Source organism: Microbacterium sp. ARD31, assembly GCF_031844425.1.
Genome location: NZ_JAUZVE010000042.1, coordinates 1 through 57,671 on the forward strand (window position 1 = coordinate 1; position 57,671 = coordinate 57,671).

Consider the following 57,671-nt stretch of genomic DNA (forward strand, 5'->3'; position numbering starts at 1 on the left):
CACGGGCGTGCATGCCGCGGCCCGGGCCGATGCTGGCGAGGACCACGGACCGCTCCGGCACGAAGCCGAGCGCGACCGGGACGAACGCGGCGATGTCGCCCGGCGAGCGCGCGGTCATCGTGGTGGTGCTGGAGCCGGAGGGACGGAGGGCGCCGTTGCTGCGGTCGGAGGAGGTCATGGCCCCGACGGTTCCCCCCGGCACCCACGTCCGGGCACCCGACGGGCGCGCGCGTGTGGACAACGCGTTGCCGGGGCACGCTGTGGACGACTGGTGGCCCGCTCCGCGTCGCACGCCCGGGCTGGGAGACTGTCCGGGTGAGGCCCGTCCCGATGCTGCCCGCCCCAGGCGGGCGGACCTGATGCGCAGCACCGCGTCGGTGCTGCACGTCGACCTGGACGCCTTCTTCGCCGCCGTCGAGCAGCGCGACAAGCCGTCGTTGCGGGGCAAGCCGGTGATCGTGGGCGGGACCGGGGGCAGGGGCGTGGTGGCGACGGCGTCGTACGAGGCGCGCAGGTACGGCGTCGGGTCGGCGATGTCGACCCGCGAGGCGCGCGCCCGGTGCCCGCACGCCGCGTTCCTGGGTGGGCGCTTCCACGCCTACCGGGAGACCAGCGCGCGGGTCATGGCCGTGCTGCGCGAGCTGTCCCCGCTCGTCGAGCCGCTCTCGCTCGACGAGGCCTTCGTCGACCTCGCCGCCGCGGACCTGCCCGACCTCGACGTGGCCACGGTCACGCGGGTCGGCGAGGAGCTCCGGCGTCGCATCACCGAGGTCAGCGGCGGACTCACCGCCACGGTCGGCGTCGCGTCCTCCAAGTTCCTGGCCAAGGTCGCCAGCGAGCTCGACAAGCCCGACGGCATGACCGTCGTCCCGCCCGGCACCGAGCTCGAGCTGCTACGACCGATGAACGTCGCGGTCATCCCCGGCGTCGGCCCCGCCACGGCCGAGCGCCTGCGCCGCGCCGGCATCCACACCATCGCCGACCTCGAGCAGGTGAGCGAGGACGAGCTGGTCCGGCTGCTCGGCAACGCGCAGGGCCACGGGCTCTTCCAGCTCGCCCGGGCGCGCGACGACCGCCCCGTGGTCGCGGAGCGCGAGACCAAGTCGGTCAGCGTCGAGGGCACCTGCGACTCCGACCTCACCGACCGCAGGCTGATGGAAGGGCTGCTGACGCGCCAGGCCCGCGACGTCGGCGCCCGCCTCCGCAAGAGCGGCTACTCCGGGCGGACGGTCACCATCAAGGTCAGGATGTACGACTTCACCACCCTGAGCCGCTCCACGACCCTCTCGAGCCCCACCGACGACGGCGGCACCATCGGGCGGGTGGCGCGCTCGCTCCTGTCCGACCTCGACACGACCGGAGGCGTCCGACTGCTCGGGGTCGGCGTCTCGGGCCTCGCCGACTGGGTGCAGGAGGACCTCTTCGGGGAGGCGCCCAGCGAGGACGAGGTCGAGGTGGTCCTGCCGGAGCCGCCGCGCCGCACGTGGCCGCCGGGGGCCGACGTGGAGCACGACGAGCTCGGGCCCGGCTGGGTGTGGGGCTCCGGCGCCGGAGTGGTGACCGTGCGCTTCGAGACCGCGGACACCCCGCCCGGGCCGGTCCGCAGCTTCCGGGTCGACGACCCGGCGCTGCGCCGTCGCGAGCCGCCCACCGAGGACTGATCCCCCGGGCCGTGGCGCCGTCGCGTCACCCGCCGTTCACCGCGGCGCCGTTGCACGTCCCGCCCCCGCCGGGGCAGCATGGTCGGGCCCTTGCGGGGGAAATAGGGTGAGGGGCTCCCGATGGTATGAGCATCAGGAGCCCCTCGGCTCGACCGGGAAGGTGACGTCCGGTCCACCGGACCGGTCTCCCAGCCCCCACCGACCCCGTCACCAGGCCTGCGCGGCGAGCAAGTCGCCGTGTGGAGCTGCTTGTCCGATCCGATCCCCGACCCCGCCCGAAGGCGGTCTCGGTAGGGAGAGTTCTATGCCTGCGCGGCCGGGTGCCGCAAGGGGTTGGCGGAACAAACTTCCGGTCCCACAGGGTTCCCCACAGAACTTCCGCGGCGCTCCACAGCCGCACCGCACCCCCTCCACAGGTTGCGAGCCGGGCTGTGGAGGAGCACGACGAGGCGGACGGCCGGCCCGCATGAGCACGCCGACGCCGGGGAACCCCCTGAGAAGTCCCTGAGAGTTCGTGTTTCGTGCAACTCCCGTGGGCACTGGCTCGTCAGTGCAGATGAAGGCACCGACATCCGATCGGGAATCTCGCATCGAACACAGGTGTTGGAACAGGTGTGCGACACGGGGTGATCGCACGAGAAGCAGGAGGACGAAGATGAGCACTGCACAGGCCAAGCGCACCACCACCACCACTCGTGAGATCGAGGGCCGCGACAGCGTCGGTCTCTACCTGGACGAGATCGCCCGCACCCCGCTGCTCGACGCCGAGACCGAGGTCGAGCTCTCCAAGACCATCGAGGCGGGCCTGCTCGCCCAGCACCTGCTCGACACCGGCCGCGTCGGCCGCCGCAAGGGCGGTGCCCCGATGAGCGCCAGCGAGGCCGAGCTCGAGTGGCTCGCCGAGCAGGGCCGGCTCGCGGTGGACCGCTTCATCGAGGCCAACCTGCGCCTCGTCGTGTCGATCGCCCGCAAGTACGGCCGGTCGCAGATGCCGATGCTGGACCTGATCCAGGAGGGCAACACCGGCCTGATCCGCGCGGTCGAGAAGTTCGACTACACCAAGGGCTACAAGTTCTCGACGTACGCCACCTGGTGGGTGCGTCAGGCGATCACCCGCGGCATCGCGCAGCAGGCCCGCGTCGTACGCCTCCCGGTGCACGTCGTCGAGGAGCTCAACCAGGTCGGTTCGGCCCGCCGCACGCTGGAGCGCCAGCTCGGCCGCGACCCCGAGCCGCACGAGATCGCCACCGAGCTCGGCATGGACCTCGACCGGGTCCTCGACCTGATGAGCTGGGGTCGCGAGCACGTCTCGCTGGACACCCCGGTCGACGAGGACGGCGACACCTCCCTCGGTGACCTGATGGCGCAGGAGACCGCGCCCGGCCCGGACCTCAACGTCCTCGACGCCGAGGCCCGCCAGCGCCTCGACGACCTGGTCGGGATCCTCGACGAGCGCTCTGCCGACATCGTCCGGGCCCGCTACGGCCTGGCCGACGGGCGCCAGCACAAGCTCGCCGACATCGGTGCCCGCCACGGCATCTCCGCGGAGCGGGTCCGCCAGCTCGAGCGGGAGGCTCTCCAGAAGCTCCGCCGCGCCGGCGACCCCGACCTCGCGGCCTGACTCAGGTTCAGTACGCCGCGGACAACAGGTCCGCGCTCGCGGCCCGTGCCTGCTCGACCACGTCGGGCGGCACGGGCCGCTTCGCTGCCACCCGGGCCTGCCACATCTGCAGGGCGACCACCCGGGCCGCGGCCTCCTCGATGCGCGCACGCGAGAGCTCGCCGGACTCCAGCGCGTCGACGACGATCTGGTGCGTGGTGGCGGTGTCCACCGGCATCAGCAGCAGGTCGGCACCCGCCTGCAGCGCCTGGAGGGCGGGCGTGGGCCGGCCGCCGACGGCGCCCATCCCGAGCGAGTCGGTGATCGCCACGCCCTCGAAGCCGAGGTCGTCGCGCAGCAGGTCGTAGACCTCCGGCGCCATGCTCGCCGGCACGCCGGGGGCGATCTCGGTGAGGTCGAGGTGGCTCATCATCACTGCGGGGGCGTGCTTGGCGATGGCGAGCTCGAACGGCGGCAGGTCGTGCGCGCGGATCTCCGCGAGGGACGACCCGACGACCGGCAGGGCGTCGTGGCTGTCGGTCGTCGCGGTGCCGTGGCCGGGGAAGTGCTTGACCGTGGACACGATGCCGGCGGAGTCGTAGCCCTTGACGGCGTACGCCGTCGCGAGCGCGGCGACCTTCGGGTCCTGCGACGGGGACCTGGCCCCGATGGTGGGGTCGGCGGCGCCGATGGTCACGTCGGCGACCGGGGCGAACACCCAGGTGAACCCGAGGTCGCGCAGCTCGTAGCCGGTGGCGCGGGCCGCCAGTCGCGTCACCTTGCGACCGGTGCGCAGGTCGGCCTCGATGGCGGTCCCCGCGGACTGGAAGTGCGGGAAGTCCGTGGCGATGCCGCGCAGGTGGGAGACGTAGCCACCCTCCTGGTCCACCCCGATGACCGGCGGGAAGTCCCGGCCGTCCTCGGCCGCCGCCTGCGCGACGGCCGCGGTCATCGCCAGCACCTGCTCGCGGTCGGCGATGTTGTCGGTGGTGATCGAGACCCCGGCCAGGTGCAGGTCGCGCACCATCGCGGCGGGCTCGAGCGGGTCGGTGCCGTGGAAGCGGCCGACGATCACCTGACCGGCCAGCTGAGCGGGCGACCACGTGCTGACCAGCTGCTGTGCCTCCTCGACCTCGCCGATCGTCGGACCCCACGAGGTCGGCGTGTCCGGGTCGGCCGGGCTCTCCGTGGCCGTGGGCTCGCCGGACGACGCCGGGGCGCTCGAGGAGGGCGCTGGCCCGCTGCCGTCGTCGGTCCCGGTGGCAGCGCACCCGGTGGCCAGGAGGACACCAGCTGCGAGGACGGCCAGACGGGGTCGGAGCGAACGCACGCCCGGAGGCTACCTGCCGTCCGGTCTGGACCGGGAAACGTCAGGCTCGTGCGCGGAGGTCGGCGTAGACCTCCTCGACGCGCTCGCGGAGCTCCTCCAGGGAGCCGGTGTTGTCGATGACGTGGGTCGCGATCGCCAGGCGGTCCTCGCGGGTGGCCTGGGCCGCGATCCGCGACTCCGCCTCCTCCCGGGACCAGCCGCGGTCGCGGACCATGCGCTCGACCTGCACCTGCGCGGGCACGTCGACCACGACCACCGCGTCGAACGAGCCCGCACGCCCGCCCTCGGCCAGCAGGGGGATGTCGTGCACGACGACCGCGTCGGCCGGTGCCTGCGCCTCGAGCTCGGCGCCGCGCCGGTGCACGAGCGGGTGGATGATCGCCTCCAGCCGCTGGCGGGCAGCAGGGTCGGCGAAGACGATCGCGCCCATCGCCGGTCGGTCGAGCTCGCCGTCGGGCGTGAGCACCTCCTCCCCGAACTCCGCCACCACGGCGTCGAGCCCGGGCGTGCCCGGTGCCACGACCTCGCGCGCCAGCAGGTCGGCGTCCACGACCACGGCCCCCAGGCCGGCCAGGATCGCCGACACGGTGCTCTTGCCCGAGGCGATGCCCCCGGTCAGTCCGACCCGAACGGTCACTGGTCCTCCCCCACGACGACACTCAGGATCCCGTGGAGCGTACGACGCTGCTCCTCCGTCAGCACGCCCAGGACCTGCTCGGAGGCGTCGCGGCGCACGTCCTCGATCCTGGCGACGAGGTCCTGGCCGCGCGGGGTCAGGGTGAGCATGGTCGCGCGCCGGTCCGTGGGGTCGGCGGCCCGTCGCAGCCAGCCCCGGTCCTCGAGCGCGTCGACGACCTCGGTCGCCGAACGCGGGGCGATGCGCAGCTCGTCGGCGAGCACCGACGGGCGCACGCCGTCCGGGTGGGTCGACAGGACCCTCAGCGCCCGCGACTGCGACGGGGTGACCTGCCACGCGGCCAGCGAGTCGGCGTACGCCCGGCGGACACGGCGCGCCAGCGCCATCACCAGGTCTCCGGTCGCGGGCTCATGCCCGCCCTCGTGTGGGACCACGGAATATCTCCGCTCCTGCGTCGGTTGCACCCTCATAGTGAGGCTACCTCACCTTCTCCCGACCTCCAGAGAGGAGCTGGTCGCATGGATGACCACATCACCTCGACCCCCGGCTCCCGCCGCTCGCGCAGCGGCCGTCCCGACCCCGCCGACCTACGGCAGCTCGCGGACTCCCCCGTCTCCCTCCGGCGCATCGCACGCCTCTTCGCACCCCACCGTGGCACGCTCGCCGTCGTCGTCGCGCTCATCGTGCTGAGCTCGACCGTCTCGCTCGCGCAGCCGTTCCTGGTCCGCCACGTCATCGACGAGGCGCTCCCCCAGCAGGACGTGCGCCTGCTCCTGCTCTGCGTCGCCGCCATGATCGGTGTCGCGGTGGCGAGCGCCGTGATCGGCGTCGTCCAGACCTGGCTCTCGACCGCGGTCGGCCAGAAGGTCATGCACCGTCTGCGCAGCGACTTGTTCGCCCACCTCCAGCGCCAGTCCCTCGGCTTCTTCACCCGCACCCGCGGCGGCGAGGTGCAGTCGCGGCTGGTCAACGACATCGGCAGCATGCAGGGCGTCGTCACCCAGACCGCGACCTCGATCGCCGCCAACCTGACCGTGGTCGTCGGCACCGCCGTGGCGATGGTCGCGCTGAGCTGGCGCCTCGCGCTGCTCTCGCTCGTCGTGCTGCCGCCGGCCGTGCTGCTCACCCGGCAGGTCGCGCGCATGCGTCACCGGATCACCGCCGAGCGCCAGCGCCGGCTGGCCGACCTCCACGTCCAGATCGAGGAGGGGCTCTCCGTCAGCGGGGTGCTGCTCACCAAGACGCTCGGTGCCTCACCCCGCCTGACCGCACGCTTCGAGGAGACGTCCGCGGACCTCGTCGGCCTCGAGATCCGCTCGCGGCTGGCCGGCCGGTGGCGGATGGCGACGATGAACGTCGTCTTCGCCGCCGTGCCCGCCGCGATCTACCTCGCCGCCGGCTTCCCCGCGACCTCCGGCGGGATGACCATCGGCACCCTCGTCGCCTTCATCGCACTCCAGGGCACGCTCTTCAGGCCGCTGATGGGGCTGCTCAACGTGGGTGTCGACTTCACCTCCTCGCTGGCCCTGTTCAGCCGCATCTTCGAGTACGCCGACCTGCCGGTCGAGGTCGCCGAGCCCGCCAGGCCCGTCCGGCTCCCCCGTCGCAGCGCGGCAGGAGAGGTGCGCTTCGAGGACGTCGGGTTCGCCTACGACGACGAGCGCCCCGTGCTGAGCGACATCGACCTCGTGGTCCCGAGCGGTGCCACGCTCGCCCTCGTCGGGGAGACCGGCAGCGGCAAGTCGACGCTCGCCTCCCTCGTCCCGCGCCTGCACGACGCGACGTCGGGCCGGGTCAGCATCGACGGCGTCGACGTGCGCGACCTCGCCCTCGCTGACCTCGCCGACCTCGTCGGCGTCGTGAGCCAGGAGACGTACCTCATGCACGCGACGGTGCGGGACAACCTGCGCCACGCCCGCCCGGACGCGACCGATGCCGAGATCGAGGAGGCGTGCCGCGCGGCGCGCATCCACGACGTGGTCGCGGCCCTCCCCGACGGCTACGACACCGTCGTCGGCTCGCGCGGGCACCGGTTCTCCGGCGGCGAGAAGCAGCGCCTGGCGATCGCCCGCACGCTGCTGCGCGACCCCGCGGTGCTGGTGCTCGACGAGGCCACCAGCGCCCTCGACAACGAGACCGAGCGCGCCCTGCTCGGCACCCTCGCGGACGTCGCGCGGACCCGGACCACGATCACCATCGCGCACCGGCTCTCCACCGTCCGTGACGCCGACCAGATCGCCGTGATGGACCGCGGCCGGGTCGTCGAGCTCGGCACCCACGAGGAGCTCCTGCTCCTCGGCGGCAGGTACGCCGACCTGGTCCGGGGCGGCCTGCGCGCGGAGCCGGCCGCCGCCTGACCGGCGTCAGGCGGCTGCGGCCTTCTCGGCCGCCGCCAGCAGCACGCAGGTCGCGACGGCCTCCATCGCCTCCGTGACTTCCTCGAGCGGGGGCATCGTCGGCGCGAGCCGGATGTTGGTGTCGTCCGGGTCCTGCTTGTAGGGGAAGGACGAGCCCGCCGGCGTCAGCGCCACCCCGGCCTCCTTGGCCAGCTGGACCACGCGGCTCGCCGTGCCGGGCACCACGTCGAGGTTGACGAAGTAGCCGCCCGCCGGTGTGTTCCACGTCGCCACGCCGCGACCGCCGAGGCGCTCGGTGAGGACCCGGTCGACCTCGGCGAACTTCGGCGCGATGATCTCGCGGTGGCGGACCATGTGGTCGCGCACGCCCTGCGCGTCGCCGAAGAACTCGACGTGGCGCAGGTGGTTGACCTTGTCCGGCCCGATCGAGCCGTTGCCGAGGTGCCCGAGGTACCACTGCACGTTGGCCGTGGACGCCGCGAGGAAGGCGACCCCGGCACCGGCGTAGGTGATCTTCGAGGTCGAGGCGAACATGATCGGCCGGTGCGGGTGCCCGGCGGCCGACGCGAGGGTCAGGATGTCGGCGCTCTTGGCCTCGTCCTCGGTCAGGTGGTGCAGCGCGTAGGCGTTGTCCCAGAAGATCTTGAAGTCCGCGGCAGCCGTGGGCATCGCCGCGAGCCGCGCCGCCACCTCCTGGCTGACGATGGCCCCCGTGGGGTTCGCGTAGGTCGGCACGACCCACATGCCCTTGACGCTCGCGTCGTCACGGACCAGCGCCTCCACGGCGTCCACGTCGGGGCCGTCGTCGTGCATGGGGACCGTCACCATCTCGATCCCGAGGCTCTCCAGGAGCGTGAAGTGGCGGTCGTACCCGGGGACCGGGCACACGAAGCGCACCTTCTCCTCGCGGCTCCACGGGCGCTCGGAGTCGACGGCGCCGAAGAGCATCAGGTCGACGAGGCAGTCGCGCATCATCGTCAGGCTGGAGTTGCCGCCGGCCACGACCTGGTCGGGCTCGACCCAGAGCAGCTCGGCGAAGATCTCACGGAGGTCGGCGAGGCCCTCGAGCCCGCCGTAGTTGCGTACGTCGACCCCGTGGGAGTCCTTCGTCGACGTCGGCAGCCGCAGCAGGTCGTCGGCGAGGTCGAGCTGCTGCGCCGACGGCTTGCCGCGCGTCAGGTCGAGCTTCAGGCCCCGCTTCGTGAGCTCCTCGTAGGCCGCGCGCTGCTCCTCGAGCAGCGCGGCGAGGTCGTCGGCGGACAGGTCGGCCAGCGCAGTCGCGTTCACGCGGTCAAGGCTACCGAGGTCCGGACGTCGCTCAGGCGGGCGTCCGGAACGTCCGCCGGTACTCCTGCGGGCTGACGCCCCGGGCGCGGCCGAAGTGGTGGCGCAGCGTCGCGGCGTTGCCGAACCCGACCTCGCCGGCGACCCAGTCGATCGAGTGGTCGGTCTGCTCCAGCAGCTCCTGCGCGGCGCGGACCCGCTCGCCGAGGATCCAGCTGTAGGGGGTGGTGCCGGTCTCCTCCTTGAACCGCCGCGCGAAGGTGCGACCCGACATGTGCATCTGCCTCGCGAGGGTCTCCACGTCGAGGTCCTCGGACAGGTTCGCGCTGATCCAGGCGAGCAGCGGCGCCAGCGCCTCCGACTCGCAGACCGGGACGGCGCGCGCGATGAACTGGGCCTGGCCACCGTCGCGGTGCGGTGGCACGACCATCCGGCGGGCGGCCGTGGCGGCGACCTTGGCTCCGAACTGCTGGCGCATGACGTGGAGCGCGGCGTCGAGGGCGGCTGCCGACCCCGCGCCGGTGATGATCGTGCCGTCCTGGACGTAGAGCACGTCCGGGTCGACCACCGCCTCGGGGTAGCGCTCGGCCAGCTCGGCGGCGTACCGCCAGTGGGTGGTGCAGCGTCGACCGTCGAGCAGGCCCGCCTCGCCCAGCATGAACGTCGCCGAGCAGTGCGCGAAGATCATCGCGCCCCGCTCGTGGGTGGCCCGCAGCAGCTCCGACACCTCCGGGGAGGTGCCGCGGTGGTTGCTCTTGGGTGCCAGGCAGACCAGGTCCGCGTCGGCGGCCTCCTCCAGCCCGTGCTCGACCACCAGGTCGAAGCCGGCCCGCGTGCGCAACCGGCCCGGCGTGGGGGTGACGACCGTGAAGTCGAAGACCGGGTTGTCGTCCTCGGGGTGGTAGGGCTCGGCCCAGACCTCGCACAACGCCCCGAGCCCGAACGGCTCCGGCTTCTCCTGGACGACGACCGCCACCTTCTGCATGGGGACAGCCTGCACGAGCGGTGGCAGGAAATCAACTAACTCTGGCATTCCTGCCACTAGTGGCAGCAAGTCGACGGGAGAATGATTACTGCCATGAACACCATCGTCGCTCTCCTGGTCCTGACCGCCCTGTTCGCCGTGCTGGTCAGCTACGCCCGCCACGACCGATTCGCCGGTCCCTCCTCCACCCACCACCCCCTCGACGACCTCGGCGACATCGACCTCCGCCAGCACCTGGTCCCGCGCGGCTGAGGTGACCGAGAGCTCAGGGAGGCGGCAGGATCCGGGGTGTGCCGCACCCCTCCGTCCCGCTCGCCGCAGGCTCCCGCGTCGCCCTCCTCGTCCCGGGCTCGACGACGTACGTCGACCTCGTGCTGGCGCTGCTCGCCGACGGGGTCTTCCCGGTCCCGCTCGACCCGGCGCTGACCGCGGCCGAGCGCGACCGGGTCCTCGCACCCATCGCGCCCGACCTGGTCGTGACCGGGACCGGCCAGGTCGAGGCGCTCCTCGACGGGCGCCGCGACCGCGTCAGGTCGCTGCCGCGGGGGCGGCCGATCCACTGCACGAGCGGGACCACCGGCACGCCGAAGGGCGTCTGGTCGGGCCTCCTTCCAGACGAGGACGCCGCCGCGCTCGTCGCCGAGGAGCGCGACCTGTGGGGCTTCACGGCGAGCGACGTCAACCTCGTGCTGAGCCCGCTGCACCACTCCGCTCCCCTGCGCTTCGCCACGGGGACGCTCCTCGCGGGCGGCCGGATCGTGGTGCCCGGGAAGTTCGACCCGGCGCGCGTCACGGCAGCGATCGCCGCTGAGCGCCCGACCACGATGTTCTGCGTACCGACGCACCTCCAGCGGCTGTTCGCGCACTGGGACGAGGTCGGCGTCCCTGACCTGTCGTCCTTCCGGCTGGTCGCCCACGCCGGGGCGCCCTGCCCGCCGGCCACCAAGCGGCGCCTCGTCGAGCTGTTCCCGGCGGGATCGACCTGGGAGTTCTACGGCTCCACCGAGGGCCAGTTCACCGCGTGCCGGTCCGAGGAGTGGCTCACCCGTCCCGGCACGGTCGGCAGGGCGCGTCCCGGCCGGACGCTGAGCATCGCGTCGGACGGCCGGATCTGGTGCGCGGTGCCGCCCCACGCGCGGTTCACCTACCTCGGCGCCCCCGAGCAGACGGCACGAGCCTGGCGGGAGACCCCGGCCGGGCCCGCGTTCACCGTCGGTGACGTCGGCCGGCTCGACGACGACGGCTACCTCCACCTCGACGGCCGGCGCACCGACCTCATCATCTCCGGCGGCGTGAACGTCTACCCGCTCGAGGTGGAGAACGCCCTGCGCGAGGTGCCGGGCGTCACCGACGTCGCGGTCTTCGGAGCCCCCGACCCGGACTGGGGGCAGCGGGTGTGTGCCGCCGTGGTCGGCACCGCCACCGCGGCGGAGCTGGCCGCCCACGCCCGGGTGGTGCTGGCGCCGGCCAAGCGCCCCAAGGACTACCTCAGCGTCGGTGAGCTGCCGATGACCGCGACCGGGAAGGTACGGCGCGAGGCCCTGCCGGCCCTGGTCACGGGTCAGGCCCCCTGACCCGCGATCTCAGGCCTCCCACACCTCGCGCAGCCGGGCGGCGAGGTCACGGGACTGCCGCAGCCCGGCCTCGGCCGCGACCTTGCGCTTCGCCGGGTCGAGGAGGTTGCGGCCGAAGGCCTCGAGCGCTGCGGCGTCCGGGGTCACCACCGACCACGCTCGCGGCCCCACGCGCTCGAGCTGGGCGCGGATGGACGTCTTCCTGCTCAGCGAGCGCGGCAGCGGGGCGAGGACGACGACCCGCTCCGCACCCCGCGCGACGTCGACGTTGGCCGTTGACCTCATCCCGCCGTCCATGTACGTGCGGCCGCCGATCTCCACGGGGGGCCAGACGGTCGGGACGGCGCAGCTGGCCGCCACCGCGGACACCAGGTCGACGCCGGAGTCCGGGGTGAAGACGGTGAACTCCCCGCTCGCCGCGTCGACGGCGGTGATGCGCAGGTCGCGGTCCGGCCAGTCCTGGACGGGCAGCCGGGACCGGATCACGCCCTCCCGGTCGACGCTGCCCGGCGCGTGGGAGGCGAGTGCGACCCGACCGACGCGGGCGAGCTTGTCGCGGCCGCTGCCGGGCAGGACATAGGGCGGGACGAGCTTGAGCGCGGCGATGCGCGACAACCGGCCGCCCAGCTCGGCGTCGGGCGGCTCGAGCTGTCCGGCGTACAGGTCGGCGAGCGGCTGCCCGTTGGTCACCTGGGCGCCGACGACCGAGCCGGCCGAGGTGCCCACCACGATGTCGGCGTCGGTCAGGTCGACGCCGGCCTCCGCGAGGCCGGCCAGGATGCCGAGCTCCCACGCGATGCCGGTGATGCCGCCGCCGCCGAGGACCAGTGCCGAGGTGCCGTGACCTGTCATGGGGCAGTTCTAGCGGACCCGCCCTGACGGGTCACCGCGGAGTGCCCGGACACGACGACGGCCCGCCGGGAGTCCCGGCGGGCCGTCGTGCGTGGATCAGTCGATCAGCGGATCAGTTGGACCCGCCGGTCAGCTTCTCGCGGAGCGCCTGCAGCGCCTCGTCGGAGGCCAGCGAGCCGCCGGTGTCGCCACCGGTCTCGGCCGCCGCGTCGCCGCCGGAGGAGTAGGACGTGGCCTCGCCGGCCTCGACCTCGGCCTGCTTGGCCTCCTCCTGCTGCTTGACGTGCGCCTCCCAGCGGGCGTGCGCCTTGGCGTACTGGTCCTCCCAGATCGCACGCTGCTCGTCGAAGCCCTCGAGCCACTCGCCCGTCTCGGGGTCGAAGCCCTCGGGGTAGACGTAGTTGCCCTGCTCGTCGTAGGTGGCGGTCATGCCGTAGAGCGTGGGGTCGAACTCCTCCACGTCGGCGGCGGCGGCGGTCTCGTTGGCCTGCTTGAGCGACAGCGAGATCCGGCGACGCTCGAGGTCGATGTCGATGATCTTGACCATGACGTCGTCGTTGACCTGGACGACCTGCTCGGGGATCTCGACGTGACGCTCGGCGAGCTCGGAGATGTGCACCAGGCCCTCGATGCCCTCCTCGACGCGGACGAACGAACCGAACGGCACCAGCTTGGTGACCTTGCCCGGGACGATCTGGCCGATCTGGTGGGTGCGGGCGAAGTGCTGCCACGGGTCCTCCTGCGTCGCCTTCAGCGACAGGGAGACACGCTCGCGGTCCATGTCGACGTCGAGGACCTCGACGGTGACCTCGTCGCCCACGGCGACGACCTCGGACGGGTGGTCGATGTGCTTCCAGGAGAGCTCGGAGACGTGGACGAGGCCGTCGACGCCGCCGAGGTCCACGAACGCACCGAAGTTGACGATCGAGGAGACGACGCCCTTGCGGATCTGGCCCTTCTGGAGCTGGGTCAGGAAGCCGTGGCGGACCTCGGACTGGGTCTGCTCGAGCCAGGCGCGACGCGACAGGACCACGTTGTTGCGGTTCTTGTCGAGCTCGATGATCTTCGCCTCGAGCGTCTGGCCGACGTAGGGCTGCAGGTCGCGGACGCGACGCATCTCCACCAGCGACGCGGGCAGGAAGCCACGCAGGCCGATGTCGAGGATGAGGCCGCCCTTGACGACCTCGATGACGGTGCCCTCGACGACGCCGTCCTCCTCCTTGACCTGCTCGATGGTGCCCCAGGCCCGCTCGTACTGAGCACGCTTCTTGGACAGGATCAGACGGCCTTCCTTGTCCTCCTTCTGGAGGACCAGGGCCTCGACCTTGTCGCCCACGGAAACGACCTCGTTGGGGTCGACGTCGTGCTTGATCGACAGCTCGCGCGAGGGGATGACGCCCTCGGTCTTGTAGCCGATGTCGAGGAGGACCTCGTCACGGTCCACCTTGACGATGGTGCCGTCGACGATGTCGCCGTCGTTGAAGTACTTGATGGTCGCGTCGATGGCCGCGAGGAAGTCCTCTTCGGACCCGATGTCGTTGACCGCCACCTGGGGGGCGTCGTAGTCCGGAAGAGTGGAGAGCGTGCTCGTCATATGGGAAGTGATTCCTTGGATGGATGGAGTCGTGCGGACGCACACAGCCGTCTGTTTCACTGGTCGCTGACGGTGACGGATCACTGGCGGCGACGCGGCGAGCCCCGGTTCGCTCGGTACGGAACCCGGGCGGACGACTGGCGCAACGCTTAAGACTACGCGCGCTCGACGGCCGGAGTCCAACCGGGGCGCACGCTCAGCGGCACGCTCGGCCCACGCTCAGCGACCGAAGGGCCAGGCGTGCACGTCGCCCGTCGTGGCGATGGCGCGCAGCAGCTCCTCCGCACGGTCGGCGACGGGGTTGTCACCGGCCCGCGAGGCCAGGTCGACCAGTGCCCAGAGGTCGGCCGCACGGGCACCCGCCAGCAGCTCGTCCGGGTCGCCGCCTCGCAGGGCCGTCCACGCCGACAGGACCGCGGCGACGTACGCCGGGTGGCGGTCGAGGCGCAGCAGGTTGCCGACGTCGGTCCAGGGGTGCCCGGCGTGGGCGAACTCCCAGTCCAGCACTGCCGCGACGGCGTCCGAGCCCGGGCCGACCAGCACGTTCTTCGGGTTGAGGTCGCTGTGGACCACGCTCGTGCGGCCCACCGTGTCGAGGAGGTCCTGGGCGGGCCCGGCAACGCGCCGCAGCCGCTCGCGGTCGGGCGCCGACCAGTCGACCATCCGCTCGACCCACTCGGCCAGCCCGCCGTCGGAGAACTCTCCCACGGCCAGCTCGGCGTCGAGGAAGGGGCCCGCACGCAGCGTCGGCATCCCGGCCAGGGTGCCGGCGACCGAGCCCATCGACCCACCGAGCCGCCCCAAGGCCTCGACGTCGTCGCGGGCGACGAGGTCGGCGAGGGCCAGGTCGCCGCGCTCCCCCGGCAGCCACTGCGTGACCAGCAGCCCGGGAAGCCCGTCCTCGGGCTGCGGACGACGTACCTCCACGACCTCGGGCACCGGGACGAGGCCACGGACCAGGCGCAGCACGGCGGCGTCGACCTCGGGTGCCCCCGGACCGCGCTCGTCGCCGGGCGGGTAGACGCGCACGACGGCGCGCTCACCGCCGACCTCGCCCAGGAACGTCCGTCCGGAGTGGCCGCCGGCGAGCGGGGTCAGGGAGGGGCCGAGGTCGCTCACCGGAGGATGGTGGCACGCACCCGTCGCGTCCGGGCCCCGCACCCGTACCCTTCCGGTGTGGAGGACCACCTGCCCCAGTCCGTCCGGGTCGAGCGTCGTCCCGTCACCGAGCACGAGTCCCGCCGTGCCAACGGGCCCGACTGGGACCGGTACGCCGACGAGTACCAGGCCACGCACGGCGCCTTCCTCGGCGACGCCGGCTTCGTCTGGGGACCCGAGGGCCACACCGAGGACGAGCTCGCGATCCTCGGCGACGTGCGCGACCTCGACGTCCTCGAGGTCGGCAGCGGCGCGGGCCAGTGCTCGCGCTGGGTCCGCACCCACGGTGGCCGCGGGTTCGGCCTCGACCTCTCGCACCGCCAGCTCCAGCACTCGCTGCGCCTCGACGCGGAGACCGGCGTGGCCGTCCCCTCGGTGCGCGGCACCGCCACCGACCTGCCATTCGCGGACGACAGCTTCGACATCGTGTTCTGCTCGTTCGGGGCACTGCAGTTCGTCAGCGACATCGAGGTCGCCGTCGCGGAGGCGGCCCGGGTGCTGCGTCCCGGCGGCCGGTTCGCCTTCTCGATCACCCACCCGACGCGCTGGATGTTCCCCGACGACCCGGGCGAGGCCGGGCTGACGGCGACGCAGTCGTACTGGGACCGCACCCCCTACGTCGAGGTCGACGACGCCACGGGTGTCGTGTCGTACGTCGAGCACCACCGCACGCTCGGCGACTGGGTGCGGCTGCTGCACGCGGGCGGCTTCACGCTGGCCGACCTGGTCGAGCCGGAGTGGCCCGAGACCCACGACCGGGTGTGGGGCGGCTGGTCACGCACCCGCGGGCTGCTGACGCCGGGCACCGCGATCTTCGTCGCGCACCTGGCGCGCGCCTGACGCCTCCCGCGACCGGTTGCGCGCCCAGCCGGCGAGCAGCGAGGCAGGGTTGAGCAGCGCCCAGGCCCGGTGCGGCAGGTCGGCATCGCGCAGCAGCTGTCGGCGCAGCTTCTGGCAGGCGGTCCAGAACTCACGCGCGTCGTCGGCGTCGGCCGGTCGCGCCGCGAAGACGGCGGCGTCGGCGCGGCGGGCGAGGTCGAGCCCGACGCCGAGGCGGGTGGCCTGGGTGACACGGCTCCACGTGTCGGGCACCGGCGTGCCGCGGTCGCGGGCGGCGTCGAGCACCTCCTGCCAGCCGTTGACGTAGGGCGCCGACCACGACGGCGTGCGCCGACGGCGCGCGCGACGCAGCCATTTGGCGATCGGGACGAGGAGGAGCGCGAGCAGCACGGCGGCCAGGACCGCACCGACCGCCCGCAGGATGATCTCCCACGGTGAGAGGGGCTCGTGGATGGCGGTCCCCTCGGGCAGCGTGACCCGCGTGCCCTTGGGCAGGCGGATCTCCTTGTCCTTGCCCTTCGCGGCCGCCTCGAGCTGCTCCTTGACGAAGCCCGCGGCGTCCGCGGCCGCGGCGGCGTCCTCGCCCTCGGTGACCAGGTGCACGCCGACGTACCGCTGCGGGTCGAGCGGCCGCCAGGTGCCATCGGCGAACTGCAGCTCCACCCACGACGTGATGTCGTCGTGGGTGACGAGGCCGCGGGCGTCGGGCTCGGCACCGGTCACCACGCGTGCCGGCACACCCAGCCGGGAGGCACCCAGCGCCATCACGGCCGAGTACTGGAACGGGGTGCCGGACATCTGCTTGGAGCCGAGCAGCCGCAGCCCGAGGTCGACCGGAGCCTGCGAGGACGTGCCGGTGAATCGGGTGGAGCCGTTGAGGCGGAGGTAGCGCGCCAGCAGCAGCACGCGCTCGATCGGCCGGATCTCGGCGCGGTCGAAGGGGGCGAGGTACTGATCGAGGAACGCCCCCGCCGGCTGGCGCTGGTCCTCGGTCGCCTCCTGCGTGGGGTCGCGGCGGGTGAACTCGTCCTCGGTGAGCACCGAGGCGAAGGTGTAGTCGTCGCGGGTGTTGACGCCCCCGATGACGAGCGCGCTGGAGGTGGCCTGGTTGTAGCGGACGTCGGCGAGCTGGGTGCGGCCGTCGGTGTAGTCCAGGGTGAGGCTGGTGAGCTCGCCGAGCATCGGCAGCCAGTCGCTGGAGTATCCCGGGCGGACCTGGATGCGAACGCCGACCGTGCGTCCGTCGTGCAGGGCGTCCACGTTCTCGCCGATGCGCTTGAAGGTGCCGAAGCCGTCGGTGCCGGGCGACTCCTCCGCGGGTACCCACGCCTGGCCGTCGTACAGGTCGAGGGCCGCGAACCGCAGCAGCCGGCCCTCGGGCACGCCGGTCGCCTTCAGCAGCTCGTTGCGACGGCCCACCCGCCGGGGCACCACCGACTCCGCGGCGCCCGCGACGACGGCGCTGTTGCCGTCGCCCTTGAGCAGGACGCGGTCGACCTCGTTGCGGTCGGGGACCAGCAGGCTCACCACGCCCGAGACGAGGGTGACCGTCAGCACCGCGGTCATCGCGGCGGCGACCGACCCGCGGGCCTCCCCGACGATCGCCTCGCGCCGCCGCGCCCGGGCCGCAGCCCACGCGACGAGCACGATCGCGAAGAAGATGCCCCGCGGGACGAGGAGCGACGGCACCAGGACGCCGAGCGGGATCGCCGCGGCGAGGGCCGCCACCAGCGGTACGGCCGGGGCGAGGGTGCTCCGGGTGGCCAGGGCCAGCCAGGCAGCCGGCGCCGCGGCGAGGAAGCCGATCAGGAACGGCACCAGCATCACCTGGCCGCTGGGGTCCACGGGCGGGACGGTGCTGACGAGTGTCGTGGGGGCGCTGATGCTCTCGCCCAGCACCCGGTTCATCGTCTCGAAGGTCGGCAGCACGTAGGGGCCGGGGCGGCGCAGCGCGACCCACGCGCCCAGCGGGGCGAACAGCACCACCGCGGCGAGGGCGTACCACCACACGCCCTCGTGCACCCGCCGGAAGAGCACGGCCAGCCCGAGGAGGAGCACCACCGGCACGAGACCCGTGACGAGGTAGCTCCGGTCGGCGAACGTGTCGTCGAGGACGCTCAGCGCCACCGCGACCAGGAGCAGGACGACCGAGGCGTCCAGGACGCTGCCACGCTGGCGGTTCACCGCATCCCCCTCGCGAGGAGCTCCTGCAGGCGGGCGAGGTCGGGGATGGAGATCTCCCGCAGGGCGTGGCTGTCACGCAGCCGCGCCTCGCCCTCGCTGTCGGCCCGTACGACGATCCAGTCGGCGCCGCGGTCGAAGCGGCTGGCGGCCTGGTCGAGCTGCACGAGGTCGCGCGCGGCCCCCGTCACCTGCACGACGAGGCCGGTGCCGCTGACGGCGGTCGCCGCGTCCGCGGCCTGCGCAAGGTAGTCGTCGTCCCCCGCGACGAACCGGCACGCGGCGTCCGTCATCGCGACGGCGTGCCGGCCCCGGGCCAGGTGCGGTCCGCAGCGCAGGTAGGTGTCGAAGTCGTCGCGCACCGCCCGCAGGGCGATCGACGTGGCCACCGACACGGCGAGCTCGAAGTCGCGCAGCCGGGGGTACGACGACCGCGCATCGTCGACGAGCACGGTCACGTGGCCGCGACGGGTCTCGTGGTACTGCCGCACGAGCAGCTGGCCGGCCTTGGCGGAGGAGCGCCAGTGGACGTGGCGCAGGTCGTCGCCGGGGACGTACTCGCGCAGGGCGTGGAAGGCCAGGTCGCTCATCGAGAGCTGCTGGCTGGTCGCACCGTCGAGGTCGTTGGTCAGGCCTCCGGCGAAGACCGAGAGGTCGGTCACCCGGGGCGCGACCAGCAGCTCCAGCGGCTCACCCGTGCTGAACCGGCGGGTGACCAGCCCGACCGGGTCGGTCTTCTCGTAGGTGACCGGGCCGACGAGGTAGACCCCTCGTGGCACGGCGGGCAGGGGCACCGCCTCGGTGTGGCGGGCGAAGGGTGCGAGGAAGGGCAGCCGCAGCGACACCGTGCGACGGCCGACGGGGACGGTCACCTTGGGGAAGAGCATCGGCGCGGCCCCGGCCTGGACGTGCAGCGTCGCGGTCGGCGGTGTCCCGCCCTCCACGATCCGGTTGGGCCGCAGCACGAGCTCCGCGACCGGCGTGCCGGGCAGCACCTGCCAGACGAGTCCGAGCACGAGCAGCCCGAAGGCCACGACGGCGAGCTGGGTGAACTCCTGCCAGTTCAGCCACACGGCCAGCACGAGGGTGAGGATCCCGAGCACGAGGACGCTGCGCCCGAGTCCGGTCAGCATCCGGACGGGCGAGAGCACCCGCGAGAGCAGCCGCCCCGCGCGGGCCGTCGACGGGACCTGCCGAGCGCTCACGCGCGGTCGCGAGGCACCGGGACCTGGACCAGCAGGTTGTCGATGACCTCCTCGGGGGTGACCCCGCCGAACGCCGCGCCTGACGCCATCAGCAGGCGGTGGCCCAGCACCGGTCGCGCGAGGGTGGCGATGTCCTCGGGGACGACGTGGCCGCGACCCTCCGCGAGGGCCCAGGCCTTGGCGGCGCGGATCCAGGCCAGCGACCCGCGGGTCGACAGCCCGATGCGCACGTCGGGGACGTCGCGCGAGGCCTCGGCCAGGCGCCGGACGTAGCTGATGATCGCCCGGTCGACGTGGACCATGTCGGCGAGCTGGCCCATCTGGGTGATCTCCGTGGCGCCGACCACCGGCGTGAGACCCGCGGCCCGGTCACGGACCCGGGACTCGGCGAGCAGCGCCTCGGTCGACTCCGCGTCGGGGTGACCGACGCTCGTGCGCATCAGGAACCGGTCGAGCTGCGCCTCCGGGAGCTGGTAGGTGCCTGCCTGCTCGATGGGGTTCTGGGTCGCGATCACCATGAACGGGCGGCCCACCTCGTGGGTGCGTCCGTCGACGGTGACGTGCCCCTCCTCCATCACCTCGAGCAGCGCCGACTGCGTCTTGGGCGAGGCCCGGTTGATCTCGTCGGCGAGCACCACGCTGTGGAAGATCGGCCCGGGGTGGAAGGAGAACTGGCCGTGCCCCTGGTCGTAGACCGTGACCCCGGTGACGTCGGAGGGCAGCAGGTCGGGCGTGAACTGGATGCGCGCGAACGAGCAGTCCAGCGACTTCGCCAGCGCCCGCGCCAGCATCGTCTTGCCGGTCCCCGGCAGGTCCTCCAGCAGGAGGTGGCCGCCGGAGACCAGGCAGGTCAGGGCTAGACGCACGACGTGCTTCTTGCCGAGCACCGCCGACTCCACGTTGTGCACGACCCGCTCGAACGTGTCGGCGTACCACCGGACGTCGTCGGTGTGGACGGTCGCGATCTCCGTCATGCGGTCGCGGACCTACCTCTCGGGTGTCGCTGGTCAGGCAGCAGCGGAGCGGCGCCGCATGAGCTGCAGCGCGATGCCGATCAGCAGGGCCGGGATGCCGACGATGTAGCCGACCAGCGGCACCGTGTCCTTGATGAGCTTGAGGCTGCTGGCGTTGGACTTCGAGTCCTCGGCGTTGCCGGCGACCTGATCCTCGGTGAAGCCGTAGTCGAGGATGAGGAACGGGTTGCCCTCGTCGTCGATGCGCTCCTGGTGCTCGAACTGGTTCACGATCGCGCCCGTGGTCGGGTCGATCCAGATCTCACGGTCCGTGGAGTAGGTGCCCTGCACGCCGTCGGTCACTTCGATCGGCGCGTCGGTGACCTCGATCTTGTAGACGTAGGTCTCCAGGCCGTCGACGTCCTCGGTGCGGTCGTACGTCGCGTCGACCGCCTCGCCGGCGAAGCTGTCCCAGTACTTGTAGTCCTTCTTCTCCGCCTCGAAGGGCCACTTGTTGATCAGGCCCTCCTTGTCCTCGGCGCTGGGCGGGAGGTACTTCGGGTCGTCGACGGCCTCGGCGGTGCGGCGGTCGGTGGCGAAGTTGTCGGTGCTGGCCGAGAGCAGGCGCTCCTGCGGGTCGCTGGCGCTGACGCACTCGTCGATGCCGCCCTCGTCCTTGACCAGGCAGCTCGAGTTCTGGAACACGATGACCTCGGAGTCGGAGCGGTCCGAGTCGGCACGAGTGACGCTGAAGGCCTTGACCGGGAACTCGTTGGTCCCGCCGGTGCCGTCGGAGAGCTGTGCCGTGCCGTCCAGCAGGGTGAGGCTGTCGGTGTCCAGCGGGGTCTTCATCAGACGCCCGGGGGCCCAGAACTGGGCCAGGACAGCCAAGGTGACCAAGAATCCACCCAGCACCGTCAATCCGATGCCGAAGCCCTTGCGCATAGCGATTTTCCTCCCGGTCGCCTCAAAGTCGGGGCGACTCTAGCAGCGAAGTGACTGTTCGGTAGCCAATCGGCGCGGTGAAGTTTTGCGTCGTCTGATACCTCCGAGCGACGCCGGGTTAGGGTTCGCGCCATGTCTGCAACCTCCCTCGGAGCCGCGAGCGCAGCGCCCGCAGGTGACCCCGCGGCGGACGGGATGAACACCTCCCGGCGCGTCGCGCTGATCGACGGCATCCGGGGGGTGGCGATCGTCCTCGTCGTGCTGTCGCACGGCTGGGTCGTGTGGCCGATCGAGCGGATCGACGAGACGGCCTGGATCCGCCCGCTGTTCCGCAGCGGCAACTTCGCGGTCACGGTGTTCCTGGTCGCCGCCGGCTACCTCGCCTACGTCTCGCTCGCCTCCCGCGGACTCGAGCACGCCCGCCCCGGCGTCACCCTCGTACGTCGCGTCCTGCGGGTCGGCCCGTCCCTCTGGCTCCTCCTCGCCGCAGTCCTCGTCGTGTCGACGCTCGACAGCACCGACGAGACGACCTCGGGCGACAACGTCGACTCGGTGTGGCACGTGCTGACCTACACGTGGAACTGGTACGTCCAGGGCAACCTGGTCACCTCGCGGCCCGACTTCGGGCACCTCTGGTACCTCTCGGTCGACATGCAGGCGTTCGTGGTCATGGCGGCCGTCCTCTACATGATGCGGCGCCGCCCGGTCGGCGTGCTGTTCGTCCTTGGCGGCCTGCTCCTCCTCCTGACCTGGTGGCGCTTCCACGTCACCGACACCGAGTTCGTCTTCCAGGTCCTGGTGCGCACGACGGCCCGCATGGACCCCTTCGTGGTGGGCGTGATGCTGGGTGCCGCGCTCCCCCTCGTACGACGCCTGGACGTCCCGCAGTGGGCGGTGCGCTGGACCGCGACGGCCACGCTCGTGGCACTGGTCCCGCTCGCCTACTACTGCTCGCGCGACGAGCGCTTCCTGGCGTGGGGCGTCACCCTCCTCGAGCTCGACCTCGCGCTGCTGTTCGGCGCCACCGCGATGCTCGTGCGCGCGCCACGGCCGATCACCGTCATGAGCGCGCGCCCGCTGGCGTTCCTCGGACGGCACTCGCTCCTCCTCTACATCTGGCACTACCCCGTCTTCACCTTCCTCGCGCGGCACACCGAGGACTGGGGCTGGGTCCCCCGCACCCTCGTCGCGCTCCTGCTCACCGTCGTGGTCTCGCTGCTGGCCCACCGGATCGTCGAGCGCCGGGCGACCGAGCTGCTGCGCCACCCGGCCTGGGCCGAGGTGCAGCGCAAGGGGCTCGTCGGCTACCTGCCCGGCCTGGTCGACGCCAACGTGAGACGCGCCTTCGCCGCCCAGCACCGGGAGCGCCCCTCCGCATGAACCCACCCACGGCAGACGTCGTCACCGAAGATCCCACGTCTCGCGCCGGCACCCGCCGCGCCCCGTCCGGGCGCCGCCGCCGGCCGGCGGTGCCCACGCTCATCCTGGCCGTGTGCCTGGTGGCCTACGGGGCGTGGCTGGTCCACTCCGCCAGCGGGATGTGGTTCTGGATCGACGACTACGAGTTCCTCATCCACCGCGGCACGATCCCCGGGCTGGACCACGGACTGTTCGAGCCGCACAACGGCCACTGGTCGACCATGGTCGTCCTCGTCTACCGCGTGCTCTTCGCGGCGTTCGGGATGACGACCTACGTGCCCTACGTCCTCGTCACCATCGTCATCCACCTCGCGATCGCTGCGCTGCTCTACACGTTGCTGTGCCGCGAGGGCGCCAACCGGTGGGCCGCGCTGCTGGCGAGCTGGTTCGTCGTGTTCATCCCGATCGGCTTCGACAACATCCTGTGGGACGCCGCGATGAACAACACCGGCGCGCTCCTCTTCGGCTTCCTCGCCGTGCTGGCGCTATCCCGCGCGGGGTTCTCGAACCGCTCCGTCGCGATGGCCTGGGCGCTGCTCGTCGTCGCGCTGATGTTCTCGGGGACCGGCGTGTCGGCCGTGGTCCTCGCCGCCGCCTTCGCCGGCGTGTCCCGCGGCCCGCTGGTCGGGCTCAAGGTCGCCTCCGTGCCGGCGGCCGTCTTCGTGGTGTGGTTCCTCGCGGAAGGACGCCACGCCAACAGCCTCGAGTGGTCGCTCACGCAGGTCCCGCAGTTCGTGTGGACCGGCCTGACCGGCACGCTCGGGAAGGTCATCGGTGTCGAGACAGCGGGCCCGGTGCTGTTCGTGTGCCTGCTGGCCGCGCTGCTGACCGACCGCCACGGGCCCGAGGACGTACGCCACCTGGCGTGGGCCGGCCTGCTCGCCGCGACCACGCAGCTCTTCCTCGAGGCGCTGACGCGCGGCTTCCTCGGCGCGGACCTCGCCAACTCGGGTCGTTACGCCTACTTCACCGTCGTGCTGCTCACCCCGGCGTTCGGGCTGCTGATCAACCGGATCTGGCACGTCGCCGTCGAGCCACGCTGGGTGGTGGCGGTGATCGCCGTGGTCCTCGCGGCCGGCCACCTGACCCACTCCCTGGGTGCCCTCAGCACCTTCGCCGAGGGCTGGCGCGGGGTGACGAGCGAGACGCGCGGGTTCGTCCTCGCGACCAGCGAGAACGTCGCCGACGGGCAGCTCGTGGTCGCGCCGGAGCTCACCGGCCCCTACGAGTTCATCGACGTCGAGGCCCTCGGGCGCGAGGACGTACGCCGACGGCTGCCCGACATCGAGGTCAGCGCGGAGGACCGGCTCCGGTCGGAGACCGAGCTCAACATCGGGGTCTCGCCCGACACCTACGAGCTGTTCCGTCCCGTCCTGCTCGACCTCACCAGCGGGTGGAAGGAACGCGAGGCCGCCCTCGGCCCCGGGTGCCAGGCCTACACCGCGACCCGGGACGACCCGCTGATCCAGATCGCCACCCAGGACGGCACCGAGATCGGCATCACCAGCGAGGCCACCCAGGTCGTCACGGTGCTCCAGCGCGACGACGTCCAGGGTCCGGTGCGCATCTGGGGCGTGCGTCCCGGCGCCATCCACATCGCCGTGACGGCCCGCGACGCGGTCCTCAAGATCAGCTTCAACGCCGGGGGCGAGTACACGATCTGCAAGCAGTGACCCCCGCACGCGAACGGCCCCCGAGCAGCTGCTCGGGGGCCGTCGTCGTGCCGGGGACCGGTTGCGGCTACTTCTTGCGACGCAGCCGGTCGACCGAGTGCAGGACCTTGTGCGCGAGCTCGTCGGAGATGCCAAGCCGACGCTTCACCCGGTCGTAGACGTCGAGCACGGTGCGGTCGGCGGCGATGGCCGCCTTCTTCGCGCGGGTCTCCTCGGGGCGGGCCTGGTAGTTGGTCGACTTGCGGACCGGGGCCGCCTCCTCCGTGAAGTAGTACATCGCGAGCGAGCGGCGCGCCATGTCGGGCGGACAGGTGAGGCCGTCGGGGTGGCCGTGGAAGGAGTCCTCCGACGTGGTGAACACCAGCATGCGGTTGCCGGCGGGGGTCACCCTGCCCTGGCAGGCGGTCATCTCGGGGTCCCAGAGCTCGAGCTTGCCGCCCCAGTCGTCGTGCCACTCCTCGTTGAGGTAGAGCAGGATGTTGACCCGACGGGCCCAGTTCTCGTGGGTGTGGTGGGTGGTGAAGTCGGCGTGGATGTTGAGGTGACCGCCGCGCAGCGTCTGGTGCAGGCCACCGCCGTCCATGGTGTAGTCCGGGATGAGGTTCGAGATGCCGGTGAGCTGCTCGAGGTAGGAGACGAACTCCGGCGAGCAGAACTCCTGCGCGATCGCCTGGAGGCTCGGCGCCCACGTGTCGGGGTAGACGTTGCAGTACTTGGTCTCGTTGACGTGGAGGTAGCCCTTCCAGAACTCGTCCTTGATCCCGGGGAAGTCGCGCACGGCTGCGGCGAACGCCTCGGGGTGGAGCACGTCGTCGAGGACGATGTGCGGGAAGGGCTGGGCAGAGCGGTAGGCCTCGGACGACGCGGCGAGGTCGGCGTTCAGCCGCGTCTGGTCGACGAGCTTCAGGGCGGTCTCCATGGCGCGCATCATGCCACCAGAGGTGGCACGACGGACCGGGTTGGACCACATTTGTGGTCCACCTTCGTGACGTTCCGGCGCAAAACCTACTGGCGGGTTAGACTCGCCCGGTTCTCCGCTGGTGACGTCCGTCACCGCACCATGAGGACGTGTCTGGAGGGAGAGCCGTGCAGTCGACCGACGTGTCCACGGGGCTGCCCGCCGGCCGGCGCGAGCCGCGGGTGGGCGTGCTCGTCGTGGCCTACAACGCCGCGTCCACGCTGGAGAAGACGCTCAACCGGCTCCCGCAGTCGTTCGTCGACACCGTCGACCACGTCATGGTGTGCGACGACGCCAGCGCCGACGACACCTACGAGATCGGGCTGCGCTTCCGCGACACCGCCCGCTTCCCGATCACCGTGGTCAAGCACGAGCGCAACCTCGGCTACGGCGGCAACCAGAAGGCCGGCTACCGGTGGGCACTCGAGCACGGGCTCGACGTGGTGGTGCTGCTGCACGGCGACGGCCAGTACGCCCCGGAGTGCATCGAGGACCTCGTCGCCCCGCTGGTCAGCGGTGAGGCAGACGCGGTGTTCGGCTCGCGGATGCTCGACAAGGGTGGCGCGCGCGCCGGCGGCATGCCGGCCTACAAGTACGTCGGCAACAAGATCCTCACCCGGTTCCAGAACACCCTGACCGGCCAGCGGCTCTCGGAGTGGCACTCCGGCTACCGCGCCTACCGCACAGATGCGCTCGCCGACCTCGACCTGGCGGCATACAGCGACGACTTCGACTTCGACACCGAGATCATCCTCGGCCTGATCCGCGCGAGGAAGCGGATCGTCGAGGTCCCCATCCCCACCTACTACGGCGACGAGATCTGCTACGTCAACGGCGTGAAGTACGCCCGCGACGTCGCCGGCGACGTGGTCCGGCACTGGGCCACCGAGCACGGCTTCGGCGGCGGCGTGCAGTCCCTGGAGTCCGACGAGTACGCCCTCAAGGACGAGTACGGCTCCCACGCGGTCCTGCTGGAGTGGCTCGCCCGCCACGAGCCCGGGCGAGTGCTCGACGCCGGCTGCTACGACGGCCGGTTCGCCCAGCGGGCCCGGGTGCTGGGGCACCACGTCACCGGCCTGGACCGGCAGAAGCACGAGGGGGTGGCCGAGCGGGTCGACGAGTTCATCGAGGCCGACCTCAACCTGCCGCTCCCCCACAACCTCGACGCCCAGTACGACGTCGTGGTCGCCGGCGACATCCTGGAGCACGTCGTCGAGCCGCACCTGCTGCTCACGGACCTGGCGGCCAAGGTGCGCCCCGGCGGCGAGCTGCTCGTCTCCGTCCCCAACTTCGGCCACTGGTACCCCCGCGGACGGATCGCGGTCGGCAAGTTCGACTACGACCAGCGCGGGCCGCTCGACCGCGGCCACATCCGCTTCTTCACCCGCGACATGATCGAGCGGCTGCTGGCCGACTGCGGCCTGTCCGTGCTCGAGACCCGCATCGTGGGCACCCCGTTCAACACCTTCGCCGACTCGTCCCAGGACAACCTGGGCGGGCGCGTGGTGCGTCGCATCGAGCGCACGGACCGCGGCCTGGTCCGCGCCTGGCCGCGGCTGTTCGGCTATCAGTTCCTTTACCGACTGGAAGTGGCGTGACCTCGACCGTCCTGACCCGTTCCACCTCCGCACCGACCCCGCCCCAGCCGGACCGCCAGGCCCGCATCCGTCTCGTCGCCACCACCACCGGCCTCCTCGTCGGCGGCCTGGGCTACTTCCTGACGCTGCTGAACTACTCGACCGACATCGGTCGTACGGCGCTCGGCGGTGGCTACTTCTCCAACTTCTTCGACGACCAGATGCGGGCCATCCTCGACGGCCACCTCGACATGGACCCGGAGTCGCTGGCGATCGAGGGCTTCGTGCACGACGGGAAGACCTACACCTACTTCCCACCGTTCCCGGCGCTCCTGCGGCTCCCGATCCTGCTGACGACCCGCGAGTTCGACTACCAGCTCACGCTGCTGTCGATGGCGGTCGCCTGGATCGTCCTCGCGGTGATGTCCACCAAGCTGATCTGGCTGCTGCTGGACCACCTGGTCGAGGGCGAGCTCACCTGGCGCTCCGGCACGCTGGCGGGGATCTTCGTCGCGGGGGCCACCGGCGGCACGTTCCTCACCTACGACGCCAGCCTGCCGTGGGTCTACCACGAGGTTTACACGTGGGCCGTGGCCGCTGCGGTCGGCGGCCTCTACTGGATGGTGCGCACCTGTCTCGCGCCCTCCACGCACACCGTCTTCTGGCTCGGCGTCTTCGCCCTCGTCACCGTCGGCTGCCGGACCACCGAGGGGTGGGCCATCTGCCTGGGCACGATCGGGCTGGCCCTGCTCATGCGGTTCCGCCCGTTCTCGCCCGAGCACCGCACGCTGTGGTGGCGCACCCTCGCGGCGGGCGTGGGCCCGCTGGCCGCCTCGATCGCGCTCAACCTCTACAAGTTTGACGCGATCTACATGTTCCCGCTCAAGGACCAGGTGTGGACCCAGGTCAACGCCCAGCGCCAGGCGGCGCTCGAGGCCAACGGCGGCACCCTGAGCGGACCGCAGTTCTTCACGACGTCCTTCATGGCCTACCTGCGTCCCGACGGGATCCGCTTCACCGAGTACTTCCCCTGGATCACGCTGCCCGCGTCGCCGGCGAAGGCCTACCACGGTGCGTTCGTCGACCAGGCCTACCGCACCGGCAGCGTCACCAGCTTCATGTGGCTGTTCCTCCTGCTGATGGCCCTGGCGGTCGTCGTCGCCTTCTGGCCGCGGCGTGACGCCACGGTCGCCCGGCTGCGGATCCCGCTCGTGGCCAGCGTGCTGTGCACCGGCGGCGTGATGACCTACGGCTACTACTCGACCCGCTACGCCAGCGACTTCGTGCCGGCGATGGTCCTCGGCGGCGCGATCGGCACCGCGCTGCTCGCCCGGTTCGTCGCGCGGCGCCGCCGCTGGACGGTCCCGGTCACCGGCTTCCTCGCCGTCGGCGTCGTCTTCGCGATCGTGGCCCAGATGGCGATCGGCCTGTTCATGGCCGCCTCGCTCCACCGCGGCGAGCCGCTGCAGCGCTACGTCGCCTGGCAGGCCGACCTCTCCCCCGACGCCCAGCGCGGGCTGATCAGCCGCATCGACGGGCTGCCCGAAGGGGGCGAGACCGACGACCTGGCGATCCGCGGGGACTGCGAGGCGCTCTACCTCCACACCGGTGACCAGTACGAGCCGTGGGTTCCCGTCGAGGAGCGCGACCGGGTCTGGAGGTTCGAGGTCACGGGTGAGCTGGTCCCGGGCAAGGTCAAGATCCTCGACATCTCCGGCGCTCAGCGGCAGTCGGTGTGGCTCGACGTGCGCGAGGACCGCCTGGTCCGGGCGATCCTCTACAAGGGTGGCGAGTCCAGGAGGGGCGACCTGTTCGAGATCCCCACGGACGGCGGCTTCGCCCTCGGCATCCGCAACCTCCTCGACGTGGGCTACTTCCAGATCGAGACGACGCCGGGCGGCCCGTTCGGGTACACCGAGTCGGTCTACTTCGACGACGACTGGAACTCGGTCCCGGCGCAGGCCGAGGACGCCTACGCCGACTCCGAGCTCGCGTCCCACGGCTTGTCCGTGACCCGGGAGTTCGGCCTGCCGATCCCGCTGTGCGAGCGCCTGGCCGAGGACGCCGGGTCGGCCGCCAGCGGGAGCTGACGTGCGGATCGCCTTCCTCTCCTGGCGGGACACCACCCACCCGGACGGGGGCGGCTCTGAAGTCTTCGTCGAGTCGGTCGGGCGCGAGCTGGTCCGTCGCGGCCACGACGTCACGCTCCTCTGCGCACGCCACCCCGGGGCGGCGCGGCGCGAGGTGCGCGACGGCGTACGCCTGCGGCGGCTCGGTGGCCGCCTGACCGTCTACCTGTGGGGCCTCGCGTGGCTCGTGCGGCACCGGCGCGACGTCGACGTGGTCGTCGACGTGGTCAACGGGCTGCCCTTCGCCTCCCCGCTCGTACGCCGCCACGGCGTGGTCGCGCTCGTCCACCACGTCCACGCCGAGCAGTGGCGCATCATCTACCCCGGCCTTGCGGGACGACTCGGCTGGTTCGTCGAGAGCCGGGTCGTGCCGCTCCTCTACCGCGGGCGTCCGTTCCTCACGGTGTCCGACGCCTCGGCGCGCGACCTGGCCCGGATCGGCGTCGACCCGCACAGGATCACGGTCGTGCGCAACGGGCTCGCCACGGCGCCCCCGGACGTCGTACCGGCAAAGTCACCGGCCCCGAGGCTCGCGGTGCTCTCCCGGCTGGTGCCCCACAAGCAGATCGAGCACGCCTTCACCGTCGTGCGACGCCTCGAGCACGACCTGCCGGACCTGCACCTCGACGTCGTCGGCGACGGGTGGTGGCACGACGAGCTCGTCGCCGCGGCGGCCGCCGAGGGCGTGAGCGACCGGGTGAGCTTCCACGGCCACGTCAGCGACGCCCGGCGCGACGAGCTGGTCGGCCGCGCCTGGCTCATGCTGATGCCGTCGGTCAAGGAGGGGTGGTGCCTGGCGATCACCGAGTCGGGCGCGCAGGCCACCCCGAGCGTCGCCTACGCCAGCGCGGGCGGTGTCACCGAGTCGATCCGCGACGGGGAGACCGGCCGGCTGGTCGCCGACCTCGACGAGATGGTCGAGGTCGTGCGCGAGCTCGTGCACGACCAGGCGCGCCGACGGGCCATGGGCGCCGCGGCGCGCGACTTCGCCGCCTCCCTCACGTGGGAGGCCTGCGCCCAGAAGGCGGAGACGGTGCTCCGGTCAGCCGGAGCACGAGGGGATCAGTCGCCGTAGACGAGGATCTGCTGGCTGGCAGGGTTCTTGTCGGGCGTCGTGGTCTGGCTGTAGACCAGGCCGCCGAGGAGGCTGCCGGCGAGGAGCGCACCCACGGCCGTCGGGACCACGATGCTGGTGACGATGCCACCCAGCGCCGACCCGCCACCTGCTGCGTTGCTGCCCGTGCTGCTCACTGACATCTCCCTCTGACGAAGTTACCGAGCGTTAGGTTACATCAACTGGCGGTTCGCGTCGCGTTCTCGACGAGGCGGGGGTCCGTGTCGGCCCGATGTCCCCTTCCCGGTCGACCTGCGGCGCGGGCGAGGACCGCAGCCCCGGCGACGGCGAGGGCGAGCAGGTGCGCCGCCCACACCGCCACGCGCCGTCCGTCCGAGTCCGGGGCAGGTCGCGATGCGGCACCCGGCACCCGGTAGACCTCGACGTCGTCACCCCGGAGGACCGGCTCGAGGCCGGCCAGGTCGAGCTGCGCGGCTTCCCGGTCGTCGGGGTAGACCACGACCCAGGCCACGCCCAGGGCCGGCAGGGACTCCGCCGGTGGCCCGGTCTCCAGTGCCGCGCCGATCCGCGCCGCGAGGGTGCTCTCCCCCGGCACCAGCACGGCTCCGACCTGCAGGGAGTCGCTGGTGACCACGTCTGCGTCGAACATGCGGATCGCCGGGTCGGACGACGTCATCCCGCGGTGGCCCCAGGAGAACGCGCGGTAGGACCGCCACGGCAGCGTCACCACCACGCCGTCCTCGCCCGCGAGGACGTCCGCTGCGCGGTCGAGGTCGCCGGGGAGGGCCACCGGCTCGACGGTGCGCCACGTCTCGGTGGTGGCGTCCGGCAGGAGGAGCACCGGGACCACGGCCAGCACGAGCACGGCGAGACCGTGGGCGTCGGTGCCGGCGAGCGCGCGGCTCATGCGGGACGCGCAGGCACCGAACCCCGCGGCGGCGAGCACGACGACGGGCGCGAGCAGCTTCTGGGTGTCGCGCAGCAGTCCGGCACCCGGCACGGTGCCGACCAGCCACACCATCACCTCCTCGCCCCAGGAGGTCGCGGCGAGGACCGCGGTGCCGCCCAGCACGGCGGCGAGCAGCACCCAGCGGAGGGTGTCGCCGGTCCCCCAGGCGCGGCGCAGCAGCACCACCCCGGCGACGAGCACGACCACCACCACGACGGCGGCGACCAGGGCGGGCCACGTGGTCCGCGTGGCCGGCTCCGAGCCGGCGTCCCAGATCCCCCCGAGGCCCAGCAGCGCTACGACCGGGCCGAGGGGCGAGCCGGTGTCCGGCGCGAAGACCGAGACCCCGGAGGTGTCCGACACGCGGGCCCCGGGTCCGGTGAGGGCGGCGACGACCCACGGTGCCTGCAACGCCAGCCCAGCCGCCACGACCACTCCCGTGCGCCGCAGGTGCGGCGCGCACGCCGCGACGAGCCCGGCGAGGGCGAGGAGGCCGCCGGTCGGTGTCAGCGAGGCCAGCGCGGCCCAGGCGATCGCCGCCGCGAGGTCGACGCGCCGGCCGGACCGCCGGTAGCGCATGCCCGCCGCGACCAGCCACGGCAGCGCCGCCAGTCCGAGCAGGAGGGCCCACTGGCCGAGCGCGAGCCGCTCGACGACGTACGCGTTCCAGACCGCGAAGCCCGACCCCGCCAGCTGGGCCGTGCGGCCGGCCGGCGCGAGCAGGGCGGCGACCCCCCAGCCGAGCACGGCGAGGGTCAGCGGGAGCACGACGCGGGCCAGCACTCCCCCGTCGACGACGTGCGTCAGCGCCGCGACCACCGAGTCGAGCGGGACCGCGCGCGGCGCGACGTCCCCGAGCCCCCACGTCGCATCCGTGAAAGGCTGGCGTGGCACGAAGACCAGGTCGCGCGCGAGCGGGTGCCCCGGGCGCACCATCAGGGGCGCCACCAGGACGAGGGCCAGGACCGGCGGCCAGAGCAGCACGACGCCGTCGCGCCAGGTGCGGGCGATCGGCGACGGGGCGGCCGGTCTGCGCAACTTCCCTGCCGGCACCACCGGGCCAGCCTATGCTGTGGCCGATCCAGACACCGCCGTTCCACGACGCTCCACGAGGACTTCCGTGCCAGACCCGACCGAGCCGGTCCTCGCCTTCGAGGACGCGTGGCGGCTCGCCGACCGGGTCGACGGGTGGCTCACCGAGGACCAGGCGCGCACGCTGTACGACGCGGCCCGTGCCGCCGCGCCCGGACGCGTGGTCGAGGTCGGGAGCCACCTGGGACGCTCGACGATCGTGCTGGCGGCCAGCGGCGCCGCCGTGACGGCCGTGGACCCGTTCCCCGACGACTGGAGGTACGGGCGGCCCGACACCGAGCGTCGCCTCCGCGCCCACCTCGCGGACGCCGGTCTCGCCGATCGCGTCGACGTGCACGTCGCCACCAGCCACGACGCGCGGACGTCGTGGTCCGGGGAGGTGCGCATGGTCTACGTCGACGGCAAGCACGACATGTGGTCGTGCCTCGACGACCTGCGCTGGAGCGCGTTCCTCCGACCGGGAGACGTGGTGCTCGTCCACGACGCCTTCTCCTCGCTCGGCGTCACCCTCGCCGTCCTGCGCGACGCCCTGACCACCGACCACCACGTCTACACCGGCCGCACCGGCTCCCTCGCCCGCTTCGAGGTCGGCCGGCCCATGGTCGCCGACCGTCTCCGCGTGGCACGGGAGCTGCCGTGGTTCGCCCGCAACCTGCTGGTCAAGGTGCTGCTGCGCCTGCGCGCCCGACCGCTCGCGCGGCTGCTCGGCCACACCGACACCGCCGACCCCTACTGACCGGGGCCCGCTCAGCATGGACCTTCGTGAACCTAGGATCTCCGACGTGACGGCAGCGAGCAGCGCGCGCACCCGGCGCGGCTTCGACGGCAGCGCGGTCGCCGTGGCCACCAGCGTGATGAACATCGCGACCTACGGCTTCACCATGCTCGCCGCACGCATCATCGGTCCGTCGCAGTACGGCGCCTTCGTCGCGTGCCTGAGCCTGCTGATCGTGGTCCAGGTCGTGGCGCTCGGCCTCCAGGCCACCGCGGCGCGCCGGATCGCGGTCGACCAGGGCAACGTCGCCTCGATCGAGCGCGCCATCCTCGCGCTCACCACGAAGGTCTCCCTCGCCGTCGGGCTCGTGCTGTGCCTCCTCGTGCCGGTGATCGACGCGCTGCTCAACCTCGACAGCCTCCTCACCGCCGCCGTGGTCGCCATCGCGGCGGTGCCGCTGACCCTGGCCGGCGGGCAGGCCGGCATCCTCCAGGGTGAGCGTCGCTGGGGTGCCCTCGCCGTGTTCTACCTCGCCGGCGGCATCCCCCGGCTGGTCGTCGGGACCGCGATGATCCTGTGGCGCCCCGACGCCACCAACGCCATCCTCGGCGTCGGCCTCGGCTACTTGTTCCCGCTGCTGGTCGGGTGGTGGGCGCTGCGGCACCGTCGTACGCCTGAGGCGGACGCGCCCGAGCACTCCGCCCGCTCGATGCTCGTCGAGAGCGCGCACAACGCGCAGGTCCTGTTCGCCTACTTCGCGCTGTCCAGCGTGGACATCGTGCTCGCCCGGCAGGTGCTCGACGAGCACGACGCGGGCCTCTACGCCGCGGGGCTGATCATGGCGAAGGTGATGCTGTTCCTGCCGCAGTTCGTCGTCGTCATCGCGTTCCCCGACATGGCCACGCCGGAGAGCCGACGCCGCGCCCTGGTGCGCAGCCTGACGGTCGTCGCCGTGCTGGGCGCCGTGGTGGTCATCGCCGCGCAGGTCCTCTCCGACGTCGCGATGGTCTTCGTCGGCGGGTCGGACTTCGACGAGGTCGAGCGGCTGCTGTGGGTGTTCGCGGTGCTCGGCACGGTGCTGGCCATGCTGCAGCTCCAGGTGTACGCCGTCCTGGCCCGGCAGGGCCGTCGTACGGTCGTGCTGGTCTGGGGTGCGCTCGCAGCGGTGGTCGTGCTCGGCTCGCGCATGCACACCCTCGACGGGCTCGTCACGGTCGTCGTGGCGGTCGACGCCGCCCTGCTCGCGGTGCTGACGATCGTCAGCCTGCACATCGCCAAGCGCGCCGAGCCCGCCCCGGTCGCTCCCGAACCCGTCGCCTGAGCCCGCCGGCCCCGGATCAGTGGGCCGCGTCGTGCCAGCTGCGCCCCGAGCCGACGGAGACGTCGAGCGGGACCAGCAGGTCGGCCGCGCCGCCCATCTCCGCGCGCACCAGCGCGGCCAGCGCGTCGGCCTCGCCCGGCGCGACCTCGAAGACGAGCTCGTCGTGGACCTGCAGCAGCATCCGCGAGCGCAGCCCCTGCTCGGCCAGCGCCCGCTCGACGCCGAGCATGGCGACCTTGACCAGGTCGGCGGCCGAGCCCTGGATCGGCGCGTTGAGCGCCATCCGCTCCGCGGTCTCCCGGCGCTGGCGGTTGTCGCTGGTGAGGTCGGGGAGGTAGCGCCGGCGACCCAGGATCGTCTCGGTGAACCCCGAGCGCCGGGCCTCGTCGACGATGCCGCCGAGGTAGTCGCGCACGCCGCCGAAGGTCTGGAAGTACTCGTCCATCAGGCCGCGGGCCTCGGAGGTGTCGATGCGCAGCTGCTGGGAGAGACCGAACGCCGAGAGGCCGTAGGCGAGGCCGTAGTTCATCGCCTTGATCTTGGCGCGCTGCTCGGTGCTCACCTCCGCGGCGTCGACGCCGAACACCCGCGCGGCGGTGATCGAGTGGAAGTCCTGGCCGGACTTGAAGGCCTCGATCAGCAGGGCGTCCTCGGAGAGGTGCGCCATGATCCGCATCTCCACCTGGCTGTAGTCGGCCGTCATCAGCGACTCGAACCCCTCGCCCACCACGAAGCCCGCCCGGATCCGTCGTCCGGCCTCGGTGCGGATCGGGATGTTCTGGAGGTTGGGGTCGGTGCTGGAAAGGCGTCCGGTCGCAGCGATGATCTGGTTGTAGGTGGTGTGGATCCGCCCGTCGGAGGCGACGGTCTTCAGCAGCCCCTCCACGGTCTGGCGCAGGCGGATCACGTCGCGGTGGCGCAGGAGGTGCTGGAGGAACGGGTGCTCGGTCTTCTCGAAGAGCTGCTGCAGCGAGTCGGCGTCGGTGGTGTAGCCGGTCTTGGTGCGCTTGGTCTTCGGCATGTCGAGCTCCTCGAAGAGCACGACCTGCAGCTGCTTGGGCGAGCCGAGGTTGATCTCCTTGCCGATCACGTCGTAGGCGTCGTTGGCGGCCGTGCGGACCTGGTCGCCGAACTCGGACTCGAGACCCTCGAGGTAGTCGATGTCGACCGCGATGCCCGTCTGCTCCATCCGCACGAGGGTGCCGATCAGCGGCAGCTCCACCTCGCGCAGCAGCTGGGTGCCGCCGTGCTCCTCGACGGCGCCGTCGAGGGCGTCGGCGAGGTCGAGGACCGCGCGCGCGGCGAGCATGGCGCTGTCGCTGCCCGAGGTGTCGTCGATCGCGTCGAAGCTGAGCTGGTCGGCGTCGGTGGTGTCCTGGCGCAGCTCGCGCTTGAGGTACCGGAGGGTGAGGTCGGCCAGGTCGTAGGAGCGCTGGTCGGGCTGGACGAGGTACGCCGCGAGGGCGGTGTCGACCTCGAGGCCGCCGAGCGACCAGCCACGGGCTGCCAGGGCGAGGCTCGGGCCGTTGGCGTCGTGGACCGCCTTGGGCCGGTCGGGGTCGACGAGCCACGCCGCGAGGGCCGCGTCGTCGTCGGGCCCGAGGTCGGTGCAGTCGACGAACGCGGCCTCGCCGCTGCCGGTGGCGATCGCGACGGAGTGGACGTCGCCGGTGCCGGCACGCCAGGTGCCACCGATGGCGACACCCACGCGGCGCCCCTCCGGCGCGTGCTCGGCGAGCCAGGCGGCCACCTCGCCGGCGGCGAGCCGACGCCCGTCGAGCTCGAAGCCGGACTCCGCCTCCAGGGTGTCGGCGGGGTCGGGGTCGATCGTGTCGAGGAGGCGGGTGCGGAGCTCGCCGCGGAACTCCAGCTCGTCGAGGAGCTCCAGTCCCGCGGTGCGGTCCCACGTCTGGCGCGCCAGGTCGCCCGGACCCACCGGCAGCGTGAGGTCGCGCACGAGCGCGTTGAGCTGCCGGTTGCGGATCACGTCGCCGAGGTGCGCGCGCAGCGCCTCGCCCTTCTTGCCCGTGACCTCGTCGGCGCGGGCGATGACGTTGTCGAGGCCGTCGAACTGGTTGATCCACTTCGCGGCGTAGCCCTGGCCCACGCCGGGCACGCCGGGGAGGTTGTCGGAGGTCTCGCCGACGATGGCCGCGAGCTCGGGGTAGCGGTGCGGGGGGACGCCGTACTTCGCCTCGACCGCGGCGGGGGTGAGGCGGGCGAGCTCGCTGACGCCGCGCATGGTGTAGAGCACGGTGGAGTCGTCGGTGACGAGCTGGATGGAGTCGCGGTCGCCCGTCATGATCAGCACCTGCATGCCCTGGTCGAGCGCCTGGGTGGTCAGGGTCGCGATGATGTCGTCGGCCTCGTAGCCCTCCATCGAGAGGTGCTGGATCCGCAGCGCGTCGAGCACACGGCGGATCAGGGGCAGCTGGCTGCCGAACTCGTCGGGGGTCTTGTTGCGCTTGGCCTTGTAGTCGGAGTACTGCTCGAGCCGGAAGGTCTGGCGCGACTTGTCGAAGGCCACCGCGACGTGGGTGGGCACCTCGTCGCGGAGCACGTTGACCAGCATCGAGGTGAAGCCGTAGACCGCGTTGGTGTGCTGGCCCGACGCCGTCGCGAAGTTCTCCACCGGGAGCGCGAAGAAGGCGCGGTAGGCCAGGGAATGCCCGTCCAGCAGCAGGAGGCGGGGGCGCTCGGTCTCACTCGTCTCAGGCACGTCCGCGACTCTAGTCGTCGCGACCGACAGCCGTGGCGGGGGTGAGCGGCCGGCCGGGCGCAGGGGTCCGACACAATGACCGCATGAGCGAGACCCCCCACTCCCTGGCCGACCTGAGCATCGAGGACTTCCTCGCCTACATGCCCCAGGGCATGGGACGGCTCAACGAGAAGATGGGCATCGAGCTCGTCGAGATCTCCGCCGAGCGGATCGTCGCGACGATGCCGGTCGAGGGCAACACCCAGCCGTTCGGGCTGCTCCACGGCGGGGCCAGCGTGGTCCTCGCCGAGACGCTCGGGTCCATCGGCTCGGCGATCCACGCCTACCCCGCCAAGGTCGCCGTCGGGGTGGACATCAACGCGACCCACCACCGCTCGGCCACGTCGGGCACGATCACCGGCGTGGCCACGGCGGTCCACCTCGGCCGCTCGTCCACGTCCTACGAGGTCGTGCTGAGCGACGAGCGGAGCAAGCGGGTGTGCACCTCGCGCATCACCTGTGCGCTGGTGGAGATGCCGCAGCGCTGACGCCCCGCGGGGGCCCCGGTCAGCCGGGGGTCAGCCGGGGACGCGCTCGCCGCGTCGTACGCGCCGCGCGGCGAGCACGCGGTCGATGCGCTGCTTGCTGGTGGCGGCCGGCGTGACCTGGCGCGCCTTCGGCAGCCGTGCGCGTACGGCGCTGGTCGTGGCCGCCCGCAGCATCGCCTGCGGCGCGAACGACAACCGCGCCATGAAGCGGTTGGCGTCGCGCGCCTCGGCCGCGGCCGCGGTCTGGACGTGGGCGATGCCGTGCTGGTCGGCGAACCGGCACGCCACCTCCATCAGCGCGCTGCCCACGCCCTTGCGACGGAACTGCGGGAACACGTGGGGCGAGACGGCGAGCACGGCGGGCTCGAGGTTGAGCGGGGTGAACGTCGTCGCCTCGAGGTAGACCGCGCCGGCCACCTCACCGTCGATCTCGGCCACCGCCACGCACTGGTCCTCGCGCTCGCGCGCCATCGCCACCACGCGGGCCACGTCACCGAGCTGCTCGTCGAGCCCGCCCTTGCGGAGGATGTCGCTCCACAGCTCACGCAGCGACGGGACATCCGTCGGCTCTGCAGCACGAACGGTCACCGGCGTCCGACTCATCGACCCACCCATTTCCAGTTGCACCCACAGTGGCCCCCTGCCGAGGAGTCCGGCACCACCACACCGGACGAGACCCTACCGCCGGCAGTCCGATCAGGCTACGCCGAGGTAGGCCTCTCGCACTGAAGGATCGTCGAGAAGCTCCGCGCCGGTGCCCGTCTTGACGATGCGTCCCGTCTCCAGGACGTAGGCGCGGTCGCTGCGCGAGAGCGCCTGCTTGGCGTTCTGCTCCACGACCAGGATGGTGGTGCCCTGCTGGGCGATCTCGGTGATGATGTCGAAGATCTGCTGGATCAGCATGGGCGCCAGGCCCATCGACGGCTCGTCGAGCATCAACAGCTTCGGCCGCGACATCAGGGCCCGCCCGATGGCCAGCATCTGCTGCTCGCCACCCGACATGGTGCCTGCGACCTGCTTCTTGCGCTCGAGGAGCCGCGGGAAGAGGCTGAAGACCCGGTCGTAGTCCTCGTCGATCGCCGCCTTGTCCTTGCGGGTGTAGGCGCCCATGTTGAGGTTCTCGGTGACCGTCATGCCCGGGAAGATGCCGCGGCCCTCGGGGCACAGGACCAGGCCCTTGCGCAGGCGCTGGTCGGCGCGGAGCTTCGTGACGTCCTCGCCGTTGAACACCACGGAGCCCGAGGACAGGCCGCGGACACCCGAGAGCGCACGCATCGTCGAGGTCTTGCCGGCACCGTTGGCGCCGATCAGCGAGACGACCTCGCCCTCGGCGACCTCCACGCTGATGTTGTGGAGCGCCTCGATCTTGCCGTAGCTGAGCACGGCGTCCTTCATCTCAAGCAGCATCGTCGGGTTCTCCCAGGTAGGCGGCGATGACCTTCGGGTCGCGGGCAACCTCTGCAGGGCTGCCCTCGGCAATCTTCTGCCCGAACTCGAGGACGACGATCCGGTCGGTGACGCCGAGGACCAGTTTCATGTCGTGCTCGATGACCAGGACCGTGTGCCCGAGGTCGCGGATCCGGCGGATGAGACCCATCAGGTCCTCCTTTTCCGCCGGGTTGAAGCCGGCTGCCGGCTCGTCGAGGCAGATCAGCTCGGGCTCGGTGGCCAGGGCCCGAGCGATCTCCAGACGACGCTGGTAGCCGTAGGGGAGGTTGCGCGCGAGCTCGTGCGCCCGGTCGGCGATGCCGACGAACCGGAGCAGCTGCATCGAGCGCCGGCGACCGGCGCGCTCCTCCAGGGTGTGGCGGCTGATGCCGAACACCTTGGCGAAGCTGCGGCGGATGCCACTGTCCGGCAGCTCGTCCTCGGTGGGACGCACGCGGTAGGCACGGAAGAGCGCACCGAGCACGCTGGTCTTGTGGCGCGCGTCGCAGCCGACCATGACGTTCTCGAGCGCCGACATCTCCGGGAAGAGCCGGATGTTCTGGAACGTCCGGGCGATGCCGAGCTGGTTGATCTTGTGCGACTTCTGGCCGGCGATCTCCTGGCCCTTGAACCGGATGGTGCCCTCGGTCGGGGTGTAGACCCCGGTCATCGCGTTGAAGCACGTCGTCTTGCCGGCGCCATTGGGGCCGATCAGCCCCAGGATCTCTCCGCGACGGATCTCGAAGTTGACGTCGTCGAGGGCCACGACGCCACCGAAGCGCAGGGTGACGTGGTCGACCTCCAGCAGGACGTCACCCACCGCTCCCGACGTCTCGAGGGTGATCTCGTCGTGGTTCGAGGTGTCCGGAAGGGCCTCGACGCCCTGGTCGTGCGTGGTCTGCTCAGACATCGGCAGCAGCCTCCTCGGCCTCGTGTCGTCGATCCTCGAACTCTCGTGCTCTGCGCCTGCTCGGCACCAGGCCCTGCGGCCGCAGCACCATGACGAGGACGAGAGCCACACCGAAGGCGAACGGTCGCCACTCCTGCAGCTCGCGGAACCGCTCCGGGAGGTAGGTGAGCAGGAAGGCGCCGACGAGCACGCCGACGACGTTGCCCGAGCCGCCGATGACGACCATGGCCACGAAGAGGAACGAGAGGTTGAGCATGAACGCGTTGGGCTCGACGTACTGCTGCTTGCTGCCGAACAGCAGGCCGGCGAAGCCGCCGACCGACGCACCGATCGCGAACGCCCACAGCTTGAACTTGAAGCCGGCGACGCCCATGACGGCAGCGGCATCCTCGTCCTCGCGGATTGCCAGCCAGGCACGACCGACGCGGCTGTTCTCCAGGCGCAGGGTCAGCCAGATGATGAGGAGGAGGATGACGAGCGCCAGCCAGTACCAGCGCTCGGCGTCGATCGTGTTGAAGAACGACCGCCCGTCGATCTCGGGTCCCGGCGGGGTGGGCACCTGGGTGATACCGGCGGCGCCGCCCGTCACGTTGTCGAGGTTGCGCGCGGTGATGCGGATGATCTCGCCGAAGCCGAGCGTCACGATCGCGAGGTAGTCACCGCGCAGCCGCAGCGTGGGGGCACCCAGAATGACGCCGGCGATCAGCGACATCGTGATCGCGATCGGGATGCAGATCGCGAACGGGACGGCCCACTCCTCGGAGAGTCCGAAGCGCGACTGCAGCGCCTCCACGACGGGCGAGGACGGCGAGCCGAAGAGGGCCACCGAGTACGCACCGAGGGCGTAGAAGCCGACGTAGCCGAGGTCGAGCAGGCCGGCCAGGCCGATCACGACGTTGAGCCCGACCGCGACGATCATGTAGACGACGATCAGGAACAGCACGCTCGCCCAGTCCGAGCCGGTCGGGTTGAGGTCGGTGCGGATGTACGCGAACGGCAGGATGTTGAGGTACGGCAGGTAGAACGCGAACGCGACGACCAGCAGCAACAGCCCGTACTTGAGCCACTTGGGGGCGCGGTCCCAGCGGTTGCCGATCTGGAGCCCGCGGTAGGAGTCGAGGATCTGGCTCATGCGCGTGCCTTTCCGAGGGACTCACCGAGCAACCCGGTGGGCCGGAACATCAGGACGAGGACGAGCACGATGAATGCGGTCACGTCGGTCCAGCTGGAGTCCCAGACCTGGGAGGCGTAGACCTCGACGACGCCGAGGAGGAGACCGCCGACCAGCGCGCCGCGCAGGTTGCCGATGCCTCCGAGGACGGCCGCCGTGAACGCCTTGATGCCGATGATGAACCCGATGTCGAACTTGGTGATGTCGTACTGGATGGTGAACAGCAGTGCCGCGACGCCGGCCATGGCACCACCGAGGACGAAGACCAGCATGATGACGCGGTCCTGGTTGACACCCATGAGGGACGCGGTGTCGGGGTCCTGCGCGACGGCGCGGACGCCGCGACCGAGGCGGCTCTTGTTCACGAAGGTGTCGAGCGCGACCATCATCACGATGGCGCCGACGATGATCAGCAGCCGGGTGTTGGTGACCGGGAGGTCGATGCCCGGGATGGTGAAGACCACGCTGGTCTCCAGCACGGAGGGCACGTTGGCGGTCACACGGCCGAACGGCGGGCCGAAGAAGGCCCGCAGCACCTGGCCGAAGGTCTCGACCAGGACGATCGAGCAGCCGATGCCGGTGATGAGGAAGATCAGGGGCGGAGCGCCCTTCTTGCGCAGCGGTCGGTAGGCGATCCGCTCGACGGCCAGCGCGGTGCCGGCCGAGGCCAGCATCGCCGCGATCAGCGCGAGCAGCGTGGCCCCGATGACCATGCCGAGGCCGGAGCCGGCGGTGGCACCGATCACGGTGTAGGTGCCCAGGACCGTCCAGGTGCCCACCATGAACACCTCGGAGTGGGCGAAGTTGATCAGCTTCATCACGCCGTACACCATCGTGTAGCCGAGCGCGACGAGCGCGTAGATGGATCCGCGGGTGATGCCGTCGAGCGTGTGACGGTCCAACCCGTTGATCAGGGCATCGAAGTCCACTCAGGGCCCTCCAAGGTCGTGGCCCTCATCGGGCCATGGAGCGGGGGCGGCCGAGTTCCGGCCGCCCCCGCGGTGTCATGCGTCGTGCCTCGATCAGCCCTCGGGCTTGACCTCGACCTCGGGGACGAGCGTGCCGCCCTCGTTCTTGTAGGCCCAGTAGGAGACGTTCTCGGCCGGGACGTCGCCGGCGTCGTCGAAGGCGATCTCCTTGCTGAGGCCGTCGCCCTCGTAGCCGTTGATGAACTCGAGGACCTCCTCGCGGGTGCGCGCGCCGTCGTCGAGCGCGGCGAGGAAGACGGTCATCGCGTCGTAGCCCTCGGCGGCGTAGGCGCCGGGAGCGGAGCCGAACTGCTCCTCGAAGTCGGCAGCGAAGGTGCTGTCCTCCTCGATCGGGGCGCAGGGGCACATCACGACAGCACCCTCGCCGGCTGCGCCGACGGCGTTGCCGAAGTCGGCACCGTAGAGGCCGTCACCACCGACGAACGGGGCGTCGATGCCCGCGTCGCGGATCTGCTTGAGCAGCGGGGCCGCCTCGGCGATGTAGCCGCCGTAGAAGATCGCGTCGGGGTTGGCCGACTCCATCTTGGAGATGGTCGGCGCGAAGTCGGTCTGGCCGACCTGGGTCTTGTCGCGCTGCACCATCGCCTTGCCGAGGGTCTCCTCGACGCGGTCGGCCAGCGGCTCGCCGTAGGCCTCGGAGTTGTCGACCACGAACACCTTGGAGGCGCCGACCTCGTCGGTGAGGTACTTGGCGATCGCCGCACCCTGGTAGTCGTCGTAGGGAACGAGACGGTGGAAGACCTCGACGGGCTCGTCCTGCGTCAGGTCGGTCGCGGTGGCCGACTGGCTGATCATCGGGACGCCGCCGTCCTGATAGATCGTCTTGGTCGCGCGGGTCTCGCCCGAGAACGCGCCACCGATGACGCCGATGAACGACTCGTCGCCGGCGATCTGGGTCGCGACCGGGGTCGCCTTGGCCGGGTCGCCCTCGGTGTCGAAGCGCTCGAGCGTCACCTCGCACTCGTCGTTGTCCCACTGCTCCAGCGCGAGCTCCGCACCGTCGACCGACGGGAGCACGATGCTCGCGTTGGCGCCGGACAGGGCCCCCATCGCGCCGATCTTGAAGTTGCAGTCCTCGCCGGACGCGTCGCCGCCGCCACCATCGGTGTCGGTGGTTCCGCACGCGCTGAGCACCAGACCGGCAGCCGCCGCCACGGCGACAGCGTGCCACGTCTTGGATGAGCGGATCATGGATCCCTCCGTTGTTCTATGGCTCTTGGGCTGACCACCTCGGCAGCCTCGTGGCGGGAACCTAACATCATGGATGTGGCGCGGGACACGATTGTGCGCCGGGTTTCGACGGCCGTTGTCGTTTCGTGACCAAGCGGTCTGTACCGGAAACAGCACCGAAACATCCGGTGTCATCAACGGTTTCCACGGTCGCCGGGGCCGCGGGCCGCCAGATCTGCGGCGAGGCGGCTCCCCGACGCCCGAGGTCGGCCGACGTCAGCCGTCGCTGGCGTCGCCGCCCGTCGCGCCGGCGCCGGGGCCGAGCCCCGCCACGCCGTGCTCGACCACGCCGTCGGCGACCTGCTTCATCGACAGCCGCAGGTCCATCGCGGTCTTCTGGATCCACCGGAACGCGTCGGGCTCGCTCAGGCCGAGCTTCTCCTGCAGCACGCTCTTGGCCCGGTCGACCGCCTTGCGGGTGGCCAGGGACTCCTGGAGGTCGGAGACCTCGCGCTCGAGGACGGTGATCTCGGCGAAGCGGCTCACGGCCATCTCGATGGCCGGCACGAGGTCGCCGCGCTGGAACGGCTTGACCAGGTACGCCATCGCCCCGGCGTCGCGCGCTCGGGCGACGAGGTCGCGCTGGGAGAAGGCGGTGAGGATGACGACAGGTGCGATCCGCTCCCCCGCGATGACCTCGGCGGCAGCGATGCCGTCGAGCACCGGCATCTTCACGTCGAGGATCACCAGGTCGGGCCGCAGGTCGCGCGCGAGCTCGATGGCCCTCTGGCCGTCGCCGGCCTGGCCCACGACGTCGTACCCCTCCTCGCCCAGCATCTCGGCGAGGTCCATGCGGATGAGCGCCTCGTCCTCGGCGATCACCACGCGGCGTACGTCGTCGGGAGCGGTGCTGTCGTCGGCTCGGTCGGGGGCGGGCTGCGTCACGACGGCAAGGCTAGTTCGGCTACGGTGTGCCCACCTAGCCGGGTTGGCGGAATGGCAGACGCGGTGGTCTCAAACACCACTGCCCGCAAGGGCGTGTGGGTTCGACTCCCACACCCGGCACGGTGTCGGTGGTCTCAGGCACGCTGGGATCCATGGCACATGTCCGGCCGCAGTCCGTCGTCGACTCCGCGCTCGCCTGCTCGGACCGCGGCATGAGCGACGCCGACAACGCCGATCTGCACGGGGTGGCAGTGAAGACAATCCGACGCTGGCGCCGCCTGTACCAACGCCAAGGCTTGCCTCGCGGCGGAGGACACCTCGCCCCGCCCTGCCCTCGATGCGATGCGGCCGGGCTGGCCGAACGCGAGTATGCCGAGCTTCTCGGCTGGTACCTCGGTGACGGACACATCTCACGCGGTCGGCGCGGCGTCTTCAACCTGCATGTTTACAACGACGGTCGATACGCCGACCTCAATGCACACTTGCTCGACCTGATGACCACCGTCAAGCCCGACGGCCGACCGCACGCGCGCCTCCACGCGGGCGCGGTCGTCACGACCGTGTCGTGGAAGCACTGGCCGTGCCTGTTCCCACAGCACGGACCTGGGCGAAAGCACGAGCGCCCCATCGTCCTGCAACCCTGGCAGGAGGACGTCGTCCGGGCGTTCCCGGCCGACTTCTTGCGAGGCCTGTTCCACTCCGACGGCGCTCGCGTCAACAACTGGGCCACCCGGATGGTCGACGGTGAGAGGCGCCGCTACGACTACCCGCGCTGGCAGTTCTCCAACAGGTCGGACGACATCCTCGGCCTGTGCGGCTGGGCCCTCGACCTGGCGGACATACGGTGGCGCCGGTCGGGGCCCTGGACGGTCTCGGTCTCCCGACGCGAGGCCGTCGCCACGCTGGACGACCTCATCGGCCCGAAGTCGTAGGCCGCGCCGGGCTCGACCCGGCGCGGCCTTCGACTCAGACGGAGGCGGTGGCGCCCCGCGCCTCGTAGGTGAACTGCGCGACGAGGCCCTGGAGGCGCTGGGCCATGCGGGACAGCTCCTCGGCCGCGGAGCTCGTGCTGCCGGCCGCGGCCTGCGTGTCGGACGCGGTCCGGGCCACCCCGGTGATGTTCTGCGCGATGTCGGTGGAGCCCACCGCGGCGTCGGCGACCGAGCGGGTCATCTCCTGGGTGGTGGCCGTCTGCTCCTCCACGGCCGAGGCGATGACGGTCTGGGTGTCGCTGATCTGGGCGATGATCCCGGCGATCTCCGAGATCGCGGTGACCGCCTCCTGGGTGTCGGCCTGGATCGCCCGGATCCGCTGGTCGATGTCGCCGGTCGCCTTGCTCGTCTCCTGGGCCAGCTCCTTGACCTCGTTGGCGACGACGGCGAAGCCCTTGCCGGCCTCGCCGGCGCGGGCGGCCTCGATGGTCGCGTTGAGGGCGAGCAGGTTGGTCTGCTCGGCGATCGAGTTGATCACCTTGATGACGTTGCCGACCTCGGTGGAGGACTCGCCCAGCTTGGCGACGGTGGCGTTCGTCGACTCTGCGGCCACGACCGCCTGGGCGGCCACGCCGGCGGCGTTGCTGGCGTTGACCGCGATCTCGCGGATGGAGGCGCCCATCTGCTCGGTCGCGGCGGCGACGGTCTGCACGTTGTTGGACACCTGCCCGGCCGCGGACGACACCAGGCCGGCCTGGGCGGATGCCTCGGAGGCCGAGCTGGTCATCTGGCCGGACACGGCCGAGAGCTCCTCGGATGCCCCGGCGAGCTGGACCGCGGTGCCCGCGATCTCGGACATCGCCTCGCCGAGGTTGGCCACTGCGCTGTTCAGCGCGCTCGCGAGCTGACCGATCTCGTCGCCGCGGTCCTCCTCGATCCGGCGGTCGAGATGACCGGCAGCCACTGCCTGGAGCACCCCGACGGCACGGCCGAGGGGACGCGTGATCGAGCGCGTCACGCTGACCACGACGGCGGTGCCGGCGACGATGACGAGCACCAGGCCGACGTAGACCATCATCCGGCCGCGCTTGGACACGACCGCGAGGTCCGCCCGCAGCGCCTTCTCGCGCTCCTGCAGCGAGTCGCCGAAGGCGCTCATGTCCTCGTAGACCGCCGTCCAGGCCTCACCCGCGGCGCCGCCGTTGATGCTGTTCATGATCTGCGGCATGGCGTCGAGACCGCGAGCATCGAGACGCTCCACGATCCAGTCGTCCTGCTCGAACAGCTGCTGGAAGTTCGCCTCGGTGCTGGCGAGGATGTCCTTCTGCTCGCCGGTCAGGCCGGTGGTGTCGACGTCGGCGAACATCTCCTCGATGGCCGCCTTGCTGTTCAGGTACCCGTCGCGGTTGTAGCCGTCCTCGGACAGCGCCGCCTCGACCCCGAAGGCGGTGGCGTCGGCGAGGTAGAGGCCCTGCCAGCCGGTGATGTCGTTGATGTTGATGAGCATGAGGTCCGCGAGGGCGCGGTGGGTCGCGACCTGCTCGATCTGGTCACGCATCCCGTCGGCCTTGCTCTGCGCTGAGAGGCCGAGGTAGGCGGCGAGGCCCACGAGGACACCGCAGGCGGCGAAGGCGGCGGCGAGCCGCACTCCGATCTTGAGGTCTCGCAGGGCTTGGCTGGGCGAAGTCATGAAGGCAGTTCTCCGAGTGCTCGCGGCGCCGTGGACGTCCGTGTCGTCAGGTCACCGCTCCACTCATCGGCCGCGACCCAGGCCGACCTGAGGGAAATGCCGTCGTGCGTTCAGCGCTGGCGGCGGTACGCCGGTGCCAGCTCGTTGATCGCGTCGCCCATCCGATGGATGCGGAGTGCGTTGGTGGAGCCGGGGATCCCGGGCGGGCTGCCGGCGATGATCACCACGAGGTCGCCCTCGCGGACGCGGCCGATGTGCAGCAGCGACTCGTCGACCTGGCGGACCATCTCGTCGGTGTGCTCCACCGGCGCACCCTGGAACGTCTCCACGCCCCAGGTGAGGGCGAGCTGCGAGCGGGTGCGGGCCTCCGGGGTGAACGCGAGGACCGGGATCGGGCCGCGGTAGCGGGAGAGCCGCTTGGCCGAGTCGCCACTGGTGGTGAAGGCGACGACGTACTTCGCGCCGACGCTCTCGGCCACCTCCGCGGCGGCCTTCGCGATGATGCCGCCGCGAGTGTGCGGCTGCCAGGTGACGGCCGCCATGTGGCTCAAGCCGTGGTCCTCGGTCGACTCCACGATGCGGGCCATGGTCTCCACCGCGACGATGGGGTACTCGCCCACGCTGGTCTCGCCGGACAGCATCACGGCGTCGGCGCCGTCGAGCACGGCGTTGGCCACGTCGCTGGCCTCGGCGCGCGTGGGCGCCGGCGCCTGGATCATCGACTCGAGCATCTGGGTCGCGACGATGACCGGCTTGGCGTTGCGCCGCGCCTTGTCGATGATCAGCTTCTGGTGGATCGGCACGTCCTCGAGCGGGCACTCCACGCCGAGGTCGCCACGGGCGACCATGACGCCGTCGAACGCGTCGACGATCTCGTCGATGTTGGCGATCGCCTGCGGCTTCTCGATCTTCGCGATCACCGGGACGAAGACGCCCTCCTCCTGCATGACCGCGCGCACGTCGTCGGCGTCGGTGGCGCTGCGCACGAAGCTCAGCGCGATGAAGTCGACGCCCAGGCGCAGCGCCCAGCGCAGGTCCTCGGTGTCCTTCTCCGACAGCGCCGGCACCGAGACCGCGACACCGGGCAGGTTGATGCCCTTGTGGTCGGACACCTTGCCGGGCACGACGACCTCGGTGACGACGTCCTGGCCCTCGACCGCGGTGACCTTCAGCCGCACCTTGCCGTCGTCGATCAGCAGCGGGTCGCCGGGCTGCACGTCGCCGGGCAGGCCCTTGTAGGTCGTGCCGCACTGGGCGACGTCACCGTCGACGTCACGGGTGGTGATGGTGAAGGTCGCGCCCTTCTTGAGCTTCACCGGACCGTCGGAGAACGTCTCGAGGCGGATCTTGGGACCCTGCAGGTCGGCGAAGATGCCGATCGCGTGGCCGGTGTCGTCGGAGGCTTGGCGGACCAACCGGTAGACCGACTCGTGGTCGGCGTACCGGCCGTGGCTCATGTTGAGCCGCGCCACGTCCATGCCGGCGTCGACGAGGGCCCTGATCCCTTCGGGGGTGTTCACCGCGGGACCGAGGGTGCAGACGATCTTGGCTCTACGCACACCCCAACCCTAGCGGGTGTTGGAACGATCCAAGCAAGACTCGCTCCACCAGCCGGACTGCAGGCACCGGTCAGACGACCAGCGGGCGCTCGTGCGGCTTGATCGGCGCGGGCAGCGTCGTCGAGCCGGTGAGGTAGGCGTCGACGGCCGCCGCTGCGCTGCGGCCCTCGGCGATCGCCCACACGATGAGCGACTGACCGCGACCGACGTCGCCGGCGACGTACACGCCCGGGACGGAGGCGGCGTAGGAGTCGTCGCGCCGGACGTTGCCGCGCTCGTCGAGCTCGACGCCGAGCTGCTCGACCAGGCCCGGCTTCTCGGGGCCCACGAAGCCCATCGCCAGCAGCACCAGCTGTGCCGGGATCTCCCGCTCGGTGCCCTCGACGGGCTGGAACTTCGCGTCGACCTCGACCAGCCGCAGCGCCGAGACGTGGCCGTCCTCGTCGCCCAGGAACTCCTGCGTGGAGACGGCGTAGACCCGCTCGCCGCCCTCCTCGTGCGCCGAGGAGACGCGGAACAGCATCGGGTACGTCGGCCACGGCTGGCCCGTGGGCCGCTCCTCGCCGGGCTGCGGCATGATCTCCAGCTGCGTGATCGAGCGGGCGCCCTGGCGGATCGAGGTGCCGAGGCAGTCGGCGCCGGTGTCACCGCCGCCGATGATCACGACGTCCTTGCCGGTGGCCACGATCTGCTCCGACCCGTCGCTCGTCGGTGCCTCGCCGAGCGCCACGCGGTTGGCCTGGGGCAGGAACTCCATGGCCTGGTGGATGCCGCCGAGCTCACGGCCCGGCACGGGCAGGTCGCGGGCCGCGGTGGCCCCCATGGCGAGCACCACGGCGTCGTACCGGGTGAGCAGCTGCGGACCCGTCAGGTCACCGCCCACGTCGACGCCGGCCCGGAAGACGGTGCCCTCGCGGCGCATCTGGTCGAGCCGCCGGTCGAGGTGCTTCTTCTCCATCTTGAACTCGGGGATGCCGTAGCGGAGCAGGCCACCGATCTTGTCGGCGCGCTCGTAGACCGCGACGGTGTGCCCGGCGCGGGTCAGCTGCTGGGCCGCGGCGAGGCCGGCCGGCCCGGAGCCGATGACGGCGACCGTCTTGCCCGAGAGCCACTCCGGCGGCTGCGGCCGGACGTAGCCCGAGCCCCAGGCGCGGTCGATGATCGAGACCTCGACGTTCTTGATGGTCACCGGGTCCTGGTTGATGCCCAGCACGCAGGCGGTCTCGCAGGGCGCCGGGCAGAGGCGGCCCGTGAACTCCGGGAAGTTGTTCGTCGCGTGGAGCCGGTCCATCGCGCCGTCCCAGTCGTCACGCCAGACGAGGTCGTTCCACTCCGGGATGATGTTGCCCAGCGGGCAGCCCTGGTGGCAGAACGGGATGCCGCAGTCCATGCAGCGTCCGGCCTGGGTGTTGATGATGGGCAGCAGGGCTCGCCCGATGCCGTCGGGGTAGACCTCGTTCCAGTCCTTGACCCGCTCGGCGACCTCGCGGCGCGAGGCGACCTCCCGGCCGTGCTTCAAGAAACCCTTGGGGTCAGCCATGAAGGACCTCCATGATCCGTGCGGCGGCCTCGTCCTCGTCGAGGCCCTCCTCGAGGGCCTCCTCACGAGCCTCGAGGACACGCTTGAAGTCGCTCGGCATCACCTCGGTGAAGCGAGCAAGGGATGCGTCCCAGTCGGCGAGGAGCGCGGTGGCGACGGCCGATCCGGTCTCCTCGGCGTGCTGCTCGACGAGCGCCTTCAGCTCGTCGGCGGCCTTGCCCTGCACCGGCGAGAGCTCGACCAGCTCGGGGTTGACCCGTGACTCGTCGAGGTCGAGCACGAAGGCGTAGCCGCCCGACATGCCGGCGGCGAAGTTGCGGCCGGTCGGGCCGAGCACGACCACGACGCCACCGGTCATGTACTCGCAGCCGTGGTCGCCCACGCCCTCGACGACCGCGCTGGCGCCGGAGTTGCGGACGCAGAACCGCTCGCCCACGCGACCGCTGAGGAAGATCTGGCCCGACGTGGCGCCGTAGCCGATCGTGTTGCCGGCGATGATCTGCTCGCCCGCCTCGAAGGTGGCGGCCCGGTCCGGCCGCACGACCAGGCGGCCGCCGGACAGGCCCTTGCCGACGTAGTCGTTGGCGTCGCCCTCCAGCCGCAGCGTCACCCCGCGCGGCACGAACGCGCCGAACGACTGGCCGGCGGAGCCGGTGAGGGTGATGTCGATGGTGCCCTCGGGGAGCCCGTCGCCGCGGTAGCGCTTGGTGACCTCGTGGCCGAGCATCGTGCCGACGGTGCGGTTCACGTTGCGGACCGCCACCTGGGCACGCACCGGCTCGCCGGACTCCAGCGCCGGTGCGGCGATGGCGATCAGCTCGTTGTCGAGCGCCTTGTCGAGGCCGTGGTCCTGCGTCTTGGTGTTGCGCAGGTCCTGGTCCTCGAACTGCCCGAACTCACCGTGGGCCGAGGCCTGGTGGAGGATCGGCGCCAGGTCGAGCCCGGAGGCCTTCCAGTGGTCGACGGCCCGGGCCACGTCGAGGGTGCCGACCTGGCCGATCGCCTCGTCGAGGCTGCGGAACCCCAGCTCGGCGAGCAGCTCGCGGACCTCCTGGGCGATGAACTCGAAGAAGTTCACGACGTACTCGGCCTTGCCGCTGTAGCGCTCGCGCAGGACCGGGTTCTGCGTCGCGACGCCCACCGGGCAGGTGTCGAGGTGGCAGACCCGCATCATGATGCAGCCGCTGACGACCAGCGGTGCGGTGGCGAAGCCGAACTCCTCGGCGCCGAGCAGCGCCGCGATCACCACGTCGCGCCCGGTCTTGAGCTGGCCGTCGGCCTGCACCACGATCCGGTCGCGCAGCCCGTTGAGCAGCAGGGTCTGCTGGGTCTCGGCCAGGCCGAGCTCCCACGGACCGCCCGCGTGCTTGAGCGAGGTGAGCGGCGAGGCGCCGGTGCCGCCGTCGTGGCCCGAGACCAGCACGACGTCGGCGTGGGCCTTGGAGACGCCCGCTGCGACCGTGCCGATGCCGACCTCGGAGACGAGCTTCACGTGGATGCGCGCCGCGGGGTTGGCGTTCTTGAGGTCGTGGATCAGCTGCGCCAGGTCCTCGATGGAGTAGATGTCGTGGTGCGGCGGCGGACTGATCAGCCCAACGCCCGGCGTGGAGTGCCGGGTCTTGGCCACCCACGGGTAGACCTTGTGGCCGGGCAGCTGACCGCCCTCGCCGGGCTTGGCGCCCTGCGCCATCTTGATCTGGATGTCGTCGGCGTTGGTGAGGTACTCCGACGTGACGCCGAACCGGCCCGAGGCGACCTGCTTGATCGACGAGCGGCGCTCCGGGTCGTAGAGGCGGTCGGGGTCCTCGCCGCCCTCGCCGGTGTTGGACTTGCCGCCCAGCCGGTTCATGGCGATCGCCAGCGTCTCGTGGGCCTCCTGGCTGATGGAGCCGTACGACATCGCGCCCGTGGAGAAGCGCTTGACGATCTCCGAGACCGGCTCGACCTCCTCGACGGGGATCGGCTCGCGCCCCGACCCTGCAGCGTCCTTGAAGGTGAACAGGCCGCGCAGCGTCATCAGGCGCTGCGACTGCTCGTTCACCCGGTCGGTGTACTGCTTGAAGATGTCGTAGCTGCCGGTGCGGGTCGAGTGCTGGAGCCGGAAGACGGTCTCGGGGTCGAACAGGTGCGGCTCGGCCTCACCCTTGACGCTGCGGCGCCACTGGTACTCGCCGCCGATGGTCAGCTCGCGGTGCGCCGGCGCGCCGCCGCGGGGGTAGGCGACCGCGTGGCGGCGGGCGACCTCCTCGGCGATCGTCTCGAGCTCGATGCCGCCCAGCTTGGACGTCGTACCGGTGAAGTAGCGGTCGACGACGGCCTGGGAGAGGCCGACGGCCTCGAAGATCTTGGCGCCGGTGTAGGAGGCGACGGTGGAGACGCCCATCTTGGACATCACCTTCAGCACGCCCTTGCCGAGCGCCTTGATCAGGTTGGCGACGGCCTTCTCGGGGTCGACCTTGACGTAGTAGGCCTCGCGGGCGAGGTCCTCCACCGACTCCATGGCGAGGTAGGGGTTGACCGCCGCCGCGCCGTAGCCGACCAGCAGCGCGACGTGGTGCACCTCGCGGACGTCACCGGCCTCGACGAGCAGGCCCACCTGGGTGCGGGTCTTCTCGCGGACCAGGTGGTGGTGGATGGCCCCGGTCATGAGCAGGGACGGGATCGGCGCCAGGTCGGCGGTCGCGTGGCGGTCCGACAGCACGATGATCCGGGCGCCGTCGGCGATCGCGGCCGAGACCTCGGCGGACAGCTCGTCGAGCCGGGCGGCGAGGGCCTCCCCTCCCCCGGCGACCTCGTAGAGGCCGCGGACGACGTGGACCTGGAAGCCGGGCATGTCGCCGTTGCGGTTGATGTGGCGGATCTTGGCCAGGTCGTCGTTGGAGAAGACCGGGAAGGGCAGCACCACCTGGCGGCACGAGGCCGGCGTCGGGTGCAGCAGGTTGGCCTCGGGACCGATCGAGCCGCTCAGCGAGGTGACGAGCTCCTCGCGGATGGCGTCGAGCGGCGGGTTGGTCACCTGCGCGAACAGCTGGGAGAAGTAATCGAACAGCAGCCGCGGCTTGTCGCTCAGTGCCGCGATCGGGGTGTCGGTGCCCATCGAGCCGAGCGCCTCGCCACCGGTGTTGGCCATCGGGCTCAGCAGGATGCGCAGCTCCTCCTCGGTGTAGCCGAAGATCTGCTGGCGCCGCGTCACCGAGGCGTGCGTGTGGACGATGTGCTCGAGGTCGTCGAGGTCGTCGAGGTGGATCAGCCCGGCGTGCAGCCACTCGTCGTAGGGGTGCTCCGAGGCGAGCTGGCTCTTGATCTCCTCGTCCTCGATGATCCGGTGCTCCTCGGTGTCGACGAGGAACATCCGGCCCGGCTGCAGACGGCCCTTGCGGACGACCGTGGCGGGGTCGAGGTCGAGCACGCCGACCTCGGAGGCGAGCACGACGAGGCCGTCGTCGGTGACCCAGTAGCGCGAGGGGCGCAGGCCGTTGCGGTCGAGCACGGCACCGACCTGGGTGCCGTCGGTGAAGACGACGCAGGCAGGCCCGTCCCACGGCTCCATCAGGGTGGAGTGGAACTCGTAGAACGCGCGACGCTTGGGGTCCATGTCGCGGTGGTTCTCCCAGGCCTCCGGGATCATCATCAGCACCGCGTGCGGGAGGGAGCGTCCGCCGAGGTGTAGCAGCTCGAGGACCTCGTCGAACGAGGCCGAGTCGGACGCGCCGGGCGTGCAGATCGGGAACAGCCGCTCGAGGTCGCCGGGGATCAGGTCGCTCTCGAGGAGCGCCTCGCGGGCGCGCATCCAGTTGCGGTTGCCCATGACCGTGTTGATCTCGCCGTTGTGGGCGATGAACCGGAAGGGGTGGGCCAGCGGCCAGCTGGGGAAGGTGTTGGTGGAGAAGCGTGAGTGCACGACCGCCATCGCCGAGGCGACGCGCTCGTCGGTGAGGTCGGGGAAGACCTGGTCGAGCTGGTCGGTCGTGAGCATCCCCTTGTAGGCCAGGGTGCGCGAGGACAGCGACGGGAAGTAGACGTCGGTCTCGGACTCGGCGCGCTTGCGCAGGCAGAACGCCAGGCGCTCGAGGCCCATGCCGCTCACCCGCGCGCCCTTGCCGGCCACGAAGAGCTGGACGAACGACGGCATCACGCTGCGGGCCGTGGCGCCCAGGGTCGAGTCGTCGACGGGCACCTCACGCCACCCGAGGACCGCGAGGCCCTCCTCGTCGGCGATCTCCTCGATGCGCTGGCGGGTCTTGGCGACCGTGTCGGCGTCGCCGGGCAGGAACGCGGTGCCGACGGCGTACGAGCGGGCCGGCGGCAGCTCGAAGTCGACGACGGCCCGCAGGAACGCGTCGGGGACCTGGAGCAGGATGCCGGCGCCGTCACCGGAGTTCACCTCGGCGCCGGCGGCACCGCGGTGGTCGAGGTTGCGCAGCGCGGTGAGCGCCTTGGCCACGATGTCGTGGCTGGCCTCCCCCGTCAGGGTCGCCACCATGGCGACGCCGCAGGCGTCCTTCTCGTGGCGAGGGTCGTAGAGACCCTGGCTCGGCGGGAATGCGTGCATGGAGGCATTCTCCCGTCGTCGTCTCGGCGCGCCGGGGCGTGCTGAGGGGTGGGCGTTACCGCTGGGGACGACGTTGGCCCGAGCGAGACGGAATCTATCACCGGTGACAGGCGCCGGCGCGCGTCGTTTCAGGCCGTGGGATCGGCGGTGCTGCGCTCGTCGGCCGTGTCGTCCTGCGCGTCCGCCTCCGGCTCGCGCGTGCGCACCGTCTCCTCGCGGCCGGGGTGTCGCCGGGCCGACCAGAGGAAGAACGCCGTCGCGAGGACGAACAGGACGATCGAGGTCCAGACGTTGAGCCGCAGGCCGAGGACGTCGTTCATCTGCACGTCGTCGATGCGGAGGTTCTCGATCCAGGCACGGCCGGCGGTGTAGAGCATGACGTAGAGCGCGAGCACCCGGCCGTGGCCCAGCCGGAACCGGCGGTCCAGCCAGACCAGCAGCGCGAAGGCCGCGAGGTTCCACAGGCACTCGTAGAGGAACGCCGGGTGGAACGTCGTCACGTCGAGGTACTGGGTGGGGCGGTGCGCGACGTCGATCTCCAGGCCCCACGGCAGGTCGGTCGGGCGGCCGTAGAGCTCCTGGTTGAACCAGTTGCCCCACCGGCCCAGCGCCTGCGCGACCAGGACGCCCGGCGCGAGGGCGTCGAGCAGCGGCAGCAGCTTGATGCCGCGCAGCCGGGCGCCGATCCACACGCCGAGCGCGCCGAGGGCGATCGCGCCCCAGATGCCGAGCCCGCCGCGCCACACGTAGAGGGCGGTGACGGGGTTCTTGTCCTCGCCGAAGTAGAGCTCCCAGTCGGTGATGACGTGGTAGAGCCGGCCGCCCACGAGGCCGAAGGGGACCGCCCAGATCGCCAGGTCGCTGACCTCGCCGGGGAGCCCGCCACGCGCGACCCAGCGTCGCTCCCCCAGCCAGATGGCGACCACGATGCCGGCGATGATGCACAGCGCGTAGGCGCGGATCGGCACGGGCCCGAGGTGCCACACGCCCTCGGCGGGGCTCGGGATCGAGAACAGGGTCACCAGGGGGGACGAGAGGGACGCGGCGATCGACATGGTGAGCATCATCCTTCGTCGAGCAACATGGTGACGTCGTGGGCCAGCTGCGCCTGGGAGACGTCGTAGTCCCAGAAGACCGGGGTCTCGTCGGCCGCGTCGATGGCCATCACCTGGGTGCCGTGGGTGACGTCGTACCCGCCGCTGGGCAGCTTCTTCCCCTTGTCGACCCCGATGGCCAGGCTGCGGCCGACCTCGACGATGTCGTCGAGGTCGCCGGTGAGGCCGATGATGCTCGGGTCGAAGGCGTCGACGTACTCCTGCACCACCTGTCCGGTGTCACGGGCCGGGTCGGTGGTCACGAAGACGACGTCGAGCCGCTCCTTCTGCTCGTCGTCGAGGCGGGTGAGGGTGCCGGCCAGCGTGGCCATCACCTGTCCGCAGATGTCGGGGCAGTTGGTGTAGCCGAAGAACACCAGGGTGAGGTCCTTGTCGGTGTCCTCCGACAGGCTGTAGGCCGCACCCTCGGTGTCGACGAGCGGGGTCGAGGAGACCTCGAAGGGTGGGTCCAGCTCGGTGCCGCTCAGCTCGGCCGCCTCGCCGGAGCCACCGCAGGCGGCCACCAGGGCCAGCAGCGACACGGCCAGCAGGGTGCGGGCTCTACGCACGGCGTACGCCCTCGGCGAGGTCGGCGGTGAGCGCACGCAGGGCCTCGAGGCCGGCGGCCTCGTCGCCCGCGTGGTCGAGCAGCACCCGGACGAACGCGGAGCCCACGATCACGCCGTCGGCGAAGCGGGCGACCTCGGCGGCCTGGTCGCCGTTGCTCACCCCGATGCCGACGGCGACCGGGATGTCACCGGCAGCGCGCACGCGCGCCACGAGCGGACCGGCGAGGTCGGACGTCGCGTCGCGGGCGCCCGTGACGCCCATGACGGCAGCGGCGTAGACGAAGCCGCGGCTCTCGGCCGCGGTCATCGCGACCCGCTCGTCGGTCGAGCTCGGGGCGACGAGGAAGACCTTGTCGAGGTCGTGGGCGTCGGCTGCGGCGATCCACTCCGACCCGTGGTCGGGCGTGATGTCGGGGGTGATCAGCCCCGCACCGCCGGCCGCGGCGAGGTCGGAGGCCCAGCGCTCGACGCCGTAGCGCTCGACGGGGTTCCAGTAGGTCATCACCAGCGTCGGCGCGCCGGTCTCGGCGACCCCGCGCACCACCTCGAGGACGTCGCGCGTGCGCACGCCCGCGTCGAGCGCCTGCTGCGCGGCCGCCTGGATGGTCGGGCCGTCCATCACGGGGTCGCTGTAGGGCAGGCCGACCTCGATCGCGTCGCACCCGGCCTCGACCATCGTGCGCATGGCCGCGATCGAGCCCTCCACGCTGGGGAACCCGGCCGGGAGGTAGCCGATGAGGGCGGCGCGGCCTTCCGCGCGGGCCTTGTCGAACGCGACGGTCGTGGAGGTCACTGCGCCGCCTCTTCCGCGACCTGCTCCAGGTCGGCGTCGGGACCCAGGTCGGCGTCACCGAGGCCGAACCACTCGATGGCCGTGCCCATGTCCTTGTCACCGCGACCGCTCAGGTTGACGATGACCGTCGCGTCCGGGCCCTTCTCCTGCCCCAGCCGCTTCGCGAGCTCGAGCGCGCCGGCCACGGCATGGGCGGACTCGATCGCGGGGATGATGCCCTCGGTGCGGCTCAGCAGCGCCATCGCCTCCATCGCCTCGGCGTCGGTCACGGGGGTGTACGTCGCCCTGCCGGACGCGGCGAGCCACGAGTGCTGCGGGCCGACGCCGGGGTAGTCCAGGCCGGCGGAGATGGAGTGGGACTCGACGGTCTGGCCGTCCTCGTCCTGCAGGACGTAGGTGCGCGCACCGTGGAGCACGCCGGCCTCACCGGCGTGGATGGTGGCCGCGTGGCGGCCGGTCTCGACGCCGTCTCCCCCGGGCTCGAAGCCGTGGATCTCCACGCCCTCGTCCTCGAGGAACGCCGTGAACAGACCGATCGCGTTGGACCCGCCGCCCACGCACGCCGCGACGGCGTCCGGCAGGACGCCGTACTGCTCGAGGCACTGGGCGCGCGCCTCGTCGCCGATGCCGCGGCAGAAGTCGCGCACCATGCTCGGGAACGGGTGGGGTCCGGCGGCGGTGCCGAAGAGGTAGGCCGTGTGGTCGACGCTGGCGACCCAGTCGCGCAGCGCCTCGTTGATGGCGTCCTTGAGGGTCGCGCTGCCGGACTCGACGGGCACGACCTTGGCGCCGAGCAGCTGCATGCGCGCGACGTTGAGGGCCTGGCGGCGCGTGTCGACCGCGCCCATGTAGACGGTGCAGTCGAGGTCGAACCACGCCGCCGCGGTCGCGCTGGCGACGCCGTGCTGGCCGGCGCCGGTCTCGGCGATCACCCGGGTCTTGCCCATCCGCTTGGTGAGCAGCGCCTGGCCCATGACGTTGCGGATCTTGTGCGCGCCGGTGTGGTTGAGGTCCTCGCG

General features: G+C 71.6%; 46 protein-coding genes and 1 tRNA gene (1 of these 47 running past the window's edge). 16 read left to right on the forward strand and 31 right to left on the reverse strand.

The features are described 5' to 3' along the window. The first annotated feature begins 359 nt into the window (after window positions 1-359). A complete protein-coding gene (locus Q9S36_RS41235; protein WP_311290558.1) occupies window positions 360-1,661 on the forward strand; it encodes a DNA polymerase IV in 1,302 nt (433 codons plus the stop codon). Between the two features lie 655 nt (window positions 1,662-2,316). Further along, window positions 2,317-3,282, forward strand: coding sequence for a sigma-70 family RNA polymerase sigma factor (locus Q9S36_RS41240; RefSeq protein ID WP_311290559.1), 966 nt, complete (start codon window positions 2,317-2,319; stop codon window positions 3,280-3,282). A gap of 7 nt (window positions 3,283-3,289) precedes the next feature. Here Q9S36_RS41240 and Q9S36_RS41245 read toward each other — a convergent pair whose 3' ends face one another. Genes Q9S36_RS41245 through Q9S36_RS41255 form a run of 3 tightly spaced genes read right to left on the reverse strand, consistent with a single transcriptional unit; the run spans window position 3,290 to window position 5,662 of the window. Then, window positions 3,290-4,591 carry a glycoside hydrolase family 3 N-terminal domain-containing protein gene (locus Q9S36_RS41245; RefSeq protein WP_311290560.1) on the reverse strand — a complete coding sequence of 434 codons (1,302 nt, stop codon included), beginning with the start codon at window positions 4,589-4,591 and terminating at the stop codon, window positions 3,290-3,292. Between the two features lie 40 nt (window positions 4,592-4,631). Continuing rightward, window positions 4,632-5,228, reverse strand: coding sequence for a dephospho-CoA kinase (gene coaE / locus Q9S36_RS41250; protein WP_311290561.1), 597 nt, complete (start codon window positions 5,226-5,228; stop codon window positions 4,632-4,634). Beyond that, window positions 5,225-5,662 (reverse strand): MarR family transcriptional regulator, encoded by a 438-nt coding sequence (locus Q9S36_RS41255; RefSeq protein ID WP_311290562.1) that lies wholly within the window; start codon window positions 5,660-5,662, stop codon window positions 5,225-5,227. Before Q9S36_RS41255 ends, coaE begins: the two co-directional genes overlap by 4 nt. A gap of 84 nt (window positions 5,663-5,746) precedes the next feature. Here Q9S36_RS41255 and Q9S36_RS41260 point away from each other — a divergent pair, with 84 nt between their 5' ends. Further along, window positions 5,747-7,585 carry an ABC transporter ATP-binding protein gene (locus Q9S36_RS41260; protein WP_311290563.1) on the forward strand — a complete coding sequence of 613 codons (1,839 nt, stop codon included), beginning with the start codon at window positions 5,747-5,749 and terminating at the stop codon, window positions 7,583-7,585. 6 nt (window positions 7,586-7,591) lie between these two features. On the opposite strand, the gene Q9S36_RS41265 is transcribed toward Q9S36_RS41260, so the two are convergent. Both Q9S36_RS41265 and Q9S36_RS41270 read right to left on the reverse strand, forming a co-directional pair. Beyond that, complete coding sequence (locus Q9S36_RS41265; RefSeq protein WP_311290564.1) at window positions 7,592-8,872, reverse strand: aminotransferase class I/II-fold pyridoxal phosphate-dependent enzyme; 1,281 nt, start codon at window positions 8,870-8,872, stop codon at window positions 7,592-7,594. Window positions 8,873-8,903: 31 nt separating this feature from the next. Further along, the gene (locus tag Q9S36_RS41270) at window positions 8,904-9,854 is read right to left on the reverse strand and encodes a helix-turn-helix domain-containing protein (protein WP_311290565.1); all 951 of its coding nucleotides are present in this window, start codon (window positions 9,852-9,854) and stop codon (window positions 8,904-8,906) included. A gap of 93 nt (window positions 9,855-9,947) precedes the next feature. On the opposite strand from Q9S36_RS41270, the gene Q9S36_RS41275 reads away from it, so the two are divergent. Together Q9S36_RS41275 and Q9S36_RS41280 are read left to right on the forward strand one after the other, a co-directional pair. After that, window positions 9,948-10,106, forward strand: coding sequence for a hypothetical protein (locus Q9S36_RS41275; RefSeq protein ID WP_311290566.1), 159 nt, complete (start codon window positions 9,948-9,950; stop codon window positions 10,104-10,106). 38 nt (window positions 10,107-10,144) lie between these two features. Continuing rightward, the gene (locus Q9S36_RS41280) at window positions 10,145-11,428 is read left to right on the forward strand and encodes an AMP-binding protein (RefSeq protein ID WP_311290567.1); all 1,284 of its coding nucleotides are present in this window, start codon (window positions 10,145-10,147) and stop codon (window positions 11,426-11,428) included. 9 nt (window positions 11,429-11,437) lie between these two features. Here Q9S36_RS41280 and Q9S36_RS41285 read toward each other — a convergent pair whose 3' ends face one another. The 3 genes from Q9S36_RS41285 to Q9S36_RS41295 form a co-directional block, all read right to left on the reverse strand. Continuing rightward, window positions 11,438-12,280: a patatin-like phospholipase family protein gene (locus Q9S36_RS41285; RefSeq protein ID WP_311290568.1), complete on the reverse strand. Its 843-nt coding sequence runs from the start codon at window positions 12,278-12,280 to the stop codon at window positions 11,438-11,440. Window positions 12,281-12,392: 112 nt separating this feature from the next. Further along, window positions 12,393-13,874: a 30S ribosomal protein S1 gene (gene rpsA / locus Q9S36_RS41290; protein WP_311290569.1), complete on the reverse strand. Its 1,482-nt coding sequence runs from the start codon at window positions 13,872-13,874 to the stop codon at window positions 12,393-12,395. Between the two features lie 219 nt (window positions 13,875-14,093). Next, window positions 14,094-14,993: a phosphotransferase gene (locus Q9S36_RS41295; RefSeq protein ID WP_311290570.1), complete on the reverse strand. Its 900-nt coding sequence runs from the start codon at window positions 14,991-14,993 to the stop codon at window positions 14,094-14,096. A gap of 57 nt (window positions 14,994-15,050) precedes the next feature. Between Q9S36_RS41295 and Q9S36_RS41300 the strand changes: the two genes are divergently transcribed. Then, window positions 15,051-15,872 (forward strand): class I SAM-dependent methyltransferase, encoded by an 822-nt coding sequence (locus tag Q9S36_RS41300; protein ID WP_311290572.1) that lies wholly within the window; start codon window positions 15,051-15,053, stop codon window positions 15,870-15,872. Here the strand turns inward: Q9S36_RS41300 and Q9S36_RS41305 are convergent. From Q9S36_RS41305 to Q9S36_RS41320, 4 genes are read right to left on the reverse strand one after another with little or no spacing between them, the layout of a single operon-like run. Beyond that, window positions 15,807-18,056: a transglutaminaseTgpA domain-containing protein gene (locus Q9S36_RS41305; RefSeq protein WP_311290573.1), complete on the reverse strand. Its 2,250-nt coding sequence runs from the start codon at window positions 18,054-18,056 to the stop codon at window positions 15,807-15,809. The genes Q9S36_RS41300 and Q9S36_RS41305 overlap by 66 nt on opposite strands. Beyond that, entirely contained in the window at window positions 18,053-19,258 is a 1,206-nt protein-coding gene (locus tag Q9S36_RS41310) for a DUF58 domain-containing protein (protein WP_311290574.1), read from the reverse strand. Before Q9S36_RS41310 ends, Q9S36_RS41305 begins: the two co-directional genes overlap by 4 nt. Next, window positions 19,255-20,232 (reverse strand): MoxR family ATPase, encoded by a 978-nt coding sequence (locus Q9S36_RS41315; RefSeq protein WP_311290575.1) that lies wholly within the window; start codon window positions 20,230-20,232, stop codon window positions 19,255-19,257. The genes Q9S36_RS41310 and Q9S36_RS41315 overlap by 4 nt, the downstream gene beginning before the upstream one ends. Before the next feature lie 33 nt (window positions 20,233-20,265). Continuing rightward, the gene (locus Q9S36_RS41320) at window positions 20,266-21,156 is read right to left on the reverse strand and encodes a DUF3068 domain-containing protein (RefSeq protein ID WP_311290576.1); all 891 of its coding nucleotides are present in this window, start codon (window positions 21,154-21,156) and stop codon (window positions 20,266-20,268) included. 132 nt (window positions 21,157-21,288) lie between these two features. On the opposite strand from Q9S36_RS41320, the gene Q9S36_RS41325 reads away from it, so the two are divergent. Together Q9S36_RS41325 and Q9S36_RS41330 are read left to right on the forward strand one after the other, a co-directional pair. Continuing rightward, window positions 21,289-22,536: an acyltransferase gene (locus Q9S36_RS41325; protein WP_311290577.1), complete on the forward strand. Its 1,248-nt coding sequence runs from the start codon at window positions 21,289-21,291 to the stop codon at window positions 22,534-22,536. After that, window positions 22,533-24,248 carry a hypothetical protein gene (locus Q9S36_RS41330; protein WP_311290578.1) on the forward strand — a complete coding sequence of 572 codons (1,716 nt, stop codon included), beginning with the start codon at window positions 22,533-22,535 and terminating at the stop codon, window positions 24,246-24,248. The genes Q9S36_RS41325 and Q9S36_RS41330 overlap by 4 nt, the downstream gene beginning before the upstream one ends. A gap of 67 nt (window positions 24,249-24,315) precedes the next feature. On the opposite strand, the gene Q9S36_RS41335 is transcribed toward Q9S36_RS41330, so the two are convergent. Next, a complete protein-coding gene (locus Q9S36_RS41335) occupies window positions 24,316-25,167 on the reverse strand; it encodes a 2OG-Fe(II) oxygenase (protein WP_311290579.1) in 852 nt (283 codons plus the stop codon). Window positions 25,168-25,316: 149 nt separating this feature from the next. Here Q9S36_RS41335 and Q9S36_RS41340 point away from each other — a divergent pair, with 149 nt between their 5' ends. Genes Q9S36_RS41340 through Q9S36_RS41350 form a run of 3 tightly spaced genes read left to right on the forward strand, consistent with a single transcriptional unit; the run spans window position 25,317 to window position 29,987 of the window. After that, a complete protein-coding gene (locus tag Q9S36_RS41340; RefSeq protein WP_311290580.1) occupies window positions 25,317-26,804 on the forward strand; it encodes a bifunctional glycosyltransferase/class I SAM-dependent methyltransferase in 1,488 nt (495 codons plus the stop codon). Next, a complete protein-coding gene (locus Q9S36_RS41345) occupies window positions 26,801-28,873 on the forward strand; it encodes a hypothetical protein (RefSeq protein WP_311290581.1) in 2,073 nt (690 codons plus the stop codon). The genes Q9S36_RS41340 and Q9S36_RS41345 overlap by 4 nt, the downstream gene beginning before the upstream one ends. Window position 28,874: 1 nt before the next feature. After that, window positions 28,875-29,987 (forward strand): glycosyltransferase family 4 protein, encoded by a 1,113-nt coding sequence (locus Q9S36_RS41350; RefSeq protein WP_311290582.1) that lies wholly within the window; start codon window positions 28,875-28,877, stop codon window positions 29,985-29,987. Here the strand turns inward: Q9S36_RS41350 and Q9S36_RS41355 are convergent. Continuing rightward, on the reverse strand, window positions 29,975-30,163 hold the full coding sequence (locus Q9S36_RS41355; RefSeq protein WP_311290583.1) for a hypothetical protein: 189 nt from the start codon (window positions 30,161-30,163) through the stop codon (window positions 29,975-29,977). The genes Q9S36_RS41350 and Q9S36_RS41355 overlap by 13 nt on opposite strands. A 41-nt stretch (window positions 30,164-30,204) precedes the next feature. Next, window positions 30,205-31,992 carry a hypothetical protein gene (locus Q9S36_RS41360; protein WP_311290585.1) on the reverse strand — a complete coding sequence of 596 codons (1,788 nt, stop codon included), beginning with the start codon at window positions 31,990-31,992 and terminating at the stop codon, window positions 30,205-30,207. 64 nt (window positions 31,993-32,056) lie between these two features. Here Q9S36_RS41360 and Q9S36_RS41365 point away from each other — a divergent pair, with 64 nt between their 5' ends. Together Q9S36_RS41365 and Q9S36_RS41370 are read left to right on the forward strand one after the other, a co-directional pair. Continuing rightward, complete coding sequence (locus tag Q9S36_RS41365) at window positions 32,057-32,764, forward strand: class I SAM-dependent methyltransferase (protein WP_311290586.1); 708 nt, start codon at window positions 32,057-32,059, stop codon at window positions 32,762-32,764. A gap of 46 nt (window positions 32,765-32,810) precedes the next feature. Continuing rightward, window positions 32,811-34,064 carry an oligosaccharide flippase family protein gene (locus tag Q9S36_RS41370; RefSeq protein ID WP_311290587.1) on the forward strand — a complete coding sequence of 418 codons (1,254 nt, stop codon included), beginning with the start codon at window positions 32,811-32,813 and terminating at the stop codon, window positions 34,062-34,064. A gap of 16 nt (window positions 34,065-34,080) precedes the next feature. Here the strand turns inward: Q9S36_RS41370 and polA are convergent, their stop codons facing one another. After that, a complete protein-coding gene (gene polA, locus Q9S36_RS41375; protein WP_311290588.1) occupies window positions 34,081-36,783 on the reverse strand; it encodes a DNA polymerase I in 2,703 nt (900 codons plus the stop codon). Between the two features lie 140 nt (window positions 36,784-36,923). On the opposite strand from polA, the gene Q9S36_RS41380 reads away from it, so the two are divergent. Beyond that, window positions 36,924-37,310, forward strand: coding sequence for a hotdog fold thioesterase (locus Q9S36_RS41380; RefSeq protein ID WP_311290610.1), 387 nt, complete (start codon window positions 36,924-36,926; stop codon window positions 37,308-37,310). A gap of 30 nt (window positions 37,311-37,340) precedes the next feature. Here Q9S36_RS41380 and Q9S36_RS41385 read toward each other — a convergent pair whose 3' ends face one another. The 7 genes from Q9S36_RS41385 to Q9S36_RS41415 form a co-directional block, all read right to left on the reverse strand. Further along, complete coding sequence (locus tag Q9S36_RS41385; RefSeq protein WP_311290589.1) at window positions 37,341-37,898, reverse strand: GNAT family N-acetyltransferase; 558 nt, start codon at window positions 37,896-37,898, stop codon at window positions 37,341-37,343. Window positions 37,899-38,006: 108 nt separating this feature from the next. Further along, on the reverse strand, window positions 38,007-38,717 hold the full coding sequence (locus Q9S36_RS41390; protein ID WP_311290590.1) for an ABC transporter ATP-binding protein: 711 nt from the start codon (window positions 38,715-38,717) through the stop codon (window positions 38,007-38,009). Beyond that, complete coding sequence (locus Q9S36_RS41395; protein ID WP_311290591.1) at window positions 38,707-39,648, reverse strand: ABC transporter ATP-binding protein; 942 nt, start codon at window positions 39,646-39,648, stop codon at window positions 38,707-38,709. Before Q9S36_RS41395 ends, Q9S36_RS41390 begins: the two co-directional genes overlap by 11 nt. Continuing rightward, window positions 39,641-40,780, reverse strand: coding sequence for a branched-chain amino acid ABC transporter permease (locus tag Q9S36_RS41400; protein WP_311290592.1), 1,140 nt, complete (start codon window positions 40,778-40,780; stop codon window positions 39,641-39,643). Before Q9S36_RS41400 ends, Q9S36_RS41395 begins: the two co-directional genes overlap by 8 nt. Further along, window positions 40,777-41,748 carry a branched-chain amino acid ABC transporter permease gene (locus Q9S36_RS41405; RefSeq protein ID WP_311290593.1) on the reverse strand — a complete coding sequence of 324 codons (972 nt, stop codon included), beginning with the start codon at window positions 41,746-41,748 and terminating at the stop codon, window positions 40,777-40,779. Before Q9S36_RS41405 ends, Q9S36_RS41400 begins: the two co-directional genes overlap by 4 nt. Before the next feature lie 93 nt (window positions 41,749-41,841). Next, window positions 41,842-42,999 (reverse strand): branched-chain amino acid ABC transporter substrate-binding protein, encoded by a 1,158-nt coding sequence (locus Q9S36_RS41410; RefSeq protein ID WP_311290594.1) that lies wholly within the window; start codon window positions 42,997-42,999, stop codon window positions 41,842-41,844. Window positions 43,000-43,254: 255 nt separating this feature from the next. After that, window positions 43,255-43,830: an ANTAR domain-containing response regulator gene (locus Q9S36_RS41415; protein ID WP_396653949.1), complete on the reverse strand. Its 576-nt coding sequence runs from the start codon at window positions 43,828-43,830 to the stop codon at window positions 43,255-43,257. 130 nt (window positions 43,831-43,960) lie between these two features. Between Q9S36_RS41415 and Q9S36_RS41420 the strand changes: the two genes are divergently transcribed. Beyond that, window positions 43,961-44,043, forward strand: a tRNA-Leu gene (locus Q9S36_RS41420). A gap of 32 nt (window positions 44,044-44,075) precedes the next feature. Beyond that, window positions 44,076-44,855 carry a hypothetical protein gene (locus tag Q9S36_RS41425; protein WP_311290596.1) on the forward strand — a complete coding sequence of 260 codons (780 nt, stop codon included), beginning with the start codon at window positions 44,076-44,078 and terminating at the stop codon, window positions 44,853-44,855. A gap of 34 nt (window positions 44,856-44,889) precedes the next feature. Here the strand turns inward: Q9S36_RS41425 and Q9S36_RS41430 are convergent, their stop codons facing one another. The 8 genes from Q9S36_RS41430 to trpB form a co-directional block, all read right to left on the reverse strand. Continuing rightward, window positions 44,890-46,545, reverse strand: coding sequence for a methyl-accepting chemotaxis protein (locus Q9S36_RS41430; RefSeq protein WP_311290597.1), 1,656 nt, complete (start codon window positions 46,543-46,545; stop codon window positions 44,890-44,892). A gap of 110 nt (window positions 46,546-46,655) precedes the next feature. After that, entirely contained in the window at window positions 46,656-48,104 is a 1,449-nt protein-coding gene (gene pyk / locus Q9S36_RS41435) for a pyruvate kinase (RefSeq protein WP_311290598.1), read from the reverse strand. Between the two features lie 70 nt (window positions 48,105-48,174). Continuing rightward, window positions 48,175-49,644 (reverse strand): glutamate synthase subunit beta, encoded by a 1,470-nt coding sequence (locus Q9S36_RS41440; protein WP_311290599.1) that lies wholly within the window; start codon window positions 49,642-49,644, stop codon window positions 48,175-48,177. After that, window positions 49,637-54,196, reverse strand: a complete 4,560-nt coding sequence (gltB, locus tag Q9S36_RS41445) for a glutamate synthase large subunit (RefSeq protein ID WP_311290600.1) — start codon at window positions 54,194-54,196, stop codon at window positions 49,637-49,639. Before gltB ends, Q9S36_RS41440 begins: the two co-directional genes overlap by 8 nt. Before the next feature lie 128 nt (window positions 54,197-54,324). Then, entirely contained in the window at window positions 54,325-55,251 is a 927-nt protein-coding gene (gene lgt, locus Q9S36_RS41450) for a prolipoprotein diacylglyceryl transferase (RefSeq protein ID WP_311290601.1), read from the reverse strand. An 8-nt stretch (window positions 55,252-55,259) separates the two neighbouring features. Continuing rightward, window positions 55,260-55,859 (reverse strand): SCO family protein, encoded by a 600-nt coding sequence (locus Q9S36_RS41455; RefSeq protein ID WP_311290602.1) that lies wholly within the window; start codon window positions 55,857-55,859, stop codon window positions 55,260-55,262. Beyond that, a complete protein-coding gene (trpA, locus tag Q9S36_RS41460; RefSeq protein ID WP_311290603.1) occupies window positions 55,852-56,652 on the reverse strand; it encodes a tryptophan synthase subunit alpha in 801 nt (266 codons plus the stop codon). Before trpA ends, Q9S36_RS41455 begins: the two co-directional genes overlap by 8 nt. Further along, window positions 56,649-57,671 carry the 3' portion of a tryptophan synthase subunit beta gene (gene trpB, locus Q9S36_RS41465; protein WP_311290611.1) on the reverse strand. The gene runs 237 nt beyond the window's last position, so the window shows 1,023 of its 1,260 coding nt (coding positions 238-1,260); its start codon lies off the right edge, out of view — the gene reads right to left on this strand; its stop codon occupies window positions 56,649-56,651. Before trpB ends, trpA begins: the two co-directional genes overlap by 4 nt.

What these genes read in the sequence shown, in the direction of transcription:
- Q9S36_RS41235 (WP_311290558.1), top strand. Translation starts at nt 360, where the DNA reads ATGCGCAGCACCGCGTCGGTGCTGCACGTCGACCTGGACGCCTTCTTC.
- Q9S36_RS41240 (WP_311290559.1), top strand. Translation starts at nt 2,317, where the DNA reads ATGAGCACTGCACAGGCCAAGCGCACCACCACCACCACTCGTGAGATC.
- Q9S36_RS41260 (WP_311290563.1), top strand. Translation starts at nt 5,747, where the DNA reads ATGGATGACCACATCACCTCGACCCCCGGCTCCCGCCGCTCGCGCAGC.
- Q9S36_RS41270 (WP_311290565.1), bottom strand. Translation starts at nt 9,854, where the DNA reads ATGCAGAAGGTGGCGGTCGTCGTCCAGGAGAAGCCGGAGCCGTTCGGG.
- Q9S36_RS41275 (WP_311290566.1), top strand. Translation starts at nt 9,948, where the DNA reads ATGAACACCATCGTCGCTCTCCTGGTCCTGACCGCCCTGTTCGCCGTG.
- Q9S36_RS41285 (WP_311290568.1), bottom strand. Translation starts at nt 12,280, where the DNA reads ATGACAGGTCACGGCACCTCGGCACTGGTCCTCGGCGGCGGCGGCATC.
- rpsA (WP_311290569.1), bottom strand. Translation starts at nt 13,874, where the DNA reads ATGACGAGCACGCTCTCCACTCTTCCGGACTACGACGCCCCCCAGGTG.
- Q9S36_RS41315 (WP_311290575.1), bottom strand. Translation starts at nt 20,232, where the DNA reads ATGACGGAGATCGCGACCGTCCACACCGACGACGTCCGGTGGTACGCC.
- Q9S36_RS41320 (WP_311290576.1), bottom strand. Translation starts at nt 21,156, where the DNA reads ATGCGCAAGGGCTTCGGCATCGGATTGACGGTGCTGGGTGGATTCTTG.
- Q9S36_RS41325 (WP_311290577.1), top strand. Translation starts at nt 21,289, where the DNA reads ATGTCTGCAACCTCCCTCGGAGCCGCGAGCGCAGCGCCCGCAGGTGAC.
- Q9S36_RS41330 (WP_311290578.1), top strand. Translation starts at nt 22,533, where the DNA reads ATGAACCCACCCACGGCAGACGTCGTCACCGAAGATCCCACGTCTCGC.
- Q9S36_RS41335 (WP_311290579.1), bottom strand. Translation starts at nt 25,167, where the DNA reads ATGGAGACCGCCCTGAAGCTCGTCGACCAGACGCGGCTGAACGCCGAC.
- Q9S36_RS41380 (WP_311290610.1), top strand. Translation starts at nt 36,924, where the DNA reads ATGCCCCAGGGCATGGGACGGCTCAACGAGAAGATGGGCATCGAGCTC.
- Q9S36_RS41390 (WP_311290590.1), bottom strand. Translation starts at nt 38,717, where the DNA reads ATGCTGCTTGAGATGAAGGACGCCGTGCTCAGCTACGGCAAGATCGAG.
- Q9S36_RS41395 (WP_311290591.1), bottom strand. Translation starts at nt 39,648, where the DNA reads ATGTCTGAGCAGACCACGCACGACCAGGGCGTCGAGGCCCTTCCGGAC.
- Q9S36_RS41400 (WP_311290592.1), bottom strand. Translation starts at nt 40,780, where the DNA reads ATGAGCCAGATCCTCGACTCCTACCGCGGGCTCCAGATCGGCAACCGC.
- Q9S36_RS41410 (WP_311290594.1), bottom strand. Translation starts at nt 42,999, where the DNA reads ATGATCCGCTCATCCAAGACGTGGCACGCTGTCGCCGTGGCGGCGGCT.
- Q9S36_RS41415 (WP_396653949.1), bottom strand. Translation starts at nt 43,830, where the DNA reads ATGGACCTCGCCGAGATGCTGGGCGAGGAGGGGTACGACGTCGTGGGC.
- Q9S36_RS41425 (WP_311290596.1), top strand. Translation starts at nt 44,076, where the DNA reads ATGGCACATGTCCGGCCGCAGTCCGTCGTCGACTCCGCGCTCGCCTGC.
- Q9S36_RS41430 (WP_311290597.1), bottom strand. Translation starts at nt 46,545, where the DNA reads ATGACTTCGCCCAGCCAAGCCCTGCGAGACCTCAAGATCGGAGTGCGG.
- Q9S36_RS41440 (WP_311290599.1), bottom strand. Translation starts at nt 49,644, where the DNA reads ATGGCTGACCCCAAGGGTTTCTTGAAGCACGGCCGGGAGGTCGCCTCG.
- gltB (WP_311290600.1), bottom strand. Translation starts at nt 54,196, where the DNA reads ATGCACGCATTCCCGCCGAGCCAGGGTCTCTACGACCCTCGCCACGAG.
- lgt (WP_311290601.1), bottom strand. Translation starts at nt 55,251, where the DNA reads ATGTCGATCGCCGCGTCCCTCTCGTCCCCCCTGGTGACCCTGTTCTCG.